Below are 53004 nucleotides of genomic sequence, written 5' to 3'. Positions count from 1 at the left end.
CGGCGGCCAAAGGTGCGGCCGTCCTTGACAATCTGGCCGGACGAGCCGCTCGTCAGGATGCCGAGCGCGCCGCTCAGGCGGAACTCGACATTCTCGTTCGCCGCATAGGAAAGGCCCGTGCCGACGGTCCAGGTGTCGGCATGCGTGCCGATGCCGGTGCTCGTGCCGCGGTCCCAGGTCAGGCTCACGGCGCCGCTGAGCTTGTCGTTGAACTTGTGGCCGATGCCGCCCGAAACGGTCCAGCCGTCGCGATAGAGCAGGTCGAGCGAGGTCACCTCCGTCGGGCCGCTCGTGCGGCAGTCGATGCCGCGCGTGGCGATCGGGCAGAAAGGCAGGCTCTGCAGCTGGCTCCAGTCTGTCCACTTGACCGAGCCGAAGGCCAGCCAGTCCGGAGCGATGCCCGTCTGGAACTTGAACTCCAGCGAATCGGGCATGTCGGCAGAGCCGAAGACCGGCGTGTTGACACCGGCAAAACCCGGCAGGACGGCGCCGGGAACCTGGCGCAGGTCCATGGTGCCGGTGATGTCGTCGAGCTTCACCGCGCTGTTGTAGACGAGGCTGGTGCGCAGCGCATATTCCTCGATCTCGTAGGCGATGCCGGCGCGCCAGCCCCAGCCATCGCCTTCCAGCTTCAGGCGGCCCATGCCGTTCAGCGGCGAGCCCTCGGGCATGGCGAAGACGAGGCGGTCCTTGAAGCCGGAAACCTCCTGGTAGAAACCGCCGCCGATCACGCGGAACTGGCCCGGCCCCATGTCGAAGGAATAGGAGCAGGTCGCCGCGTAGTTATGGCTCTCGATCTTGGTCTCGACATTGTCGTTGGCGCCCGCCCAGTTGCGGCCGGGATTGATGTGCGCGCCCCAGGGCTGGGAATAGTCGGCCATGCAGTCGATCGCATCGGTGATCGCCGCCTTGAAGCCGATGCGCGGCACCCAGTAGCTTTCCGTATCGCGAATGCCGTTGCTGGGCAGGCCGTTCAGGTCGCCGTCGAGGGGAATGTTGTCGCGGACATTGTTCATGTCGCGCTGCGGATTGACGAAGGTCACCGCCGATTCGAAGACGTAGTCCGAGGGATCGAACAAGAGGTCGATATTGTACCCGCCACGCTCCAGGCCGCCGGCCTGCGCGGATGTCGCGGCCAGCAGGGCAATCGCCGTCATCCCAAGGCTGATGTTCTTCCGTTTCATGCAATCCTCCCCTGCAAAACGCCAGCGCAAACGATAGCTGCCTCTGCGTCGCGCCTCTCCCCCCCGACTATCGAAGAGGACCGCGAAATTGGCAAACCCCAGTTCTTGTCCCTCATTTCCGATTGGGTGTTCAAAAAATTACGTAAGATTTTCATGAAGACCCTCAGCAGTTGAACGACCAGAAACGATTTTTCAAGGATTACGAATTTTGTGCTAATTAAGAGTTATCTTTTCCATAACAACGACCGCCTGTCACATTCCGGACACAGCCGCGGTATTGCGCGCAAGCCGGCGAATAAAAAACCGCGCCGGGGGTTCCGGCACGGTTTTCAAAGCTTCCCCACAAATTTTACGGGAATCAGCCTGCCTCGCTCACGCGCGCGAGTGCCACTGCAAGGCTGGCGAGCTGCTGCTCCAGCTCGGCGAAACGCTCGCGCTCGGCCTCGACCACCTCCGGCTTGGCATTGGCGACGAACTTCTCGTTCGACAGCTTGCCTTCGATGCGCGCGGCCTCCGCCTTCGCCTTGTCGATCGCCTTTTCGAGGCGGGCCTTTTCGGCCGCCAGATCGATCAGCGTGCCGAGCGGCAGGCAGGCGGTCGCCTCGCCGACGACGATCTGCGCCGCGCCCTTGGGCGCCGTGTCCTCCAGGCGGATCTGCTCGACGCGGGCAAGGCGGCGGATGGCCGATTCGTGCGTTTCGAGGCGCTTCCTCGTCATCGCATTGGCACCCACCATGACGAGCGGCGCCGTCGCGCTCGGCGGCACGTTCATTTCAGCGCGCACCGAGCGGATGCCAGAGACAAGGTCGATCAGCCAGTTGATCTCATCGGCGGCCGCCTCGTCACCATAGGCCGGCGACGGCCATTCGGCGTGGCAGACCAGGGTTTCGCGCGTCTTGCCTTCGCCGGCCGTGTGCGCCCAGAGCTCTTCCGTCATGAAGGGCATGAACGGATGCAGGAGCTTGTAGATCTCCTCCAGGACATAGGCCGCGCAGGCCTGCGATTCCGCCTTCGCCGCGGCATCCTCGCCGCTGAACACCGGCTTCAGCAGTTCCAGATACCAGTCGCAGAACTGGTTCCAGACGAAGCGGTAGAGCGTGCTCGCCGCGTCGTTGAAGCGGTAGGTCTCGATCGCCTCGGTGACGTCGCGCGCGGTGCGGGCGAGTTCCGTCAGGATCCAGCGGTTGATCGTCAGCGAGGCCGCTTCCGGCACGAATTTCGGATCGGTCGCAACGCCGTTCATCTCGGCAAAACGCGTGGCGTTCCACAGCTTGGTGCCGAAGTTGCGATAGCCGGCGATGCGGGCCGGGTCGAGCTTCACGTCGCGCCCCTGCGCGGCCATGATGGCCAGCGTGAAGCGCAGCGCGTCCGCGCCGTATTCGTCGATCAGTTCGAGCGGGTCGATGACGTTGCCCTTCGACTTCGACATCTTCTGCCCGTTCTTGTCGCGCACCAGGGCGTGAATATAGATCGTATGGAAAGGTTCGATCGGGTTGCCAAGCTCATCCTTCATGAAATGCAGACCCATCTGCATCATGCGCACGACCCAAAACGGGATGATATCGAAGCCCGTTACCAAAACGCTCGTCGGATAATAACGCGCCAGCGCAGGCGTCTTTTCCGGCCAGCCGAGCGTTGAGAAAGGCCACAATGCAGAGGAGAACCATGTGTCGAGTACATCCTCATCGCGCGTCAGGATCTCGCCCGGCGCAAAGTTCTCCAGCTTCTCCTCGACCCAGGCCTTCCAAGGGCCTTCATGAGCGATGTAATGCTGAATTGCGGCGTGCAGTGCCTCCTCCTCAGTCTTCTCGACGAAGACCTGACCGTCCGGGCCATACCAAGCCGGAATCTGGTGACCCCACCAGAGTTGGCGGGAGATACACCAAGGCTCAATGTTTTCAAGCCAATTGAAATAGGTCTTTTCCCAGTTCTTCGGGACGAAGTTTGTGCGACCTTCGCGAACGGACTCCAATGGAGGACCTGCAAGTGCCTTATTGTCAACGAACCACTGATCGGTCAGCATCGGCTCAATGACGACGCCGGAGCGGTCGCCGAAAGGCTGCATGACCTTCTTGTTCTCGACATAGGGGATATCGTTGCCTTCGCCGTCCTTAACGGTGACCGCCAGCCCTTCGGCATTGATCGCCTCGACGATGCGCTTGCGGGCCTCATAGCGATCGAGGCCGCGATATTCGTCGGGAACGAGGTTGATGTCGTCGACCTCCGCCTCGGTCGGCAGGTTGCCGGTCCTTGCGATGTCGAGCGCCTGCGCCGCGTAGAAGGCATAGGGCTCGCCGTCGGCGCGCATGGCGGCGCGCGTGTCCATCAGGCGGTAGAGCGGGATGTTGTTGCGGCGGGCGACCTGGTAGTCGTTGAAATCGTGCGCGCCCGTGATCTTCACCGCGCCGGAGCCGAAGTCGGGTTCCGGATACTCGTCGGTGATGATCGGGATGAGGCGGCGGTGTTCCTTGGGACCGACCGGGATCTCGCAGAGCTTTCCGACGATCGGCGCGTAGCGCTCGTCCGAGGGATGGACGGCGACCGCACCATCGCCCAGCATCGTCTCGGGGCGCGTGGTCGCGATGGAAATGTAGTCGCGCTCCTCCTGGAAGACGACGTTGCCGTCGGCATCCTTCTCGACATAGGTGTAGGTCTCCCCGCCGGCGAGCGGGTACTTGAAATGCCACATGTGGCCGTCGACTTCGTTGTTTTCGACTTCCATATCCGAAATCGCCGTTTCGAATTTCGGATCCCAGTTGACCAGCCGCTTGCCGCGATAGATCAGGCCTTCCTTGTAGAGCGAGACGAAGACTTCGAGGACGGCGTCGGACAGCCCCTCGTCCATGGTGAAGCGCTCGCGCGACCAGTCGCAGGAGGCGCCGAGGCGCTTCAACTGGTTGAAGATCAGGCCGCCCGATTCCGCCTTCCACTCCCAGACCTTCTCGACGAAGGCCTCGCGGCCCATCTCACGCCGGCCCGGCAGCTTCTCGGCCGCGAGCTTGCGCTCGACGACCATCTGCGTCGCGATGCCGGCATGGTCCATGCCCGGCTGCCACAGCACGTCCTTGCCGCGCATGCGCTCGAAGCGGACCATGATGTCCTGCAGCGTGTTGTTGAGCGCGTGGCCCATATGCAGCGATCCCGTCACGTTCGGCGGCGGGATCACGATGGTGAAGGTCTCGGCGCCGGGTTTTGCACCCTCGCCGGCGCGGAACGCGTCCGCCTCTTCCCATGCCTTGGCAATGCGCGGCTCGACCGCTGCGGAATCATAGTTCTTTTCAAGCATTTTCGTGCGTGGCCTGCTGTTTGTCGGTTGCGTTTTCTAAACCGGATGGCCGGGGCGAAGTCAACAATATCAGAAGAAAAGCCGCCCCGGGGGGTCCGGCGCGGCTTAAACCAATCTTTTGAAGAATTGGCGGCGTCGGTCAGCGGCGCGGGCCGCGCGCCACCCGTTCGATCTCTTCGCGCACCAGCCGTTCGACGAGCGTCGGCAGGTTGTCGTCCAGCCATTCCTGCAGCATCGGGCGCAGCATCTCCTCGGCGATCTCGTCGAAGGAGCGGCGCGGGCCGGCGTCGAGCGCCTGCGCCAGCGCGCCGAAGGACTGGGCCACGCGCGCGCCGACATCCGGGGAGACGATCGCGGCGACATCCCGGCTGGCGGCAGCCGGCTCGGCGGCGCGTTCCTCGGCGATCGGCTCGACTATCGGCGCCGCCACCGCTTCGGCGACAGGCTCGGCCTTCGCGACGGTTTCGAATGCCGGCACGACGCGGCCGGCATTGGCTGCCATGCGCGCGGTCACGATCGGATTTTCCTCCCGTGCCGGCGCCTGCACCGGCTCGGCGGAAACGGGCTCCGGCATCTCGCGGCTGGCGACATGGCGCTCGGAAGCGGCGCGAACACGGGCGGCGACATCGGCAAGCGACAGGGCCGGCTGACCGCCCTGCGCCGGTTCGGCACGCGGGACCGGCTGGGCAGCGGCAGAGCGGTGTTCTTCGGCATGGAACTGTTCGACCACGCCCGGATGATCGAGCAGGGTGCGGCCCTCGCTCTCCGTCGTGATGTCAAAGCCGCCGTCGTCTTCGGCATCGGCCGCAAGGTCCGGCATGGCTTCGTTGTTCTCGATGATCTTGCGAATGGACGCCAGGATTTCATCCATGGACGGTTCACGCGCGACATTTGGCTGAGCCATTTCTATCCCCGTTCTCTGCGGCGTCCCTGGCCAGCCTCTACGGGACCTGCCGGACATCACGAAAACCCTAGGCGAGTTCGACGACGAACTAAATCGCCGCGAATCATGTGTTCCCAGTGATGCACAGTTTTGTTTGCCCTGCCAAGGGCAAGGCGATCGCCATCGCCCCGCGATGCCGCAGGAACCCCCATCTCGCCTTGCGGGAAACTGCTTACTTGCCGTCGACGGTTCTCAGGCCGAACCACTTGTCCTTGACGGCCTCGTAGTGCACTTCGGCGCGGTATTCCGCGACCTCCAGCCCCTGGCTGCGCACCGTCAGGCTGCCCGTGGCGGCGAGCAGCGAATAGCTCGCCACGACCGCATTGCGCTGCACGGCGGCAAGGTCTTCCTGCGCATCGAGCACGTTCTGCTGGGCATTGAGCACGTCCAGCGTCGTGCGCTGGCCGACATTTCGCTCCTCGATGACACCGTTCAACGCCTGGTTGGCGGCCTCGATCTGCGCGCGGATGGCCGCGATCGAAGCATTTGCCGCCTCATATTGCGCATGCGCCGAGGCGATCGTGCGCTGGACTTCCATGCGCGCGGAATCGACGAGCAACTGGCTTTCGCCCAGCCGCTCCTTGGCCTGGCGAATCTGACCGTATTCCGCGCCGCCCTGATAGAGCGGAACGGTCAGGCGGGCAGATACCGCCCCACGCAGATTGTCGGCGGGGCCATCTTCCGAATTGACCGATTTATAGACACTTCCCTGCAGGGAGACGCCCGGCAGCATGGCGCCTTCAGCCTCCTTCACATTGTAGCCGGCAGCGTCAACACCGCGCATGGCAGCAAGAATATTCGGATTCTCGCGCATGCCCGTCGCCACGGCGTTATCAAGCGAACCCGGCATGGCCTTCTTGGCAGGCGACGGCTGCTTGATACCTTTCGGCATTTCGCCAACGATCTGCACATATGCCGCCTCACTCTGCTTCAGCGACGAGACGGCTGCTGTCAGCAACGCCTTTGCGGAGGCCAGTTCCGCCTCGGCGAGGCTGACGTCGGTCCGCGTCCCCTCCCCGACATTGAGGCGCGCATTGGCGGCGTTCACCTGTTCGCGCAGGAAGGCGATGTTCTGCTTGCGGATGGACACTATCGTCTGGTCGCGCGCGATATTGGCGTAGGCCTCCACAGCCGCCAGAAGAATGGAGATTTCCTGAGCCCGCAGGGATTCGCGGTTCGCCAGAACATTCGCCTCGGCCGCCCTGACACGGTTGAGCGTCTGGAAGCCATCGAAGACCTGTTGGCTGATCGTGATGCCATAACTGGAGGCGACATAGTCCGTCTGTCGACCGGCCTGTCCTCCAAAAATTCCGCGAGGAGGCCGCACATCAAGGTTCGTCCGGCTGGCTTCCGCCTCCGCCACGCCCGTCACATGCGGCCGCATGCCGGACTTGGCGATCGTCACGTTCTCGTCGATGGCGCGCAGGGCGGCGCGGGCGGCGTTGAGGTCCGGGTTGTTCTCGTAGGCCTTGGCCATGGCGCCGGCCAGCGTTTCGGCAAGCGCCGCCTGCGGCAGGACGTGGACGGCGGTGGCGAGCGCGAGCGCAAGGGCGGTTCGACGAAGAAGGGACACAGTACGAAACTCCGATCCTGGCCAGCCCGTCGCGAGAGCTGCCTACACACATTTCTCACCGGCGCGAAGGCCGGGCACATCTCACCCGGCATCGGTGGCCGGCCGCGGACGGGTCCGCTCCGCCCGCGATAATGCCTCTTCGCTCATTCAGGAACAGTCGTCAGGCCTGTCAGGAAGGATTTGGTAACGACAATAGGGCAGGCCCGTTGCGAAAGTGCAACAAACGGGCCTGCCGGAAGGGTGCGCATCGGCACTGGCTCAGAACACGAATTCCCTGGCCTTGCGGAAGCCCGGCAGCGGCTTGACGGCGGTGTTGAAGACGTTGCGCTCGGAAACGCGCCCGCCTTCCTTGATATAGAGCCGCGCCTGCGAGGCGTTGCCATACCCCTCGACGACGACGAGGCGGCCGCCGTCGCGCAACTGGGCGAAGAGCGCCTGCGGAACGAACTCCACCGCGCCATGCACGAAGATCACCTCATAGGGCGCTTCCGGCGCATAGCCGGCCTCCAGATCGCCGGTGACGACGGCGACATTGTCGTAACCGAGGCGGGCGAGCGTTTCCGTCGCGCTCGCGGCCAGCGCCGCATCGCTCTCCAGCGCCACGACGGAGCTGCCGAGGCGCGAGAGGATGGCCGAGGCATAGCCGGTGCCGCAGCCGACCTCCAGCACGACATCGGTGGCGGCGATCTCGGCGAGCTGGATCAGCTTGGCGAGCGGCGACGGCTCCATCAGGTAGCGGCCGGGGGCAATCTGGATATCGTCGTCGATATAGGCGAGCGGCTTGACGGCCGCGGGCACGAATTCCTCGCGCGCGACGGTCAGGAAGGCGTCGAGCACCTCATGCGCCGTGACGTCCGTCGTACGGATCTGGTTGTCCACCATCTTCGTGCGCGCTGCTTTGTAGTCAATCATCTCTAGCCCTGTGAGTAAGCGGCAGACCGCGGCACGAAGGCCCGGTTGCGATGCCGGATGCGTCGCAATTCTCTTAGAGCGGTTTCGGGCCGGGTGTCCATAGGCGGCGATCGTCTGCGCGCAAAAACCGCGCCCCCGCGGTTTCGCCCCGGCGGGCTGCAGGACTTTCCGGAGCTTATCATGAATAAATTACTCAACATATTATTGCCTGCCCCCGCCATAATGTCGTATTGAGCAGTCAGGTTTTCGCGGCGCCTGGCGTCCGCACCATGCCCGTTTTTCGAACGGGCACCGTTTGAATTGAGACATGCAAGAGGAATACACCGTGCTGAAACGGTCTCGACTTCTATTCGCGATCATCCTGATGGCGCTCGCCACTCCGCCGGCCGTCCTGGCCCAGGCCCAGGAAACCCAGGGCCAGGTGCAGGGAACCTCCGCCCAGACAGATGGCCAGCCGGAAGCCGGACAGTCCAGCGGCGCCTCCACGACGACGACCACGACATCGCGGCCCGTGGCCGGCGACACGGCGACCACGGCCGACGAGGACGTCGACGGCGAGGACGCGACCGAGCTCGATGCCGTCGATGATGCCGGCGCCGGCGAGCGGCAGGCCGGCCTGCCGCACGACCTTTCCCCCTGGGGCATGTTCATGGCGGCCGACATCGTCGTCAAGGGCGTGATGATCGGCCTTGCCTTCGCCTCCGTCGTCACCTGGGCCGTGCTTCTCGCCAAGCTCGTCGAACTGGCGGCAGCCCAGCGCTCCGCCAGCCGCGCCGTTCGGCAGCTCATCGTCGCCCGGGGCCTCGAAGACGGCGAGCAGGCGCTCGGCCGCAACCGCGGCACCGTCGCGCGCATGACGCGCGCTGCCCGCGAGGAAATGGAAGCCTCCGAACCCGTGCTCGACCACGTTTCGGACGGCGGCGTGAAGGAGCGCATCTCCTCGCGCCTCACCCGCATGGAAGTCCATGCCGGCCGTCGCATCGCCAAGGGCACGGGCCTGCTGGCCACCATCGGCTCCACGGCCCCCTTCGTCGGCCTGTTCGGCACCGTCTGGGGCATCATGAACTCGTTCATCGGCATCTCGAAGGCGCAGACCACGAACCTTGCCATCGTCGCGCCCGGCATCGCCGAGGCGCTGCTGGCGACGGCCATCGGCCTCGTCGCCGCCATTCCCGCCGTCGTGATCTACAATTTCCTCGCCCGCGCCATCACCGGCTACCGCCAGAACCTTGCCGATGCCTCGGCCGCCATCGAGCGGCTGGCCAGCCGCGACCTCGACATGCGCCGCTCGCTGCGCCACGGCACGCAGCGCAACGAACGGGCCGCCGGCTCCGTCGTGAAGATCGGGTGAGGCCATGGCGAGCAAGATCAAGGAAGGCGGCGGCGACGACCTGGAGGAGAACAGCGAGATCAACGTGACGCCATTCATCGACGTCATGCTGGTGCTGCTCATCATCTTCATGGTGGCCGCCCCGCTCGCCACCGTCGACATCAATGTCGACCTGCCCTCCTCCGTCGCCCAGCCGACGCCGCGCGAGGACAAGCCGGTCTTCATGACGCTGAAGAAGGACCTGACGGTCTCGATCGGCAATGGCGAGATCGCCCGCGACAATTTCGGCCCGGAGCTCGACGCGGTGACGGAAGGCAACAAGGAGGCCCGCATCCTGCTGCGCGCCGACAAGGCCGTCGACTACGGCAATGTCATGGATGTGATGAACCTGCTGCGTGCGGCCGGATACGGCAAGATCGCCCTCGTCGGCCTCGAAGGCGGCGCCCCGGCGCAGCAGCAATAAGAAGGCGAGGCGCGCCTGCGGGCGCGCCGCCCTGCCCCATGGCCTTCTCGTGCCGCATGCCGGATTGCCGGCGAGGGCAACGAATGCTTCGCGAACATCCGCACGGATGAAAAAAACCGCGTGTTCGGAATAAGCCCCTTGCGCCCTTTCTCAATTCGTTCTAAACGCCCGGCACCACTCGCTTTATAGCAAACGGACGGCCTCGTGGCGGAGTGGTTACGCAGAGGACTGCAAATCCTTGCACCCGAGTTCGATTCTCGGCGAGGCCTCCACTCTCTCCCCTTTATATAATCTACCGGCTTGATTTTACTGCCCAATATCCCACGTATGGTATTGAGCGCATCGTCATGCGCTTTGCCCGGAACCAGGCTGCTCGCATTCGGCCGGGTCGAGCGAGATGAACAGGAGAGAGTCCGATGCCCAGTCTCAAGACCGTCGCGGCCATCGCCATCGCCTTTGCCCTGACGGGCTGCACCGCCGCTTCCGCTCTGGAGCCGATTCCCGGGAGTATCATCTACAAGGGCCAGCCGCGGACGAAGCTGACGAAGGCCCCGATCGGCAGTACCTTCGAACACCGGTTCCGCGACCAGTTCGGCGATGAATATCTGGAGGTTTACCGGATCGCGCCGGATCGTTCCCTGGAACTGCTCTCCCGGCGCAGAATCGACATCGTCGAGTTCGGCCTGGGACGGTAAGCGGTTCAGGGCGCACGAAAACGCCGGGATGGGTGGACGAGGTCGCCACAACCTGTCAGAAGCAGCGCGGGACGCGACTGCCGATAACGTTAGATCGGGGTCGGGCGACCGATTGACGTCACGTCGCTGCCACGAGACCACGCTGGCCGTCCCATACGCCCCCTGAGACGCCGGAACGGCTGCCGTGCACCTCGATGCGGCGCCCTGCCCTCACCGCAGCAACAATGCCGTTCCGTAGAGCCCCAGGGCAAAAACCGTGTGCGAAACCAGATTGAGCACCCGCACCTGATTGGCATTGGGAAGCTTCGACGCCGCCACGCCGATGCCCAGGCCGGGCTGGAGCAGGAACCAGCCGGCGCCGACCGTGACGATGCCGAGGACAAAGGCCGGCAGGAAGGTCGGGACGGCGAACCAGGCCTGCCCGACGATCAGCGCCAGAATCACGCCATAGAGAATGCCGACGGCATAGTGGCCGATCCAGCCGAGCGCGAGCTCCGACGTATGGGGTTCCGCCTTTCCTATATCGTCATGGAAGAGGGTGCCGTTCTTCAGGTGCCAGAACCAGCGGCCGACCGGCGCCCAGTTCGGCCGCGCCTGGCGGAAGACCTTCCAGAGGAAAACCGCCCACAGGTCCATCAGCACGGTGGCGCCGATGCCGATCGCCACGCCCTTCAACAGCAGTTCCATATGCGCCCCTTGCCCAAAGCTTGTCTTGCCCGGTTAGAGCAGGTCCGTCCCGGCGATGCAACAAAGCCCGTCAGCGCGCACTGCGCCGCGCCTTGCGGGTCGCCCACCAGACGGCAAGCCGGCGTCGCTGGCGGCGGACGAAGGGGGAATCGTGCGAAAGCACCAGAAGGCCGAGCGGCACCATCCAGAATCCGAGCACCGGCAGGAAGCCGAGAAGGCCGCCGACGACGAGAAGGACGCCGATCGTGGTACGCAGCCAGCGCGATTCCGGCAGTTTCATCCGCAATGAGCCGATCACGATCTCCCGCGTGCGGGGATCTATCCCGAAATGCATATTTGTTTTTCGCGTCGTCATCCGCCGTCCATTTCACGCAAACGCCTGGTTTTCCAAGGCTCGTCCATCTCCCAGTTGGAGACTTCTCCACAATCAATCAAGTCTCGTGCATTTTTTTGTCAAAAAGCGCTTGGCAAATCGATCAGGCATTTGTATTACGCGCTCACTCCGCGGCGAGCGGATGATCCCTGGTAGCTCAGCGGTAGAGCATTCGACTGTTAATCGACAGGTCGCCGGTTCGAATCCGGCCCGGGGAGCCAGATTCTTGAAGGGCTGCGCTGGATAGCGCGGCCCTTCTGCTTTTCAGCCATCGGCAGATTTCCGCTCTGTAAAGCCGCATCGCCTAGCGTGGGCTGGCCGGCGGGCGCTTCGTGTTCATCTGGAGTTCGTGGCGGCTGGCGAAGCGGCCGAAGAGCAGGAGCAGCTTGCGCTCCTCAGCCTTGCCCAGCCCGTTCCTGCGGCAATGTTCGATGACGTCGAGGACATGGCGGGACTTAGGGGGAGTGAACCGGCGATTGTCGATGTGATGCGTCATCCGGGTGCCTCCTCCGTTCGGTATTCGAACAGGGAAGGAACGCGCCGGGGCAAGGCTTTGTTCCCGGCGCCTTCGTATCAGGCCACCATTCCGGCGCCGGACTGGCCGGCCTTGCGGGAGAGGCCGTAGTCCCGGTCCTTGAGGGTGCGGCGGAAGACCTGGCTGCGGTCGCGCGGCGGGGTCGAAAGGTCGGCGAGCGGCGTTCCGATCGCGCCATCCGCATAGGTGCCGGTTGCAATGTCGTCCTCTGGCGTGGCCGGGTTCGCCTGAAAAAATCCGAAAAACATCATGCTCTCTCCCGTTTTCCCTCCAAACGGCCGAACGGGATTTGCGTTCCCGCCGACGCCGGATAGACGCAAAATTAACCATGTTTGCTAACAGATCGTTAAAACCCGCCGCTTTTGCGATCCGCAACCATCCCCTTCATGATCCGGCCTGTCACGATTCACGTCTTGGCGTTCGCCGCCATTGACGATAGCCTTCACCCAACGTCGGGTTGGCAGAGGGGCAATCGATGACGACTGAAATGATTTCAGAAAAGGCATTTTCAGAGCACGAAACACTGACGGCCGCCAATTTTGCCGAACGCACGAAGCGCCTGCCGTTGCGCGCCAGGATGGTGTTGCGCGGCCTCCTGGGCCTGGAGACCGGCGCGCTGGCCATGACCGTGCCGGACGGACAGACCTTCGTGATCCGCGGCAAGACCCCCGGCCCCCACGCCCTCGTCCGGCTCAACAACTGGAACCTCGTCCACCGCGCCGTCAGCGCCGGCACGATCGGCGTCGCGGAGAGCTATATGGACGGCGACTGGGAAAGCCCAGATGCCGGCGCCTTCCTCGAACTCTTCCTCGTCAATACGAATGTCGGCCGCAACTATACCAACGGGCCGCGCGGCCTCCTCCGCCTCGTGGAGAAATTCCGCCACTGGCTGAACGCCAACACCCGCCGCGGCTCCAAGCGCAACATCTCGGCGCACTACGATCTCGGCAACGAGTTCTATTCGCAGTGGCTCGACCCGACGATGACCTATTCCTCCGCGCTCTATTCGGGCGGGGCGAACGACCTCACCTCGGCCCAGGTCGCCAAATACCGCGCGCTGGCCGAGGCGACCGGTATCGGCCCGAACGACCATGTGCTGGAAATCGGCTGCGGCTGGGGCGGCTTTGCCGAGTTCGCCGCAGGCGAGATCGGCTGCAAGGTGACGGGCCTGACGATCAGCCGCGAGCAGCTCGCCTTCGCGCGCGCGCGCATGGTGAAGGCCGGCCTTGCCGACCGGGTCGAGCTGAAGTTCCAGGACTACCGCGACGAGACCGGCACCTATGACCGCATCGTCTCCATCGAAATGTTCGAGGCGGTCGGCGAACGCTACTGGCCGGCCTATTTCTCAAAACTCAGCGAATGCCTGAAGCCGGGCGGCCGGGCGGGCCTGCAGATCATCACCATCCTGCAGGAGGCCTATGCGGAATACCGGGCCAATCCGGATTTCATCCAGAAATACGTCTTTCCCGGCGGCATGCTGCCGACCCGCGAGCATCTCGCCTCCCTCGGTCGGCAGGTCGGGCTCGCGACGGCCTCCGACATCGGCTTCGGCCACGACTATGCCCGCACGCTCGCCGAATGGCGCCACCGCTTCTGGGCCGCCTGGGAGTGCATCGTGCCGCTCGGCTTCGACGAGCGCTTCCGCAAGCTCTGGGAGTTCTACTTCTATTATTGCGAGGCGGGTTTCCGGGCGCGCAACATCGACGTTCGCCAGGTCGTCTATACCCGGCCCCCTGGCTGACGGGCAGACATGGAAAAAATCCCTCTGGAAGGTCGCTCCACGGGAACACGATTTCTTGCAATGCGCCGCTTGCCGGCCGAAAAGACGCTTTCCAATCTAGGCAGATAACGCGAGGCTCGGGTCCCATGGCAATTCTTCCGTCCGTTCTGGATGCAATCGGCAACACGCCGCTGATCCGGCTCAAGGGGGCCTCGGAGGCGACGGGCTGCGAGATCCTCGGCAAGGCGGAGTTTCTGAACCCCGGCCAGTCGGTCAAGGACCGGGCGGCGCTGTCGATCATCCGGGCGGCGGAGCGGTCCGGCGCCCTGCGGCCGGGCGGCGTCATCGTCGAGGGCACGGCGGGCAATACGGGCATCGGCCTTGCCCTCGTCGCGCAGGCGCTCGGCTACCGCACCGTCATCGTCATCCCGGAAACGCAGAGCCAGGAGAAGAAGGACGCGCTGCGGCTGCTCGGCGCCGAGCTCGTCGAGGTGCCGGCCGTTGCCTACAAGAACCCGAACAACTACGTGAAACTCTCCGGCCGCCTTGCCGAGCAGCTCGCCAAGACCGAGCCGAACGGCGCGATCTGGGCGAACCAGTTCGACAATGTCGCCAACCGCGACGCCCATATCGAGACGACGGCGCCGGAAATCTGGCGCGACACCGACGGCAAGGTCGACGGCTTCGTCTCGGCCGTCGGCTCGGGCGGCACGCTTGCCGGCGTCGCGGCGGGCCTCAGGGCGAAGAACCCCAACATCAAGATCGCCCTTGCCGACCCGGATGGCGCGGCCCTCTACAATTATTATGCGCATGGGGAGCTGAAATCCTCCGGCAGTTCCATCACCGAAGGCATCGGCCAGGGCCGCATCACGGCCAATCTGGAAGGCTTCACGCCCGACTATTCCTACCAGATCCCCGATTCGGAGGCCGTTCCGCTGGTCTTCGACCTGATCGAGAAGGAAGGCATCGCCGTCGGCGGCTCCACCGGCATCAACATTGCCGGCGCGATCCGGCTCGCCCGGGACCTCGGCCCCGGCCACACGATCGTGACGATCCTGTGCGACTATGCTAACCGCTACCAGTCGAAGCTCTTCAACGCGGACTTCCTCGATTCGAAGGGCCTGCCCGTTCCGGCATGGCTGAAGGCGAAATCGGGGATCAAGGTCCCCTACCAGCCGGTCGAATAGGTCCCATGTCCCTCACCACCACTGCCCTCTTCCGCGACGATTTCTATCTTTCGACGAACGAGGCGGTGGTGACGGCGGTGCACCAGGACGGTAGCATCGAACTCGACCAGACCTGTTTCTACGCGACGTCTGGCGGCCAGCCCGGCGACAGCGGCTTCCTGGAGCGCGCCGACGGCAGCCGCATCGCGCTCGGCCCGGCAGTGACCGGCGCGACCAAGGACATCATCCTCCATCGCCCGCTCGAAGGCGAGGCGCTGCCGATCGTCGGCGAGACGATCGTCGCCCATATCGACTGGGCGCGCCGCTACAAGCTGATGCGCATGCACACGGCCTGTCACCTGCTCTCCGTCGTCTGCCCCTACCCGATCACCGGCGCGGCCGTCGGCGAGGAGGACAGTCGCGTCGATTTCGACATGACGGAGACGATCGACAAGGACGAGGTCACGGCCAGATTGATGGCGCTCGTGCGCGAAAACCATCCGGTCTTCGTGCAGTGGATCACCGATGCGGAGCTTGCCGAAAATCCCGGCATCGTGAAATCGAAGAACGTGCGCCCGCCGATGGGCCTCGGTCGGGTCAGCCTCGTGTGCATCGGGGAAAATTTCGCCGTCGACAGCCAGCCCTGCGGCGGCACCCATGTGTCCGAAACCCAGGAAGTGGGCGCCATCCACATCGCCAAGATCGAGAAGAAGGGCAAGGAGAACCGCCGGTTCCGCATCCGCTTCGGAACACCGGAGGCCTGACGCGACAGGCTCCACGGTAAATCGACCAAGGGCAATTCCAGCAGGAATACGCAGCGGTTTTGCGCTGGGAATTGCATTGAAACAAAAGGATAGAGCGTTTTCGCGGTTCGAAACAGCGCAGAAATGCTCTAGGATATTTGCAGCATATTCAATTTCTTGCAGTGCACTTCCCGCGCCGCGGCGGATGCGGGACACTGCCGGCCTGAAAGGGAGAAGACCATGTCCAACGACAGGAGCCGGTTCGTCGTCTCGGCGGATTTCGTGGAAAAGCAGCTTGGCGCGCCGGAATTCCGCATCGTCGATGCCGCCTGGTATCTTCCCGCGCAGAACCGCAACGGCGCGGCCGAATATGCCGAAGGCCACATTCCCGGTGCCGTGTTCTTCGACCAGGATGTGATCGCCGATCATTCCGGCACGCTGCCGCACACCGTGCCCTCGCCGGAATTCTTTGCCGCAGAAGTCGGCAAGCTCGGCATTTCCGACACGGACACCATCGTCGTCTATGACGGCCCCGGCATCTTCACCGCCCCGCGCGTCTGGTGGCTGTTCCGCACGATGGGCGCGAAGAACGTCTTCGTGCTGGATGGCGGCCTCGACGGCTGGAAGAAGGAGGGACGGCCGCTTCAGACCGACCTGCCGGAGCCGGCACCGGCAGTCTTCCACACCAATTTCAACCCTTATGCGGTGACCTCCTTCGAGGAGATGCGCGGCATCGTCGCGACGGGCGCAAGGCAGATCGCCGATGCGCGCGGCGCCGGCCGCTTCACCGGCGAGGAGGCCGAGCCGCGCGCCGGCATGCGCTCCGGCCACATGCCGGGCGCAAAGAGCATGCCGTCGGGCACATTCTCCGAGGGCGGCCGGTTCAAGGACCTTGCCAGCCTGCGCCGGCATTTCGAGGAAGCCGGCATCGACCTCTCCAAGCCGGTCGTCACGACCTGCGGCTCGGGCATCACCGCCGCGATCATCACGCTGGCCCTGCATTCTCTCGGTCATGAGGACAACACGCTCTACGACGGCTCGTGGTCCGAATGGGGCGGCCGGGACGACACGCCCGTGGCGACGGGGAAAGACTGATGGCAAAGAAGGCCCAGTCCGCGCCGATCGCGGTGCATGTCACCACGCTGGAAATGACCGTGCCGCCGAAGCAGAGCCTGCCGGTGCCGGTCAACGTGCACACCGCCATCCTCAGCGCGCCTGATATCCCGCTCGCCTTCTATCGCTTCCTCTACCGGCAGGTCGGCGGGCGCTGGCACTGGGTCGACCGGCTGCGCATGGACGACGAGACGCTGGCGGCGACGCTGCACGACAAGCGCAACAGCGTGACGGTGCTCTATGTGAACGGCGCGCCCGCCGGCTTCTTCGAGCTGCTGCAGGTCGACGACGCGGTGGTGGAGCTCTCCCATTTCGGCCTGTTCGAGCGGGCGCTCGGCCTTGGCATCGGCAAGTGGTTCCTGCTCCAGACGCTCTATGCCGCCTGGGCGCTCGGCCCGACGCGCGTCACGGTCGACACCAACAATCTCGACCATCCGCGCGCGCTGCAGCTCTACCAGATGTTCGGCTTTTCGCCGGTCGGCACGCAGGATACCGAGATCGTCCCGCTATCCGATGCCGAGCTTCTGGCGCTCGCCAAGCGGGATTGCCTGCCGCCCGGCGAACCGCGTTAATCATTCTGAACGGAACCCAACAGACGGTTCAGGTCCGCTTCAGTTCGTGCATGGCACTTTCCGGCCAACAAAGATCAACCGAGCAAGGAAACACCGCCATGCAACGTCGCGCCTTTCTGACCGCCTTCGCCACCGCCCTCGCCGTTCCCGCCCTTCCGGGTCTGGTGCTTGCGCAGGAAACCCCATCCTCGGAGATCATCCTGCGCCGGCTCGATGCGGCCCCGACGCGCCGCCTGCGCGATGACGAACGGGTGACGGTGCGCGAATTCAAGCGCCGGCCGGACCTGCGCGGCGCGGCGCCGTCGATCAACATCCAGTCGATCAACTTCGCCTTCGGCTCCGCGGATATCCCGCGCTCGGAATACGGCAAGGTGCGCCAGATCGCCCGTGCCATGGAGCAGTTGCTCCGGCGCCGCCGCCGCGCCGTCTTCCTGATCGAGGGCCATACGGATGCCGTCGGGTCCGCCGCCTCCAACCAGATCCTGTCGGAACGCCGCGCCGAATCGCTGAAGCGGCTGCTCGTGCAGGAATTCGGCCTCCCCTCCCGCGCCCTCGAAACCGTCGGCTACGGCGAGGATTACCTGCTCGTCCAGACGCTCAGCGAGGAATGGCGCAACCGGCGTGTGACGCTGCGCCGCATCGACGAGTTCGTGCGCTGACGCATGCCGGAAATACGGCAATCACCGCGGTTCGGCCCCTGCCGACACCGCGGTGATTGCCTTTCGGGCGACTGGTAGAGACCAATTCGCCGCTGGAAACGATGTCAGAGCTGTGCCATATGACTGTCACACGCAATTCCGGAGGCGACGGATCCGCTGGACGGATCGATCGGCAGACAAACGGAATTTCTCGCTCGCATGGACAGCCGCACGCCCGACCTTCGCGATCTGCTCGGCAAGCGGGTGCGCATCCTGCACACCAAGCGGCGCCTCAGCATCCAGAAGCGCATCGTCGAGTTCGAACAGCAGACCTATGTGCTGCATTTCTTCCTGCGCAAGTCGACGAAGGAGCGGTTCGAGGCGGCGGTGCGCAAGCTCCAGGAAGCGGGCATTTCCGCCCAGCATGTCTGTGCCGGCACCCGCTCGCGGCGCGAGGCGCTGCGGGCCGGCGGCCACTGGCTGGCGCTCTCCTTCCTGCCCGGCACGCCGCTGACGCGCAAGGCCCATCCGAAGGCCCTCGCCGCGCTCGGCGGGACGCTGGCGAAGCTGAACGCGATCGAAGGCGCCGCAGCGGGCGCGCTCTTCGAGCGGCGACGGCCCGTGCTGCCGCACGAGGCCTATCTCTTGCTGAACGGCGCGGCACACACGCCGGAAGAGCAGCGCTGGATCGAGGAAAGCCTTGCCCGCATGCGCCGGCTCCCCGCCAACCAGCTCACCCATGGCGATCTCTACGGCAGCAACATCATCGAGCAGGACGACCATGCGATCGGCCTGATCGACTACGAGCTGATGACCTATGACGTGTCCGGCATCGAACTTGCCGCCACGCTGATGCGCCCCTTCTGCCGCCAGAGCGCGCAGCGGCAAAGCCTGCTTCAGGGGTATCTTGCCGCCTGCCCCGCCGCCCTCGCCGATATCTGGCAGCGCCATGCAGCCGATCTCGTCTTCACCGCCGCAACGCGTCTGCTGGCCGCGCGGCAGAAGCGAATACGCCACCTCGCCATCCGTGATCGCCTGCTGACGGCCGGCGAGCGCGTGCTGCCGGCCTCGATGCGCACGCGGGCGAGAGACCGGCGTGCGGCCATCACAAGGAACATCGCCTCCGCCCGGGAGAACGAAGCCTATTACCGGCATATCGCCAGGACCATGATCGGCCTCTGCCTTGCCGAACCGGCGATCGATCCCGTGCGCCTCCTGGAACAGTGCGACGCGCTCTTCCGCAAAACGCCCTGATCCGCAAGAAACGGGTGTCGCAGCCTCGGCAAAGACGGGAAGGTGCCGGCCCGTCAACCGGAGCTTCCGCCATGTCCATCCGCTTCCTTCCCATACCGACCGAAACCGTCACCGCCTACCGGACCGGCGGCAAGGATGCCTACGGCCTTTCCCCCGAACGCCACATCTCCGACGGCGTCGGCGTGCCCTGCCGTCATTGCCTGCAGATGGTCGGCGCCGGGGAACCCTATCTCATCCTGGCGCACCGCCCCTTCCCGGCCATGCAGCCCTTTGCGGAAACCGGGCCGATCTTCCTGCATGCCGAGCCCTGCGCGGCCCATGAGCCCTCGCAAATCCTGCCGCCGATGCTGACCAGCCGCGATTACATCGTGCGCGGCTATTCGGCGGAAAACCGCATCCTCTACGGCAGCGGCGCCGTGGTGCCGACACCCGACATCCCGGACCATGCCGCAACGCTGCTCGCCCGGGAGGACGTCGCCTATCTGCATATCCGCTCCGCCCGCTACAATTGCTACCAGTGCCGCGTCGAGCGGGCATGAAAAAGGCCCGGATCGCTCCGGGCCTCCTCCTGTCCGTTGCCGTGGCCGGTCAGGCGACGTTCAGCACCGCTTCCGGTGCATAGGCCTCGTAGCCGAGCGCGTCGGCGACCGGGCGGTTCGTCACGCGGCCCTTGTGCACGTTGAGGCCGGCGCGCAGGTGCCGGTCCTCGGCGATCGCCTTCAGGCCCTTGTCGGCAAGCTGCAGGCCGTAATGCAGCGTCGCGTTGTTCAGGGCATGGGCCGAGGTGACCGGCACGGCGCCCGGCATGTTGGCGACGCAGTAATGCACCACGCCGTCGACCTCGTAGGTCGGATCGGAATGGGTCGTGGCGTGCGAGGTCTCGAAGCAGCCACCCTGATCGATGGCGACGTCGACGATGACCGCGCCCTTCTTCATGCCCGAGAGCATTTCGCGCGTGACGAGCTTGGGCGCCGCCGCACCGGGGATCAGCACCGCGCCGATGACGAGATCGGCGGAGAAGACCTCCTCTTCCAGCGCGTCGATCGTCGAATAGCGCGTGTGGATGCGCCCGCCGAAGAGGTCGTCGAGCTGGCGCAGGCGCGGGATCGAGCGGTCGAGGATGGAGACATCTGCGCCGAGGCCAGCGGCCATCTTCGCCGCATGCAGGCCGACGACGCCGCCGCCGATGATCGCGACCTTGGCCGGCAGCACGCCCGGCACGCCGCCGAGCAGGATGCCGCGGCCGCCATTGGCCTTCTGCAGCGCCGTCGCGCCCGCCTGGATGGAAAGGCGGCCGGCGACCTCGGACATCGGGGCGAGCAACGGCAGGCCGCCGCGCTCGTCCGTCACCGTCTCATAGGCGATGGCGGTGACGCCGGAGGCAAGAAGGCCCTTGGTCTGGTCCGGATCGGGCGCAAGGTGGAGGTAGGTGTAGAGAATCTGTCCGTCGCGGAGTTGCGCCCATTCGGCGGGCTGCGGTTCCTTGACCTTCACCACCATGTCGCATTTCTGGAAGATATCGGCGGCGGTGGCTGCAATCTTCGCGCCGGCGGCGCGATAGGCGTCATCGTCTGCGCCGATGCCGGCGCCGGCCTTGGTCTCGACGAGAACCTCGTGGCCGTGGGCCACATATTCGCGCACGGCACCGGGCGTCAGACCCACCCGATATTCATGATTCTTGATTTCCTTCGGACAACCGACACGCATGCGCGTTCCTTTCCCAGTCTGTTCCCGTTTTTGCTTGCCGCCGCTCCCGGCGGGGATCACCATGGAAGCAGAGGACGGACGCAATGTCCTTGCAAAGCCGGTTTGCGAAACGGCGACCTGTCGAATATTCTCCTGATATTAGCAGAATTTTCGAAGGAAATTCGAATGGCGCACTTGGATGCAATCGATACTGCGATCCTCAGGGTGATTCAGCAGAACGGGCGGATCTCCAATGCGGAGCTGGCCGAGCGTGTCGGCCTGTCGCCCTCGGCCTGCTCGCGCCGCCTCGACATCCTGGAAAAATCCGGCACCGTCACCGGGTATCACGCCCGCATCTCGCCCAAGGCGCTCGACTACAAGATGATCGCCATCGTGCACATCTCGCTGTCCGGCCAGTTCGCCAAGACGCTCGCGGAATTCGAGGCGGCGGTGAAACTCTGCCCCAATGTGCTGGTCTGCTACCTGATGTCGGGCGAATACGACTACATCCTGCGCGTCGCCGCCAAGGACCTTGAGGATTACGAGCGCATCCACCGCGACTGGCTGTCGGCGCTTCCCCATGTGGTGAAGATCAATTCGAGCTTTGCGCTGCGCGAGATCATCGACCGGCCGAATGTCGGGGTCTAGCTGGAAATAACCCGGTTGCGGCCGGCATTCTTGGCGGCGTAGAGCCGTGCATCGGCGGCTGAAAGCAGGGCGTTCAGCGTCGTGCCGTCGCTGTAGCTGTTGGCGACGCCGATGCTGACGGTCATCGGCACGCCGTCCGGCCGGCGGATTTCGGCCTCGACGGTCCGGCGCAGCATTTCCGCCCGCTCGGTGCCGGCTGCAGGGGCAATGTCCTCGCAGATGACGACGAACTCCTCGCCGCCGAAGCGGAACAGCCGGTCGCTGGCGCGAAGGGCCCGCTGCAGGCTGGCGGCGGTCTCCTTCAGCACGCCGTCGCCGGCAAGATGCCCGAAGCGGTCGTTGACGTCCTTGAAGTGGTCGGCGTCGATGATCATCAGCGCCAGCGGCTTGCCCGCCGCCATCATCGCCGAGAGCATGCGCGGCGCCTCGTATTCGAGGCGGCTGCGGTCATAGACGCCGGTCAGCGCGTCCCGGCCGGAGCGGTCGAGCAGGTCCTCGTAGCGCTCGCGGAAAGTCAGGTCGGCGAAGATGTCCGAGATGGGGCGCGGTGAGACAGGAATGGCCGAGATGCGCGAATAATGCAGATAGACGGTGATCAGCACCGCATAGGCGCTCGCCGCCAGCATCTTGGCGATCCAGCCGCCCCAGAACACCTCGGTCGGCGCGCCGTTCAGGAAATGCAGCGCGGCGAAGAAGCCGATCTGGTCGAAGGTGAGCACGGCGACACCCGAGACGAAGAAGCGCAGGGCCGTGCTCTTCTTGAAGACCCGCCCGAGCCGCTCGTAGAGCAGGATGATCGCCAGCGAATCGAGATAGAGCAGCGTCGTGCCCCACAGCATCAGCCAGCCCATCTCGTCGATGAAGGCGAGATCGGCGATGCGGCCGGGCACCACGCCGATGGTCTGGTGGTGGCGCAGGAAGAAGCCGAGGCCGACCGTCAGGAAATTGCCGGCGAGCAGGCCGTAGATCGGCGCGCGCACCACGGAGGCGTCCTCCTTCACATAGAGAAGGAGGATCATCATCAGCTTGCCGGAAAACAGCACCGAGGAGCCGGGCGAAATGACGCCGAAGGGCAGTTCGATATAGAAGACCGCCGCCAGGTAGGTCTCCAGGAAGTGCATGACGCCGAGCGCGGCGATGAACATGCCGATGCCCAGTTGATGGCGCAGGTGCAGAAGGCCCACCATGAAGACGAAGTAGAACCCGGCCTCGATGAGAAGCAGGATCAGGTTTTCAGTGCCCATGGCCGGTCCGCAGCATTTTCGATTGCCCGGCAGCTAATCGTACCGGGAGAGTCGCAACAAGTGATTTTCCCGCGGATACAGGCAATTGCGCCGGTTCTCCAGCGCCTTCGTGCAATTGTGTATGAGTTTTCACAGGGGCGGACGGAAAAATCCACCCTGGAGCCGTCAGACCTGCCGGCTTTCCGCGCCGTCGGCGAAGAGCGCGCCACCGTTCTGGTCGGCGATCTGCCTTGCCTTGCGGAAGGTCGCGGCGACCGTATCGTCCCGCGAGGAGAAGAGATCGGCGCGGATGAAGCTGCGGGTCAGCACCCGGTCTCCATCCCGCTTCTCGATCCGGCCGGCAAGGCGGTACTGCCCGCCCTCCGGAATGGGAGCCGCGACGAGGGTGAGGTCGTTGTAGGCCTCGGTTTCCTCCGCGACTTTCGCCGGAGCTGCCGAGTCGCCGCCGCGACCGAAGAGTTTTGAAAAGAACGATGCCATGGCCGATTGCTAACACAGGCCGCGGCGGCCTCCAAGGGGAGAGCTGTGGATAGTCTGCCTGCTGCCGCCCCCTTCGCCGGCAAAGACGAGGAGGCGGCAGCGGGAAAAGGCAGGCTAGATGACGAGATTGGCCAGAATCTCGTTTTCCGTGATGTCCTGGTAGCGCAGGCCCGCCCCGTCGAACGCCTTCTTCAGCGCGGCGAAATTCTCCGGCGCCTTGGTCTCGATGCCGATGAGGATCGAGCCGAAGTTGCGGGCGGATTTCTTGAGATATTCGAAGCGGGCGATGTCGTCGTCCGGTCCGAGCAGGTTGAGGAAGTCGCGCAGCGCGCCGGGGCGCTGGGCAAGGCGCAGGATGAAGTATTTCTTCAGCCCCGCATGGCGCATGGCGCGTTCCTTGACGTCCGGCAGGCGCTCGAAGTCGAAATTGCCGCCGGAGACGACGGCCACGACCGTCTTGCCCTCCAGCGCCTCGCGGCCGAGCGCGTCGAGCGCCGTCAGCGACAGCGCGCCGGCCGGCTCCAGCACCACGCCCTCGACGTTCAGCATGTCGATCATCGTCACGCAGATCGCGTTTTCCGACAGCAGCATCACCTGGTCGGCGGAAAAACGGCTGAGCGCGGCGAAATTGAGCGCGCCGATCTGGCCGACCGCGGCGCCGTCGACAAAATTGTCGACCTGGTCGAGCGTCACCACCGCGCCGCTTTCGAGGCTGCGCCGCAGGCTCGGCGCGCCCGCCGGCTCGCAGAAAAGGAAGCTCGACGGGCCGATCCTGCCGTCGAGATAGCCCGTTATGCCGGAGGCGAGGCCGCCGCCGCCGACCGGCAGCACCACGAGGTCCGGCAGCTTGCCGTCGGGCAACTGCCGGACGAATTCCGCCGCCACCGTCGCCTGCCCCTCGATGATGTCGGCATGGTCGAAGGGCGGCACCATCAGCGCGCCGGTCGCCTCCGCATGGTCGCGGGCCGCCTTGTAGCACTGGTCGAAGAAGTCGCCGACGAGCTTGATCGTCACGAATTCGCCGCCGAACATGCGTGTCTTGTCGATCTTCTGCTGCGGCGTCGTCACCGGCATGAAGACCACGCCCGGCACGCCGAAATGGCGGCAGACGAAGGCGAAGCCCTGCGCGTGGTTGCCGGCCGAGGCGCAGACGAAGCTGCGCGCGCCGGCCTCGTCGGCGAGCACCTTGCGGAAGAAGTTGAAGGCCCCGCGGATCTTGTAGGAGCGCACCGGCGAGAGATCCTCGCGCTTGAGGTAGATCTCCGCACCGTAGCGGGCGGAGAGATGTTCGTTCAGTTGGAGCGGCGTTTCGGGAAAGAGGCCGCGCAGGGCCTCCATGGCCGTGTCGACGTCGGATGTCATGCTCTGGTCCGTGTTCGATGGATTGGGTTCAAAAAACTGCGTATCTCGCCTTCGGGAAAGGACAGAGGCAGGCAAAGCCGATCATTCTTCAAACCTTTCCGATGCTCCGCGCCGCGGGAGCCACGCGGCAGAACCGGTCCGCACCGGAATGGACCCGCGCCGGCGCGCCATCCTTGAGTTTGGACGATGCAAAGGCTATGGCATATCGACGCGACGGTTACCACCCGCCCTGGCCAGCATGGCCTCTTCGAGACCAGAACTTGAACGCCACCATCTTCCGATCCGCCATCAATATCGCAGCGATCAGCGGGATCTATCTTTCCGTGGCGATGCTGATCCCGGCCATCATCGATGTCTATTACGGCCATCCCGATTCGGAGGTGTTCTTCCTCTCCGCCTTCATGACCGGCGGCCTCTCGCTGGCCACGGCCGCGGCGACGCGCGCCGGCCCGCCGCCCTTCAACAAGCGCATGGGCTTTCTCGTCGTCAACATGCTCTGGCTTTCCGGCAGCATCATCGGCGCCATCCCGCTCTGGCTGTCCTCGCTGAACCTCACCTTCGCGCAGGCCTTCTTCGAATCGGTCTCGGCGATCAGCACGACCGGCTCCACCGTCATCACCGGCCTCGACGATGCGCCGCCGGGCGTGCTCATGTGGCGCTCGCTGCTGCACTGGCTCGGCGGCGTCGGCATCCTGGCGCTCGGCCTCTTCATCATGCCGTATCTGCGCGTCGGCGGCATGTCCTTCTTCAAGCTCGAATCATCGGACACGGCCGACAAGCCCTTCGCCCGCATCGCGAGCTACACCCGCGCCTTCCTCGCCCTCTATGTCGGCATCACCCTGCTTTGCGCCGTCGTCTACGCCGCGCTCGGCATGGGCCGCTTCGATGCGCTGAACCATGCCATGTCGACGGTGGCGACCGGCGGGCTTTCGACGCACGACGCCTCGTTCGGCTATTTCAACAGCCTGCCGCTGCTGTGGGCCGCCACCTTCTTCATGACGCTCTCCAGCCTGCCCTTCTCGGTGCTGATCCTCTTCGTCGTGCGCGGGCGGCTCGATGCGTGGCGCGACCCGCAGATCCGCGTCTTCCTCGGTTATCTCGCGTTCTTCGCCATTGCCGCGAGCGTCTTCCAGCGGCTGGAAAACGGCGTCAGCTTCCACGAGGCGCTCGCCCACGCCTTCTTCACCGTCGCCTCGATCCTGTCGACGACGGGCTTTGCCAGCGACGACTATACGCAATGGGGCCATTTCATCGTGGCACTCGCTTTCGTCGCCACCTTCATGGGCGGCTGTTCGGGCTCGACCTCCGGGGGCCTGAAGGCCTATCGCCTGATCATCCTCTTCAATTTCATCCGCACCGGCCTCTACCGCCTGATCTATCCGGACGGCATCCATGCCGTGCGCTACGGCACGATGACCGTCGATGCCGACTTCCAGCGCAGCGTCTTCCTGTTCTTCATCACCTATGTCGCGATCTCGGCCCTCGGGGCGATCCTGCTCGGCCTGATGGGCTACGACATCCTGACGGCGATCTCGGCCGCCGCCACCTCGCTGTCGAATGTCGGCCCCGGCGTCACGCAGGCGATCGGGCCGGCCGGCACGTTCGCCGGCTTCCACGACGCCGCGCTCTACGTGCTCTCCCTGCTGATGCTGCTCGGCCGCCTCGAAATCCTCACCGTTCTCGTCATCCTCACACCGCTCTTCTGGAAGAGCTGATCGCGGCGCGCGCCGCGCGGCGTTCTTGACTGTTGCCAAGCTTCTTCGCATCCTGCCGCCAACCGGCTGGAGGAAGACGGAATGTTCGTGTCGAAGTCCCTGTTGCGCATGACCCTTGTCGCCGCGCTCGCGCCCACGCTCGCCCTTGCCGGCCCCCTTGCGGATGCGGCCAGGAAGGCCGAGGAGCAGGCCGCGGCCGGCGACACGGTCGGCGCGCACAACACGATCCGCGACGCCTTCGGCGCCTTTGCCGCCACGCTGCCCTTCTCGATCGGCAAGGCCGTCTTCGTTTCGACGGCACCGGAAGGCTATGGCATGTATGCGGTGCGGCCGGAAGCGAGCTTCAAGGCGGGCGAGGCACTCATCTCCTATGTCGAGCCGGTCGGCCTCACCTGGCGGCCGGCCGACGGGGGCCTGCTCGAATCGCATTTCACCGTCGACCTGGAACTGCTCGACCCGAAGGGCACGGTGCTCGCCGAGCAGAAGGCCTTCGGCTCCTTCGATTTCAAGGGCAGCGTGCGCAACCAGGAGGTCTTCGCCAAGCTGACGCTCAATCTCAGCGGCCCGCCGGCCGGCGACTATGTGCTGCGCTATCGCTTCCGCGATGCCGCAAGCGGGGCGGTCGCGATCAGCGAGCAGCCGTTCAAGATCGTTCCCTGAGCGACTTTTCCACAGGCACGCAGAGAATTGTGACAAGCCGGAATCCGTGCTTTCCAGCGGGTTGACGGTCAATTATGACAGCCGCATGACAACCCCAGCCACGTAAGGGGCACCCATGCTTTCGCTGTTTCGCAAACTCATGCCGCGCGAGGACCGTTTCTTCGATCTCTTCGAGCAGCATTCCCGCACCGTCGTCGGCGCCGCCGAAGCCCTCCAGTCGCTCCTTGCCGGCGGGCCGGACATGGAAGAACACTGCAACCGCATCGTCGAACTGGAAGACAAGGCCGACGACATCACCCGCGAGGTGCTGCTCGCCGTGCGCCGCAGCTTCATCACGCCCTTCGACCGCGGCGACATCAAGGACCTGATCCAGTCGATGGACGATGCCATCGACATGATGCACAAGACGGTCAAGACCATCCGCCTCTACGAGCAGACGAGCTTCCAGCCCGGCATGCAGGAAATGGGTGCCGCCGTCGTCAAGGCCGCCCATCTCGTCGCCGAGGCCATTCCGCTGCTCGACAAGGTGGGCGTGCATGCCGGCCGCCTCACCTCGATCGCCGAGGAGGTCACCCGCGTCGAGGGCCGCTCGGACGAGCTGCACGACCAGGGGCTGAAAGACCTCTTCAGGCAATACGGCAAGACCGATCCGATGGCCTATATCATCGGCAGCGAGATCTATGGCGAGCTGGAGAAGGTCGTCGACCGCTTCGAGGACGTCGCCAATGAAATCAGCGGTATCGTGATCGAGAACGTCTGATGGACGCCACCCTCGCCTTTCCGTTGCTCGTCGGCCTCGTCGGCATCGCGCTGCTGTTCGATTTCCTGAACGGCCTGCACGATGCGGCGAACTCGATCGCCACGATCGTCTCGACGCGCGTGCTGCGCCCGCAATATGCCGTCATCTGGGCGGCGTTCTTCAACTTCATCGCCTTCCTGTTCTTCGGCCTGCATGTCGCCGAGACGCTCGGCAAGGGCATCATCGATCCCGGCATCGTCAACCCGCTCGTCATCTTCGCGGCACTGATGGGCGCGATCATCTGGAACGTCGTCACCTGGATCTTCGGCATCCCCTCCTCCTCCTCGCACGCCCTCATCGGCGGCCTCGTCGGCGCGGGTCTTGCCAGGACCGGCTTCGACGCCGTCGTCTGGAGCGGCCTCATCAAGACGGCGAGTGCCATCTTCCTGTCGCCCGCCATCGGCTTCCTGCTGGCGCTGATCCTGGTGCTCACGGTCTCCTGGCTCTTCGTGCGCCAGACGCCGTTCGCCGTCGATCGCACCTTCCGCGTCATGCAGTTCATCTCGGCCTCGCTCTATTCGCTCGGCCATGGCGGCAACGACGCGCAGAAGACCATGGGCATCATCGCCGTGCTGCTCTTCTCGCAGGGCTATCTCGGCGGCGAGTTCCATGTGCCCTTCTGGGTGGTCATCACCTGCCAGGCGGCGATGGCGCTCGGCACCCTGATGGGCGGCTGGCGCATCGTGCACACGATGGGTTCCAAGATCACCCGCCTCAACCCGATGCAGGGTTTCTGCGCGGAGACCGGCGGGGCGATCACCCTTTTCGCCGCCACCTGGCTCGGCATCCCGGTCTCGACGACGCATACGATCACCGGCGCGATCATCGGCGTCGGCGCCGCCCGGCGCGTTTCGGCCGTGCGCTGGGGCGTCGCCGGCAACATCGTCTGGGCCTGGATCATCACGCTGCCGTCCGCCGCCGCGATCTCCGCCCTCTTCTTCCTCGTCATCAACGCCGTCACCGGCTGAGGCCTTCTGAAACGAGAACGGCGGAAGCGTTGCCGCTTCCGCCGTTCCCGGCGTGCCGTTTCAAGCCGGATCAGAAAAGGTCCGGCACATGCTTGGCCACATGGACCGGCTGGCCGTGATCCTGCGAGGCGAGGAAGTCGAACGCGTCGGAGCCCGTCGCGCCCGAGGCATCGTCGATGGCGAAGGGCCGGGCGGCGAAGGCCGCATCGCCGTGGTCGCTGCCGGCTGCCGCCACCTTCTTGAACACGAAGGCGTCGGCACCGCCGTGATCGTCGTCCGCCGGCTCGCCCGCCTTCTTCTTCACGCTGGTGAACTTGAGCTGGAGCTTGCTGAAGAGCTCGGCGGTCTTGGCCGATTCGAAGAGATACTTGTCGCTCTTGTCGTAATAGTCGCCGAAGGCCTTGAGGTTGAGCTTGGCGGTGCCGATCACGTCGCCGTCGCCATCCACCGCCTTGAACGTCACCACGTCGCCGGCAATCTTCGTCGAGGTGATGGTCATCTTCTCGGTGCCGAGGGCATAGACCAGCTTGAACTTGCTGAAATCCCCATCCTTTTCGAGGTTGAGGCTGTAGTTCATCTTGGTCTTGAAGCTGTCGGTATAGGTCGCCTTGATGGTGATGCCGGCCTTCGTCTGCGCCGTGGAATAGGCCAGCGTGCTGCTATAGCCTTCCCCCTTGATCTTCAGCGACAGGCTCGTCGTTGTCTTGCCCACCTTCATCAGGATGTCGGTGGTGCTGTCGCCGAAGCTGCTGTCGATCTCCACGGTCGCCTTCAGCGTCGTGGAGGTCTGGCTGTACTTGGTCAGCTTGACCGTAAAATCACCGACACCGCTCAGCGAACCGTAAGTCTTCTGCAGATAGGCCTTCGTCAAATATTTCGGAAATTTCATCTATGCCCCCAATGTTGCCTCAAGTTGAAACATTGGGCGCTAATAAAACGAGAGTTCCTTCACCTTGCAAGAGACCGACTCTGGATTGCGTCCTGCCGCGTGGACGGAGACGGCGATGTGTTGCAAGGCCGGCACATTCCGGGTGGGGAGCGATGGAAACGCCTCAAGGGCAGCCGGTGGCGATCGCACTTCGCCGTATCCGCGATCCCCTCGGCCTGCGAATCACCCGTCTCCGGCGCCGAACGGCGTTCGCGGGGCAAACAGTGGTGCGGGCGGCGGGGATCGAACCCGCACAGCCAAGGCCGAGGGATTTTAAGTCCCTTGCGTCTACCAGTTTCGCCACGCCCGCTTGCAGGCGTTTTCAACGTGTTACCGGAAAAATGCAAGAGGATGTTTTGCATCAAATCCTTCGCGTTTTGCAAAACCTGTTCTGGAGGCGTTCTGTCGCCGAGATGGACGAATCATTTTCAACGTCGGATCTGCCTTGACTATCCCCTCATCCAGGATCATTTACGCCTCAGGCGGAACGTGAACACATAGAGAACGAAGGAATGCGGCCCTTCGGATGAGGGACCGCATGTCTGACGAAAAGGGATACACCTCTACCGCCACATGGGGTGGGATGCTTGCCCTCAATCACCGCCTGACGGTGTATTGCGATCCATGTGGCCGCTCTGTCGAAATAGACTTGGTGCGCTTCCCGCCAGACGAGAAGGCGACTGGACGGGTCTTCCGGTGTTCTCTCTGCGGGGCAAAGGGGCGCTGCATTGTCTCCGCCCCAACTCCCGGCGCGCCCAAGCTGGCCCCTGGCTTCTATGGCGCTGCCCCAGTCGGCCCGAGGCCAGAGCCAATACGCAAGCGGCGCAGGAGGCGGTGACACCATGTCGAGACTCGACTACACGGGCGGTATGGCCTTAGACGATCGCACCGATACCTTTCCCCACGTACCCGATGAGCATTACTGCGAGCATCCGAACTGCAACACCTGGGGCGGTTTCGGATTGGCCCGTAGCAAGGGAGAAGCTTTACGTTGGTGGTGCTGGGAGCACTACCCGTTCAAGGAGCCGGGATCGACGCGCGGGAACGGCACCTTGCCGGGTTGACGCCGCCGCCCTATCCTCCAGATCATTGGAGGAGACTATGGCAATCACAGGCCCGCAACGCCCCACGGACTACGCGGATCGTTTTTCCGACTGCGAGCAGGCCATCGAGGCCGAACTGCAGGCGCTGATCGCACGTGCGGTGGAAGCAGGTTGGGGCGAGACCGAGGCCTGCGTGGCAATAGGCTCGCTGGCGGATCATCACGTCCTTTCGATACTCGCAAACGAACAACTCGAAATGCGGATCTCTGCCGGCGATCGTCACGGCATCGTGTTGCAGGGCAAGCGCTGATGGTCAGAGGAGCGCTCTACTGGGTGGCGCTGACTATTCTGCTGGGCTGCGCCATCGTGGGTGTCGCCTCCCCGTTCATCCGCATTCTCGCCGGCCCGTGAAAGGGGTCCCAGATGTGCAATTTATACAACATCAGCTCCACGCAGGACATGATCCTCGCCGTTACACGGGCCCTGCGTGGCAACATCGGCAATCTCGAACCGTCGCTCGATGTCTATCCGGATCGGGCGGCACCTGTGGTGCGGAACATCAATGGGGAGAGAGAACTCGCATCCCTGACCTGGGGAATGCCGTCACCGCCGTTTGTCACCAAAGGCAATCCGGACACCGGCGTCACGAATATCCGCAACATCAGCTCCCCGCACTGGCGCCGGTGGCTCGGGCCGGACAATCGCTGTCTTGTTCCGTGGACGACGTTTTGCGAGTGGGAAGACACGAGGCCGAAGAAGACCAAGCGGTGGTTCGCGATCAGCGAGGAACGACCGCTGGCCTTTTTTGCCGGTGTCTGGACGTCCTGGACTGGCGTGCGCGGCTCGCAAAAAACGCCGCGGCCAGGCGACCACGAGCTTTTCGCGTTCCTGACGACAGATGCAAACGCCGTGGTCAAGCCGATCCATCCGAAGGCAATGCCGGTCATCCTGACGACAGAAGAAGAGCGCGATGTGTGGATGCGCGCGCCATGGGACGAGGCGAAGGCGCTGCAAAGGCCGCTTCCCGACGATGGCCTTATCCTGCTGCCGGTCGAAACGGAACAGCCCACTTTGTTTTGACGGGGAGATATGGACCGCGGCTACTGGGATAACCCTGTCACGATCGAGACGCTCACGCTGGGGCGCTATCGGACCGTATCAAGCACCGCGGAAGCCGCGCGTGTCCTGCTTGAGGAATGGCCAGTCGACGAAGGTGAGGCCTTTGTCGCAGCCAAAACCCTGTGCCTCGCCGTTATGGAGGGAAACGCAGACCCGGAGGAAGCCCGGAAGGCATTCCTTATCGCCGCCGACGAAACGGATGTGTTTGTCAGGCCCTGAAACGAAAAAAAGCCCCGCAACCCGATAGGGCGCGGGGCGTTGCAGAAGATTGAGACCTTACGGCGCAGAGCTTAAGCGCTGACGCTTAATTCGGTCAATGCCCTTGTCGCCATCAGCCTTTCCCGATCAGCACCATCCCGATCCGTTTCAGCGCCTCGCTGAAGGTCACGCCGAGGGCCATGGCCGCCACGCCGGTGACCGCGAGCGCCCCCATCCCCATGAGCTTCCACCTCCTCACCTCATCCGTCACCGGCTTCATTTCCGTCACGTCTTCCTGAACCGTGACGATTGAGGACTCCACCTTCCCTACCCGGTCCACCACCTCATCGAGCCGGCGGTGGACGACGGCCCGGCTCGCCTCGGATTTGTCTTCCGAACGCCGGCTCGCCTCTTCCATGCGGCGGATCGAGTCCTGCAGGCTGTGCATCCCGGCGACGAGCTCGCCGAGCTGACGGTGTACCGCGGCGTCAATCTCGGGTGGGCTCATTTCCAGCATCCTTTGCGCTCGCCAGCGCGGTCATTCCCGATAACGCGCTCGGCGCCGGATCGATCAGCCTGCAGAAGGGCAACCGTCCCCATCGGCGACAGGTTCGCCTTCACAAACCCCGCGCAGCTTGAGGGATTCGCACTCTGGCACCCGGCCAAGATAGGCAGTGCACAAAGAATAATCATCCATACGCTGGAGGTTCGCGTCATCGCCCTTCCTTTCCAGTTCTTCCTTTTGAGATTGGACAGCCTGCTCGGCTATGAGGCGGTCCCTGCCCTCCTGCCGGGCCGCTGGGAGCGTGAAGGCCTGCACGTAGCTGTAGACCACCACACCGCCGAGGATCGCGCCTGCGCCGAGCTTCAGAGCGTCGAGGAGGCCGGTCACTGTTCAACCTCCCCGCGGATCTCCTTCACGGCCGTGATGATCTGCCGGCGCATGATGAAGAGCAGGAGCAGTGCAACGATCGCCACGCCGCCAACGGCGACGATGGTCTGCCAGTTTGCGCCGAACGCGCCGGTCATCGCCGTGCCGGCCGCGCCAGCGGCGCCGATGAGCCAGCTTCCGCCATTCGTCTGCTTTTTGACGGCCTTTTCGACGGTTTCGGGCACGACGGGCTTTTCGACTGGCACAGGAACTTTGACCTCGACGGAAACCTCCTCGACGACGGGTGCGGTTGCGACCTGATCGGAAAGACGTTGGGGCGCGGTCAGCTTCAGGAGGGCAGCATGCAGCGCGGCGCGCGTCAGCGGTCCGGACGTGCCAGAAACATCCTTCAGGCCTGCGGCCTTCTGGAACTTCGGCATTTCATTGACGGCATAGCCGAGGAAGGCGAGCGCCAGCCGATCGTAGTACCGCAGCCGGTCCGCATACCCGTTCAGCCCGCCATTGATCTTGCGGGTGACGTTCTCGATATCGCCACGGTCGGCATATCGGTTCAGATCGCGGGTGGACCAATACCAGATCGGCGAAAGGCCCTCCCATGGATCGGAGTTGATCTTGTCGGGCGCAGCTTCGAAGTTCGGCGCTGTCGGGTCGAACGCCTTGGCCCATTTGCTGAACTCACGATAGTTCGCTCTGCCGGTGACTTGGATCGGGCCACGGCCGCGGTATTTCGAGCCGTCACCCTTCTGGGTGTTGCCGAGATCCTTGCGACCCTCATAGCGCTTCTGAGCCGCGGTCGGCCCCCAGATTTCCCGATCCCATACGAACCCGCCGCTCTCGTGCATGATCTGCGCGAGATACTGGACGAGACGATGAGGCTGGAGAAGCCCGAAGCGCTCGCCATAGATGGTCAGGGCGTCAATCACGCTCTGCGCATTGGTCTTCTGGGTAGCGTTGAAGGCACGTCCATAGGCGCGCTCCAGCAGCGCAAGCGAAAGCGTTGCGGTCATGGGATGTCCTTTCGGGATGGAAGAGAAAGCGCCGCCGAAGCGGCGAGTTGCCGGCGCCGCCTCTAAGAAGCGCCGGAGGGGAACGGGTCGAGATAGATCGCCCACGCGACGGCATGGACGAGAGCCGGGCCGATAAGGTCGAGCAGGTTCTTCCAGCGGATCCACATCAGCAGCCACGCCCGCGGCGATCCGGACGGAAGGTCTAGCCCGGTTTCTGTGTCGCGCTTCTCCCGGCCGATGTACCATGCAAGCGCCAGGCCTGAGCCGAGCAGGAAGCCCTGACGCGGGGAATAGACGCCGATCAGCACGCAAACCGCCGTGATGACGATGGCGATGATGAAAGCCTCCAGCGCGTGGCCGAAATTGCTCTTGTCGATTTTGAACGTGCCGAGCATCAGCGTGCCCTTTCGTGTTCGAGGATGGTTTGAAGGTCTCGCCACTGGCGATCCTCGCGGGATGCACAGCCGGCCAAAAGCAGGCAGCACAAGGCCGCCGCGAGGGTGCGGGTCATGGGATACCTTCACAGGTTCGTGATTGTCTGGCATGCTGCAGGTGCAGCCGTGAGTAATCGCGTCGGCCGCAATCGAGACCCGGTTGAGCGAGACGAGGTCGTTCCCGGGTCTCGGTGGCTACGGCCAGTAGGCGTCGTCGGTGTAGTCGGCCGGGATCGGGTCCGCATCCTTGATCGCGCGGGCCGCGAAGATGTGCGCCGTCTTGTGCGCCATGGCCGCGAGGCCGAAGGCATAAACGGTCTGCGCGTCCATCGGATGGGTGCTGTTGTCGGCCGCGATCCACATGAAATCGCTGTCACCGCCATGCCAACGGTAGTCGCCGGCCTGCGCTCCAAGCATCATCGCCCCGAGGGCCGCCGTTCCGGCACCCATGATGTTCTCGCGGTCTTCGGGACGGCTCTGATAGAACACGCCCCCGAAGGTGAAGCCGGCCACGATGCGTCGATCTCGCTCGGCGTCGACGTCTTCCGCGGTCGGAACTGGAGGGGGCGGGGGCGCCCAGGCCTCGCCGTCGCGCACCCATCCTATGCCGATGTCGAGGCCATCAGCGTCGACCACGTCGAACCCAGGGCAGACAAGCGCGGAAATGATCAGGTCGGGGGCCTCGATGACATTCTCGACGCGATCGTTGTCGATGATGGCGACACGCATACTCACCCCCTGCACGCAAAGATGGATATCTCACCGCGTTTGCCGGGTTGCTTTCGCCCGCCTCCGCCGCCAGGGATTTGTGCATTATCTCCACTCCCGTTACCGCCATCGCCGGCAAACATGGATTTCCCCGGCGTCCCGTTAGAGGCGCCACCGCCAGCGCCGTACCATACAACCGACAAGATGTTCTGACTGCCGCCGACACCACGGGTGCCGCGCGACCACTTGTCCGCAAGAGGTGGAGCCGTGCCATCATTGTCAGCGTCAGAGGCGCCAGATTTCCCTCCGACTACGGTGATCTCACCGAACGTCGTATTGCCGCCGGCGGAGCCCATGGCTCCACCAGAACCGATGAGGTATGCAACGCTGCTCGGTAAATCTCGGCCCTTGCAGCGAAAGACCGCACCGTCCCCGCCATTGCCGCCGCGACCAGCCGCGTTGTCATTGTTCTCGCCGCCCCCGCCGCCGGCGTTGAGGTATATATAGACGTCGTCGTTATCTTCGATATCCGCCGGCTTAGAAAACGTGCCCGACGTCGTGAGCGTGACGGAATAAACCAGCTTCGCGCCGCTGTTGGCGAAGAGATCGGAAAAGGTAGTGCTCAAGGCAAGGCCTCCGGGAAAGCGACCCACTCGGTGGAGACGAAGGTGAGGCGAACGCCTTGGCCGTCATCATCAAGAACGAGGGAACCGGACACGTTACGGATCGTGTTGACGTCCGGGTCGATCGTCACCGCATTGCTGCCGACGCGCCAGATCGTGACGACGTTGCCATTCGTCGGCGACGCGGGGAGGTGAACAGTTACCGCGCCACCGGAGGTATCTGCGATAAGTCCATCGCCCGGCACTGCGTTCGTTTCATCAGAAATGATGTCGGCATGCCCAGCTAACTTCAAGTCGATCTCAGCCTTGGAATAGACTGCGCTGGTGTCTGCTTTGCCAGAAAGAAGCGCGCCTACCTCCGTCTTGCTGTAGGTTGTTTCCTGCGGAGCCCCGCCGATGTTCTCCAGCGCTTGCGCCGCATCGTCAACGTCGGCAAGGTTCTGCGCAGGGTCAAGGCCGCCACTTGCATCTCCTTTCGGGATGCCGAAGTCGAAAATTGCCGCACCTCCCGTCCCGACGTTTGTTACTGTCGCTGGTTGGCCAGGCTCCAGCGTTGTAACCACCCCGACCTCAATCGTAGCGCCCGGCCCGCTTGGCCCGGCGCGTGCGATCCCAAGCCTTTGTGCCTCGATCAGAGGATCAACGGGAGTTGGTGATGGATTCGTAACGGGGGAGACATCAATTATCATCGCGCGTCACCCCCAGGTCAACGGTGACGGTTCCCGATGCGAGGTTCACCTTGCGGTCGTCGGCCATGGTCCACACGATGTCGTGGAAGTAGACGCCGGGGTTCAACCCCTCGACAGTCTCTTGCGCAACGTCGAAACTGATAAGGCCGGTCGAAGGGTCATCGATCACGATCCGGCCGTTGTCGGTGGATAGCAACAAGTCTATCCTCTGCGCCTCCGGTGATTGGCGCAGATGCATCAGGAGGGACGAGCCGCTCAGGTCGAAAGCGGCTTCCGAGGATTCGCCTAAATCGGTGACGAGCAGGATGTTGTCCCGCCAGTCCTCGTTCGTGGATACCTGGAAATTAATGGTCCAAAGACTCATCAGAAGAACTCGACTATTTGCCATTGGCCTTCGATGCGGAAGGCGGCGCCACCCGGTGGCGATGCGCTGATCCGCAAAGTCGTGGCATTGAGCATCGTAAGCGTGCAGAACATCGTGCTACTGGCGCTGTTGCCGCCGCGGAAAATTAACCCGCTGCCATTGGTCACACCGACGTCGCCGAACGCGCAACCACCTTGGAACGACAAGAAGACCTTATTGACATCTTCGACTGCGGGGACGGCTACGTCGACACTTGTACCAGCAGTAGCAACGGTTCCCCTGGAGACCTTCTTCACGGCCCCTGTGGTGATAAGATCAGAGACAGCAGTCATGCAAAGCTCCTTGCCAAGAGGGTAATCCGCCAATCGCCGTCAGCGGCAATGAACTGTAGCTCGACGGTGACATTGGAGACGTCGCAGATAAGATCGGTGGCGCTTCCCTTGATGGTCTTGCCATTTCGGCCAATCGTCAGGTTGTTCGCCTTGAAGTTCCCGCCCTTATCGTAAATCTGAACGGTGTCGCCATCCGATGGGGCGGCCGGCAGAGTGTGGGTGAGCGGGCCGCCCGCGGTGTTGTAGTAAAAGCGGCGGCCGACGGTGAGTCGTCGAATGACTTGGGCGCTCAAGCTTCCAACGGTCACCTTTTTGCCGTCGACGGCGGAAACATCCCAAAAGGCCAGCGTGTCGTTGTCGTCGAGCGTGACCTCTACCCCCGCCCCGGCGATCAAGCGCTGGAACAGGTGCATGGAATGCTGATTGGGCGTGAGCGCGAACCAGTTGCCCAGCGCCGGGTTGTAGCGCTTGGCCTGCTTCACATCGATGTGCCACCAGAGCACGGACTGATCCGTGGGCGGCGTATTGCTGCCGGTGATCTGCGAGAAGCCGAGATCGAGCAGGAGGCGCGCGAGGACGTCGCGACCATCAACCGGGAGGGCATCGCCCAGCTTCCCGGTTGCCGAGGTGATGAGCTTGTCAGCGGATGGGGAAAAAGCTGCCATGTCTCACCTCACGCAAAAGTCAGGGCGGAGCCCATGTCGGCAAACGATACGACAACGTTGTCACCGGCGATGACGACGTTCAGGCCGGAGCCGGCCTCAAGCGTGCGAAACTCAAGGTTCCCGCCGTCGACGCCGGAGAAGAATTCACCCGTCCCGGTCCCAATATTGTCGGCACCGATGATCAGGCCGCCGCCGGTGTCGCCGCCAAGGCCCTGCACGAAGTCCGAACGGGTCATGGAGCGGTGGGCGCCGGCCGAAGCGTCATAGATCGCGATCAGGTCGTCATTGGCGATCGACGTTTCGGCCTGCAGATCGTTGATCGCGAGGGAGAGCGTCAGGTCATTCTCAAGCGTTCCGCCCCCCTTGATGCCTTCCGTTGTCGCGATGCTGCGAAGCTGGGAGACGAAATTGCCGGCCGAGAGCGCGGCAACAGCAGCCTGAAGCGCCTGGATGATGTAGTTGAACCGCCCTGGAGTGACCAGGCCGCAGTCGAAGCCGCGCGCGATTTCAGCGGAGGACGGGACGTCAATAGCCGCGCCGTCGTCCGAGGCCCAAGTCGGCCCGTCCGTTGGAAATGCCATGTTTTCCTCGTGAGGTTGTTAATCGAGTCTGATCGGAACCGGCCAGTAGCCGTTGCAAAAGCCGCCCCACCCGGTCCCGAACCCGAAGGCCGGGCCATTGGAATGCGAGATGTCCAGTCGCACGCCGGGCGGGATCGGAAGTGCCTGCTCGTAGAGGTGAGCAATCGAGATTTCGATGTTGGTCAGAAGGCGGCCGGTCAGGATCTCGATCACCCCGTTGCCTTCCTTGCCTATCGTGGCCTGCGGGCCGAAAGCGTCCCGCGCGGCCATCGTGATACCCTGGTGGGTGTAATCGCCAGCTATGGCCCAACGGCGGGCTTTTACGAAGCCGCGGTAAAGCTCGTCGTCGGTGAAGCAGAACTCGATATAGTCCGGGCCATCCCCGCAATCCCATTCCGCTTCGCAGAAACCGCCGATCGGGACTACCGGCGGGCCGCACTCGTCCTCGCAGGCAAAGCCAAACACCGGGCGGCGCTGGCCTCTGCAATGGCACCGGGGCCAGCCAAGGGCCTTGCCGATGATGGTCAGTTGGTCGCCGACGGCCGTGTCGATGTCGAAGTAGTCGAGGAGCGAGCACGCCAGTTCGTTGACGGCGGCCGGCTCGGCAAGGCGGTCACGGATGAAGCCGAGAAGCCTGGGGCTTTCACGGTATTCATCAGCGATCTTGTCGAGCTTGCTCTCGACCAGCAGCGCGGGATCGGGGCAAACCATCAGACGTACCTTACGATGACGTTCGGGCTGATGATGACGGGGCGCTCATAGATCGTCGTCGCGATTGAGGCCGCCGGCTGCGAATTCGCCACCTTGGCAATCCGGCAGTCCACGATCTTCATATTCCCTATCTGGGCCGTCTCGGCCACGATCCGGTCTTCCGTCACGGTGTCGCCGTTCTTATAGCCGCACTCTCCCGCGAAGGCGTCGATGACGAACTGAGTGATGGTGCCTACTGACGGCGGCGCGCACTGGCACGCGTCTGCGATGTGGCGAACATCAAGCTCGACACGGATCGGAACCTCTATCGGGCGGATAAAAAGCACGGTCCGGCAAAAGCCATCGGCCTCGATCGACACCGGGTAGTCGCCGAAGAGCCCAATCCCGCCGATTGCGTTCTCATAGATGACCTTTGCCACATCTTCATCGTCGCCCCCGATGACGGCGTGAGCGACCGAATGGGGCGGCATGCCGTAGCTGTTCGCCTCGTGGGAGGAGTTCTCTATGATCCAGGCGAAGGAGACGCCGTCGATGGCGGAAATGTCGTTGATCCGCTTCGAGAGCTTGATATCCGTCTTGCCGTCGTTCGTGATGCGCGTGCGGAAAGCGACGTCGAGCTCGCCGGTCAGACGCTGCAGGCGCTGGAACTTGCCGATGATGTCGAGGTGCGGCCCTTCGGCGCCGTCCACATCAAACGACTGGTATAGATTGAGGAACGTTTCCCAGACATCGGCGAGGGTGTCGGCAAACAGTCCGTTGAACTGGCCAAGGGGAGACTGCTCGTCCTGAATGATATCGGAACCGAAGCGGTCGACGTTCTTCTGCTCAATCTCGGCCAGGAGGACGTCGAGCGTCTTGCTGGCAAACCCTGTCGGGACGACGCCATAATCAGACATTCACCAGCACCTCTTCATCAAACTCGGTTCTGATCCGGAGATCGTAGACGTCGGCCTGCCGCCGCTCAGGACGGAAATCCATGGCGAAGGAGGTGATCTCCACCACGCCGGGGACGCGCATGATCGCGTCCTTGATGACCGCCTCGGCCGTGGCCTGGTCGAAAGGCTTGGTGAAGACGAACTCGATCCACGGCACGCCCGCCTCGGTATTGAGGAACCATTCGCGGGCGAACAGGCGAAGGTGTTGCTTCACCCGCTGCGCCACCGCCCGTGCGTCTGTAACGATCACGAGCGAGTTGTTCGTGATCTCCAGATCATGCGTGGTAAGATCGAGTGACAACGCTTTGTAAGTCATCGAAATTTCATCTTTGCGAGTCGAGCCTTGACGGCCGCGATTGCTGCACGCACACCCGGCGTGAACCCCGGCCCCTCGATATCGTTGCTGGTCTCAAGGATCGTCATCAGGTCTTCCATGATCTGGAAGGCGCTCTCTCCGGCGCCTTCGATTGCCACGGTCCCCTGCGGCGTCACGCGAACCCCGTTCTTGTGATCGTCGGTCCCGAAATAGAAGTTGTCGGCGTCGTAGTCAGCCATTGCCTTGCTGTCTGGGCTTGCGCCCGGCACGAAGCGGCCATCGGAAAAGGAGTGGAACCGGCGGGTGTTGGCCGCCTTGGCCTCTCCCGAGGTCTGGAAATTATCCTGATCCCGCGACCCAAAGCGGACCATACCAGTGTCCCCCTCCTTGATCGGGAGGGACATGACGAAGCCCCCGCCACGATGGAGATCGACTGGCACCTCAAGGAGATCGGGGAAATCGACCTCCTGCCCATTGAAGACGGGCTTGTGCAGAACCTTTAGCGTGACCTGCTGTTTCTTCGCGTCGAAGGATTTCACCTGGGCCGGCAGTTCCGTCGCAACGTCGTTGCGCTCGGATTCGGCGACCATGCCATAAACATCCTCGCCGACCCGCCGGTTTGCGCGGCCAAATACACCGACCATCAGCCCGAGACCTTTCCACCGGAGAGCGTCTGCCCTTCGACATCGACGTTGAAGTCACCATCCATATTGTCGCCGTAGTACCGGAGCCCGTTGACCCGATATGTGCCGGGCTTCCCGTTCATGTCGAGGACATCGGAAATCACCTCGATCAGCCGGTTCGGCCGGATCGCGGGGTCTAGGAGGCATTGGACACTGATCCCGCTATCGGTCACCGTCGGCACACCAATCATGCCCGTCTGCGCGGAGATAACGACGCGCTGGTCGAGGTATCCGTCGGCTGGGATCGTCTCAAGTGCCTCATTCTGGTAGCTCCAGTAGAAGTTATGGCTCCGGCCAAGCTGGTCCATGGCGCGCCGCGTGCCGCTCACCAAGGTCAGCGGCCGCTTTGTGGTCGGCAGATCGTCCAGCCCCTTGAGTTCGCCGCGGCTGATCCCTGGCATCCCCTCGCGTCGGATATCCTCAACGATATCCTTCACCTTGGTACCCGTCGGCCATGTCTTTGCGACATATCCCTTGCGCTCGGCCTCGTCGCCGTCGCCGACCTTCACTTCCGTGATGACGTTCGTTTCATCGCGCTGATGAAAGACCTCGCGGATTTTGCCCTTGAGGATGATGCCCGTACCTGTGCCCTGATAGCCGGCCTCCAGCTGAACGCTGTCGAATTCCTTGCCGACGGCCTGCCGGTGAGCGGCACTCAGGTTATAGACCCGCACCGTCCCCGCGTTCGGAACGCCTGAGATCGTCTTTTCGATATCGAACTCGATCTTCAGATCGGTGACGACGAGGCTCCCGCCGCCGCCCGAGAAACTGGCCTTGACGATACGAAGGTATTTCTGCCCCATGGATCACACGTAGCTGTAAAGCTTGACCTGGCCGGCCGCGAACGCCTCCATGGTCGGGATGACGGTATGGTCTTTCGGTCCGACGACAAAGAGCTTGCCAATGCCGAGATCGAAAGGCTCAAGAAGGTCGACGTTCGCCACCATCTTCCGTCCGGTCAGCACAGTCGTCTCATCAATGGACAGGTCCATCGAGTAGCGTTGCGCCATTGACGAATACCGCATGCGGATCGTGACCTTTCGGCCGTTGATGATGGTCGAGAACACCTGACGGGGGGCGTCCAGCACCGGGATTTCGTAGAGTGACGCCATCAGTTTACGAGCCCATAGAGAATGGAACCGGTGTCGGTCGTGGTCGCTGTGGTCGTCGTGGTCGTGGTCGAGATGTCGCCCCGGATGACATCGGGAGAGCCTTTGATGGCGGTGTCCGTCGTGCCGAGCGTTTTCGAGGTCAGCTTCTTCGCCTGCCCATCGTCGGGAGCGCCTGACACACCAGCCGAATACGAGGAACTGACGATCTGGATTTCGCGCAGTTCTGCCGTGAACTTGAGGACCATCGAATAGTCCTTGTCACGCTCGGCTGTGATGCTCTCGATCAGGGTGTTGCGATGAACGTCCAGCCCGGAAACGAGAGTGAACGGCACGCGGCTTTCCTGAAGCGACTTGAGTGCCTGCCAGCCTGCTACCGCTACTGCCCTTCCCCCGCTGCTGGAGCGGCTCGTGGAGCCGCCAATCACGCCCTCTATCGTGATGCGCTTCGGCTCGACATAGGCATGGTCGGTGATGTCGGCGCCGAATTCGACCGGCAGCTCGGTAATGCGAAGGCGGCTTTCGATAACTTCCGAGATCACCGCATCGACCGGTATCGGCCCGATGGTTCGGGGAAACAGTATCATCGTCCAGAACCACCAGGGTTAGCCGTTACGGCGAGATTGCGGAGTGCGGTGTCACCGGCGCTGCGGACGCCAGAACCCGCTGCCTGGCCAATCTGGGACGGCGTGGCATTGGTCGTGGCGTTGACGGTCACCGGAGACGAGATGCTGATGTTGTTGTTGGTAACGCGGTTGTCGTTGGCGACAGTCTCGACGGCCTTATCGGTCGCCCCCGTGCCGGTCACACTCTCGATCTTCGATGCCACCGAAGCGATAGCCGTCAGGAGGCTGTCAACGTTCTGCATGGCTTGTTCGCCGGTGGTCTTCTTCGGCGGCACCATGCCACCAATCGCCGAACCCGCCTCAGACGAATTGACGCGGATCCGGTTCTGGTCCGACACATCCTTCCACCACTGTGGCTGTTCCGGGATAGCAGCGTTGAAGGCGTCGGCGATACGCTTCGCGAGCGCCTCGATCTTGCCGACGATGACCTCGATCTTCGCAATGAACTCCTCAAAGAACGTCACGACGCGGTTCCATGCGTCGATGAAGTTGAAGTCTGGGGCGAACGCCCGAACAACACCTTCGAAGGTGTCCTTGATGATCTGCCCTTGGCGCTGGACGCCTTCGGCCAGCGTTTGAACGAATCCGGAAAGATCGCCCTGCGCCAACTGGGAAAGGTTCGTCCCGAAGGTCGAGAAGACGTTTGCGAGGGATTCGAATGCCCCGCGCAGAACCTCCAGGCCGCCAGTTATCGTTCCGCTCGTGATGTGCGACAGATACCCGCCCAATGTGGCAAGTGCAGCCTCTCCCTTATCGGAAGAGCCGTTTGGCGAGATAGACGCAAAGAACTTGAGCAGCGCATCAGCGGCGTCACCCAGGCCCTTTGCAAGGGTGGCCATCGACGTGCCGAGCCGCTCGGATGTCCCGGACCACGACTGAAACGTCTCTGTCAGGGTTACTCGGCCGATCGCATCTTTGATGCTGGAGAGGACGGAGGCGATCTCATTGTAACCGCTCTTGAGGCTATCCACGACGCCAGTGATGGCCCGCCCGATGGCTTCCGGTGACAAATCGAGATCGATGCCCCACGAGGCAAACAGCTCCTCAATGGCGTCGAGCGCCTTACCTATGAGGCTTTTACGACCGTCGAGCCATGCGATGAAATCGTCAATGGCCAGCATGATTGCTGCGACTGCGGTTACAAACGGCGCGAAGATCAGCCCGGCGGCGCCGACAGCGATAAGGACGCCCTTCCATGCAGACTTTAGCCCAAGCAGGCTGGAGACAAACTTGCCAATGCCCGTCACAGCCTGGAGCACGCTTTTCACGACACGGCCAATCGCGGACATGAACCGCAGCGCGCCGGACACAAAATCAGCAATGTCGGCGACGGAGAACCCCTTGAACAGGGCCTTTACGGCCTCTCCGGTCTCGACCAACGTGTCGGATATCTTCTTCGCGAGCGCATCCAGCGAACCATCGGCGACCATCGCCTCGATTGTATCGAGCACAGCCTTGAACTGCGTCTTCACCCATTTCAGAAGGCCGGCATCCGAGATGCGGAGCAGGAAGTTCGTCCACATGTCGCCCAGGTTGGCGACGATGCCCGAGAACGTCGTGGAGCGCTTCTCCATCGCGCCGAGGAAGCGGCTATCGAAGATGCCTTGAAGCGCGGCCTGGATCTCGGCCGCATCCTTCTTGACGGTCTTCGTCATGGTCTTGCCGTTCTGGGACCACGAATAGGTGACCTTCTGGCCGGCAACGGTCGCATTGATGCCGAGTTCTTTCAGACGCTCGTTCTCGCCCCGTACCGCGTCGGCGATGGCCTCGACGCCATCCATGAGCGACTTGCCCATGGCGGAGCTCGCATCGCCGATGCTACGGAGAAGCCCCTCCTGCGGCTCCAGGCCGTTCGCCTTTAGACGGACGAAGGCCTCGGATACCTGCTGAAGGTCATATGGCGTCTTGGTCGCAAAGTCCTGAATCCATGCCAGCGACTGCTTCGCTTTGTCCGAACTGCCCTCGATCGTCTCCAGCGTGGCAGACAGGTCTTCGAAAGTGGAGCCCACCTTGACCGCATCAATACCGAGCTTGCCGACGCCGGCACCAATCGCCGTAGCCGCGGCGGCTGCGAAGACGGCGGCACGCGCGGCAAAGGCTGCCAGCACGCCCGTCGCCTTCTGAAGCCCACCCGTGAAGCGGCGAAGGTTCTCCTCGCCCTTCAGGTCGAAGCCCAGCAAGGCAATCAGTTCTTCAACGATCATCGTTTCCGTTCCTGTTCCTTGCGGGCGTGCTCGTGGATGGCTTCCTTGAGGTCCAGAGCCTCATGGAAGTTGGCGAGATCATCGATTGTGAGGCGGGTGTTGAGGTCGATGTATTCGCACATCCGGGGATCGGCGAGGATCGGGCGCCAGATGTACATCTCTTCGGACAAGGTCGGCGCGATGCGCTCGACCTGTTGGGGCGTCAGGCCGCCGGCTTCACCGCTGACATAAGGCCTGCCAGCTTTCCGGCGAAAAAATCGCGGTAGTTCACCTGCAGCACGAAGGCGACGAGCTGAAACGCTTCGACAAGATCGGCGGGGTGAATGTCATAGATGACGCCCATATAGGCGTTCCCGTCCTTGACCTCGGCCTTTTCGGCGATCTCCACGAGGAAATTCGTCAGGTCGTCGGCGTCGGAGCCCATGAGGATGTCGACGATGGCGGTAAGTGCCGCGGCATCGCGTACGTCCTCGCTCTTCGACATCACGGCCGAAAGCTTCGAAATGCCGGGGCCGACGAGCTTGGTCAGCCGGATGAGGTTGCGGGTTGCATCCGTTGCGGGCATCTTCTCTACCCGATAGGTCTGCGATCCGATTTTCTTTTCGGCCATTTGGAGGGCTCCATGCGGGTTGGATTATTGAGTGCGGCATTCGCCGCGATGCTATGTGCAAGCGCGTCAGCGCAGGTGACTGTCTGCAACGGCGATGTTTGCACGCGGGAAATTGAAGGTAAGGAAGAGCGACTTTCCGACGCGGAGGTTGGAAAGTTGAAGCGTAGCAATGCCAGGACCGCGATACAAAGCATTGAATGCAGGCATGCGGCTGATGCCGCGCGTTGTGACGAAGCGGTCAGTGATCTGTTTGGGCTTTTCCCCTACTAAAGGCTTCCCTTTCCTTGGACGCCAGCTACCGGGAAGACGCCATCGTATGCCTGTGCGTAGATCCTCTGCATATCGTCCAAGAGTTTTTTTGCTTCGTCGACCGTCATAGGCCTACAGACGTGGCTGACCGAGAAAGTCTTACGGTTGTACCGCTCATCCAACCGCAGCCAACGAATAATCGCTTCTCGAAGCATCTTGCTCTCCATCTGAAATGGTCGGATCACGCCGATTAAAACTTAACCTCGCCCGCGAAATGGCTTCTGGCAATTTCGTCGCCATATTTATCGACCAGCTTGCGAGCCTGGAGGAGAGTCATTCGCTTCCCCTCCAACTCGTTCTCTGTGACTGTATTCCGCTCATCTCGGCAAGACTTGAGTATGCAGTGTGTAATTCCCGCATCCTTCATTCGCCGAAGGTCGTGCAGTTTGCTTGCTCGAAACGCCTCCAGCCTTATGCCCTCTTCAAGGATCTTGAGTTCGGCCTTTGTAGCTGAAGGGAGTCTCTCGGCAATCTTGCTGATGCAGCCCTTGATGCTTCCGCCGTTGCGAATGTACATAGGCGCGACGTCCACGGCGGCAGAGACAAGATCGTGGGGTAACGAGTTACTTCCTTCGAAGCGCAGTCTTATTCTCTCGGGAGGCGGCCCGAGATCATTGAAATCAGGATCACCAGCGACTTTGATCCCAATTCGCTGCACGTCATCACGACCTCTTTGTCGAGTGAGCCACTTAAATATTCCGAACATGGCAGCCCCCCCATAACAAGAGGTGAAACTGCTCAATTTTGGCCGATCTGTCCAGAAGGATTGGAGGCTTGGCTAGCAGCTAGGCTTGCGCTTTGCTCGCTCGCCGCGCGCGACACATGGCTCTGTAAACTCCCCACGCCAGATGCCGAGGTTACCGGCCTTGGCGCGGTCCTGAGCATCTGCGTAAGCGCCCTTGCTGTACCGCGGCCAGTCCAGTGCATTGCCGGTCTCCACCAACCAGCGGTTCACCTCGTAGCCGTCGGCACGGAAGCAGGTTCCGACGAACCGCCCGTACCTGTCTCGCTCCACATACTCGCACCGCGTCGGCCGGGACTTGGCAAGCCACTCGTCTAGAGCAAACGCGGCCTCTTTGCCGCACCGATACTCACCACCGTCACCGTCCAGGCAGCGCTGCCAGCTTTCCGGGGCGTCGATGCCATTTAGGCGAATACGCTCGCCGTTGATTTCGATCGTGTCGCCGTCAATGACTGAGGCGCGACCAGTGAGTGCATCCTCCGCGGACGCGGGCAGAGACATCAATAAGGCAATCGCAACGGCCAAAATCAATGGCAATGGACTTCACCTGCTTTCTTATCCATGTGGCAGCACTTGCCAGGAGGAGAGCTTTTTCGGCACCCTCCTCCGTGTGCCATTGCAGTGGTCGCAACCGCGACGACGCCGACAATCAGCCAAATCCATCCCTTCATTGCCCCCTCCTATGCAAGCCGCATAACGCAGGATTGCATAGGAACGTCGTGGATGCAATTTTCAGACGGCGTCAGTTGTAATTCTGGGTATCCCAGACCCAACCTTGCGCGAACAACTCCCATTCACGGACCGAAGCATTGACGCCGAGCTGTTTGGTGGCCATCTGGCGGATAACGACCTGGGAGGACGAACCGCCCTCCCCATTGCCGGTATCGCGAACCGAGAACGTCATCGGGTCGAGCTTGCCGTTCTTCATCAGTCGGTACTTCTGGTCGAGATACCGATGGATGGGCGAGTTCGGCTGAAGCCTGATGCGGATATAGACGGACTGGTCGGCCGTGATGGAGACGATCGCCGCACCGTCGGCGCCGACGAGTTCATTCGCGACCTGGGAACGTTCTTCCACCTCGACCGCGTCGTCACCTTCCCAAAGGCCCGTCACGTCCCGGCCGGCCAGAACCGCCTTGACGTTCAGATAGCTGTACATCGTGAGTGCAGTGTTTGCCATTGGTCAGGCTCCTTAGAAGGTCATCGTGAACGCGACGGTCGCGTAATGGCACGCGCCGGCGTAACGGAAGAGGCCGGAAATCGGCGGCGCGATACGATTGCGCCGCTGCGCTGCCGAGATCGAGGTGACGCGGGTCGGCGTGATCTCATAGGACCGCACAAGGTTGCCCTCGTCATCGATGTCCTCGGCAATCAGGCCGGCATCAGTGGCGCGGTTCATGACGGCGCGAACGCCCGAGGCCAGGATCTCGACGCCTGGGTCCGTCATCGGGATGCGATCGTTCGTCGCCAGAATGCCGATCAGTTCTTCCTGGGTGCGCGCGATGAGCCAGTCCGCGGCGTGGATTTCGTCGATGAATGCACCGGAGAGAACGTTGCCCTCGACAAGCATGAGCGAGCCGCCGATGTTGACGAAGACGTTCGCGAGATGGCCGGTCGTCGTGTTCTGGCCGAGCGCCGGGACGAAGCCGGTGATCGCCTCCACGACGGAGGACGCCTCATTCAGGGCCGTGATCCCGCGCATGCGCTTGAACTTGGCGGTATAGGCCGTGTCGGGACGGTCGAAGTTCCGGGTCGCGGTATAGGCTGCAACGGCCGCCTCAAGGTACTCTGCGGCCACAGCGTTGTAGAACACCGCCGTGCGGTCGTATTCGCCCTTGCCCTTGGCGGCGACGTTGGTCGTGTCGGCCGGGTCCTTCATCAGCGGGTCGACAGAGCCGAGGAAGAGGATCTTGTTCTTGCTCTCGGTCCAAGCAATGGCGGCATCTTCGTCGGCGTCAACGCCGCGAATGGATTTGGTGAAAACGAGCTGATACCAGTCGTTATCGTAGGCCGCGATGGCGTCCAACTCGTCCGCGATGTCGTCGCCCGTATCGGTCTGGCGGAAGCCGATCTTGATCCTGGTCGGGCGCACCGGCTGCGAAAGCATGGTGTTGGCGGCCTTGTAGGCCTCATCGGACGCATCCCAGTCCGCGGAGACCTCATCCATGCTGGCATAGGTCTTGGTGCGGATGGACGCGCTGATGACGGAGCCGCTGGGCGTTTCGTCGGTGACAATCAGCGGCGTGCCGAAGCCGGTGATGGTCGGGTAGTTGTCCTGCCGGGTGACCGTGACATCCACGACTCGGCTCTTGGGCAATACAGCCATAGATTAATCTCCTTCTGGCTTTTGATAATCGCCCGACACAAGGCCGGGTCGGTCTGTGGGGCCGAGCGTGATCGTGCCTTCCAGAACCTCGTCGATCGGCACGCGGCCGATCTGGATTTCATTGCCGGCACCATCGGTGATGACGCCGCGCTTGACGTAGCCTCGAATGGCAAGCTCGAACTGGGCGCGGCCTTCCCACTTCCCGTCGATCAGAACCGGAAGGCGGCGAATGCGCTCGATCGGCTGCGCGATGAGCGGGTGAAGATGGAAGGCGCCAGCATCACACGACGCCCACGTGACCACCTGCCGTGCCTTGTCGACTGGATCGCTCGCATAGACATTGATGGAATAGAGCCATTCGAACGGGATAACCGGGACCTGGTACAGATCCTTAATCCCGTCAGACTCAGGAGTGTCGTCTTCCTCGTAGAGATAGGTCACGGCATGAGCGAGCTTGACGGCCTCAATGAGGTTGACCTCGACATACTCACCCTCAGGCCGCGGCGCCGAGGGGTGCGCTTCTATTACCTCAATGCCAGTCGCCGCCATCAACCACGGGCGGAGTGCTTGAAACAGATCGGTCTCTCTCAACGTCTCGCTCCAGATAGGCTTTGCAGTAGCCGCCTTCCGAGCGGTCGGCGATCTTGAACACCCGAAACCACGAGGAGCCGACCTGGATGAGATCGCCCCTGGTTTTCGTGTCCTCGGAAGAGGCGCGCAGTTGCGTGCGGGTCCAGATCGACCAGACGACGCGGGTACGGTCGCCGTCGGGCATGCGGAGCACGTCGTTCAACGCCGGCGCAAACACCGCAGCTCGGATGGTGCTGTCCACCGGTACTCCGCCTTCGACCCAGCGGCCGTCGACATAACTGCCCGTGGCTGGCCGCCTCAGCGTGTAAGACTTTGCGAAATGGTCGATCGCGAGGGCAGCGGTCATTCGTCAATCTTCCACGAAACGTTTTTCCCCATCTCGCCAGTGTCGACGAGCGGGTTGGAGGAACCCTTCAGCGCGATGGTGACGGGGCTATTCGGCGGGGAGGAAAGCTTTACGATGCTGTCCCTGATGTCCCTCTGGCCCATGATCCCAAGCTTTGACAGCGCTTGCCGCATCGTCGATCGCCCGGTCAGGATGCTCTTCGCCGCGGGCGCCACCTGGGATTTCATCGCCTCCTTGGTCTTTTTGACGCCGAGGCGCATGAACGGACGTTCGGGGACAGGCCCGCCCCATCCGCCGCCGGAGGCACCGCCCTTGGTCCCGAATTCGTTGTAGAAGGCCTTGTTGATATTCTCCTGATCGGATTCGCCGGAGACGAAGCCCACCTTCACCTGCTTCGGCCCGGTGATAGCGGTCATGATCTTGCGGCCGAGCTTCGAGAAATCGCCGCGGCGCTTGATGCGGACGGTGACGACCATCAGACGACGGCCACTGCCGGGAAGTTCTTACGAAGCAGTTCCAGATACATCCGCCCATACTGGGTTTGGAGGTAGCCGCTGGCTCCCGAGGATGCCCCGGAAGAGCTGCCAGCACCCGCGTACTCCGTTTCCACATCACCGACCTTGAAGCGCTTCACCGGCCCCGTTGAGCCCGTGCCCTGCCCCGTGGTGCTACGGCTGGGCTCGCCCTCCATGGAGAGGATGTGTGCGGCCAGGTACATCTGCGCCTTGGCTCGATCGCGCTCCAGCCAGGTTGAGCCGACCGCGTCGAAGGCTTCCGCGAGGATGAGATTGACCAGCGCGTTGGATACGGGTGCATACTCGGGGAAGCGGGCCTTGAAGGTCTCTGCGGTCGGCTGAACGTAGGGCATGGTTACTCCGCCAGCTTATTGTCGATCTCTTCCTGGATCTTCTCGGCCGACCAGCGGTAGTGGACGGAGATGCCGAGTTCCTTAGCTTCCGCCTTGAGCTTGGCGAGGGCATCGTCGTCGACGACCGCCGCGGTGTCGTCATCGGCCGGGGTAGAGATTGCCGCCTTCGGCTCGTCGGGACGCTCGTCGCTTTCGATCACGCCGGCATTGATCCACGAGCGAACAACGGCGTGGTTCTTGATGATGCCCCAGCGCTCGACGTTGGTCGGCACGCCGGGGCGAAGGGTGATGCCGCCCGGAAGACCGAGCGGACCCTTGTGGCTGGAGGTGACCTTTGCCATGGCTCAGATCCCGTCGCGATATTTGACTTCGGCCGGGCGGCGGATGTCGAGACCGCCGAGGCGGAAGACCCCAGGAACGACCCACCGCAGCGGACCGTCCTGGTAGACCGGCAGGAAGCGATGCGGCATGGGGATATGCAAACGCAAAACCTGCGGATCGCGACGGTAAGCGATCAGACGTTCGGTGTTTCCGGCGCCTGCCGTCTCCAGGCCACGGACACCGCGGATGGTCAGCGGCTGGCCGGTCATGGCGGTATAGGTGTTGTTCCGGCGCAGGAACTCCAGCACGGTCATGGTCGTGTCGCCGAGGCGGCGCGTGGCAAGCGTGTTGATCTTGCCGTTGGACATCAGGACCGTGTCCGCGACCGAGGTGTAGAGCGTGCCAGTCGCCTGGGACAGGATGGCCTCATTCACGTCGGCCAGCATGGAGTCCGGATCGGCGCCGGTGCCATCCCAGTCGCCATTGACGGCGGCGGCCGGGGTGATGGCGGCGTTGTCGAGCAGGCCGTCGAAGCCCTTTTCAGCATCACCGGCGAGAGCGACACGATCGACCATTTCCTCATAGGCACGACGGGCCGCCATAGCGTCGTCGTTCTGGAGGTTGCGGCCGAGCATCATGGCGACGTTGATTTCCTCCCACCCCCAGCCGTAGCCGATACCAGCGGCATAGACCGAGGTCTTGTGCTGGGTCAGTTCCGTGCCGGCGAGCGGGATGTCATCGGCATTGCCGTTGATCCACTTGGCTGCTCCGAATTTATCCGAGCTGTAATAGGTGACGGTCTGCGCGAAGGGATGCGCGGACGTGTCGACCGGGATGAGGGCCGGATACTGGATATCCGGGTAGACGGTCTCGTTGACGGCGGCCTCGACGTGAGTGGTCTGGGAGACCACAAAGCCCATCGCGGCCTGCGCGTCGAACTGGAAGTTGACGTTCATTGATCGGTTCCTTTCGATTAGCCGAGACGGAGTTTTGCGAGCCCGGCGCCAGAGGTGGACGAATCCCACCGGGCGTTCGGGATGGCGACGACGCCGGACGTGACTGCGGCCGTGCCGAGGACGCCGGAGGCGAGCGTTACGGTGACGTCCTCACCGGCCTTCACGGCGGCGGCGACTTCGACCCAGATCACGCCCTTGCGCATGATGCGGGCGCTTTCGTACTGAGCGAACTTGCTCGGGGTCTCCGGGCGCACGGAACGCTCGCGAACCGTGACGCCGAGGAATTTGAAAGCATCCATGTCAGCGGTATCGAGGTCGCCGGTGCACTGGCCATCCTTGGAACCGTCGGCGGCGGCTTCCTGGACGACCTTGCCGAAGCCGATGCCGGCGGCGTCAGCGACGGTGCGCGAGATCAGCACCGCGCCTTCCGTGTTTGCGATCTGGCCTGCGACGGCCGGGCGGATGGTTTCCTGATAACTTGTTTGAACTGCCATAGAAAATCCACCGCCCGCGAGGACGGTCCTTTCTTGCTGGTGAATTTGAAGGGTGGTACAAAATGCGAACGCGCCGAAGGCTGGCAGGCCGACGACGCGTTCTAACCAAGCCAACCTTTCGTGGAGGTCAGAATGGCTAATTCTCCTGTATGCTCGATTCCCGGTTGCAACAACCCCCGGAGAGGGCGCGGATACTGCACCGCCCATTATCTTCGTTGGTACAGGTATGGCGATCCTCTTGCGGGTAGAACGCCCATGGGCGCTCCACAAAAATGGATCGACGATCATGCCGACGTCGAAAGCGACGACTGCTTAATTTGGCCATTTTCAAGGAACCTGTATGGATACGGCCAAATCAATATAAGCGGCACCCCGGTAGGGGTTCACCGCATAATGTGTGAGCGCGCGAACGGCGCAGCCCCGAGTGATAAGAGCTGGCTCGGGAAATCTGCACAGCGGGGATAAGTGGAGTTTCTGCCTGACTTCGGCTTAGATGCCGGGAACAGGAGAGACTATGACGAGACG

General features: G+C 63.0%; 66 protein-coding genes and 3 tRNA genes (1 of these 69 only partly in view). 22 read left to right on the top strand and 47 right to left on the bottom strand.

All coding sequences use genetic code 11. The features are described from left to right. The 5 genes from EV665_RS19480 to EV665_RS19460 all read right to left on the bottom strand — a co-directional run. A protein-coding gene (locus EV665_RS19480) for an OmpP1/FadL family transporter (RefSeq protein WP_133035360.1) crosses the window boundary here: on the bottom strand, window positions 1–1184 show its 5' portion. It extends 67 nt beyond the left edge of the window; only the first 1184 of its 1251 coding nucleotides appear in the window; its start codon is at window positions 1182–1184; the stop codon falls past the left edge of the window. Window positions 1185–1542: 358 nt separating this feature from the next. After that, entirely contained in the window at window positions 1543–4470 is a 2928-nt protein-coding gene (locus EV665_RS19475) for a valine--tRNA ligase (protein WP_133035359.1), read from the bottom strand. Window positions 4471–4609: 139 nt separating this feature from the next. Continuing rightward, entirely contained in the window at window positions 4610–5374 is a 765-nt protein-coding gene (locus tag EV665_RS19470) for a PopZ family protein (RefSeq protein WP_064329910.1), read from the bottom strand. Window positions 5375–5585: 211 nt separating this feature from the next. Further along, window positions 5586–6986: a TolC family outer membrane protein gene (locus tag EV665_RS19465; protein WP_133035358.1), complete on the bottom strand. Its 1401-nt coding sequence runs from the start codon at window positions 6984–6986 to the stop codon at window positions 5586–5588. Between the two features lie 258 nt (window positions 6987–7244). Next, on the bottom strand, window positions 7245–7895 hold the full coding sequence (locus tag EV665_RS19460; RefSeq protein WP_133035428.1) for a protein-L-isoaspartate O-methyltransferase family protein: 651 nt from the start codon (window positions 7893–7895) through the stop codon (window positions 7245–7247). A 310-nt stretch (window positions 7896–8205) separates the two neighbouring features. Here EV665_RS19460 and exbB point away from each other — a divergent pair, with 310 nt between their 5' ends. From exbB to EV665_RS19440, 4 genes are all read left to right on the top strand, one after another. Continuing rightward, the gene (gene exbB / locus EV665_RS19455; RefSeq protein WP_245507771.1) at window positions 8206–9249 is read left to right on the top strand and encodes a tonB-system energizer ExbB; all 1044 of its coding nucleotides are present in this window, start codon (window positions 8206–8208) and stop codon (window positions 9247–9249) included. 4 nt (window positions 9250–9253) lie between these two features. After that, the gene (gene exbD / locus EV665_RS19450; RefSeq protein ID WP_133035357.1) at window positions 9254–9691 is read left to right on the top strand and encodes a TonB system transport protein ExbD; all 438 of its coding nucleotides are present in this window, start codon (window positions 9254–9256) and stop codon (window positions 9689–9691) included. Between the two features lie 198 nt (window positions 9692–9889). Continuing rightward, window positions 9890–9963 (top strand) — tRNA-Cys (locus tag EV665_RS19445). Between the two features lie 144 nt (window positions 9964–10107). Continuing rightward, on the top strand, window positions 10108–10386 hold the full coding sequence (locus EV665_RS19440; protein WP_064329905.1) for a hypothetical protein: 279 nt from the start codon (window positions 10108–10110) through the stop codon (window positions 10384–10386). Between the two features lie 210 nt (window positions 10387–10596). Here the strand turns inward: EV665_RS19440 and EV665_RS19435 are convergent, their stop codons facing one another. Both EV665_RS19435 and EV665_RS19430 read right to left on the bottom strand, forming a co-directional pair. Beyond that, the gene (locus EV665_RS19435) at window positions 10597–11073 is read right to left on the bottom strand and encodes a DUF2938 domain-containing protein (protein ID WP_133035356.1); all 477 of its coding nucleotides are present in this window, start codon (window positions 11071–11073) and stop codon (window positions 10597–10599) included. Window positions 11074–11143: 70 nt separating this feature from the next. After that, the gene (locus tag EV665_RS19430; protein WP_064329903.1) at window positions 11144–11428 is read right to left on the bottom strand and encodes a hypothetical protein; all 285 of its coding nucleotides are present in this window, start codon (window positions 11426–11428) and stop codon (window positions 11144–11146) included. Between the two features lie 164 nt (window positions 11429–11592). On the opposite strand from EV665_RS19430, the gene EV665_RS19425 reads away from it, so the two are divergent. Continuing rightward, window positions 11593–11667, top strand: a tRNA-Asn gene (locus tag EV665_RS19425). A gap of 83 nt (window positions 11668–11750) precedes the next feature. Here the strand turns inward: EV665_RS19425 and EV665_RS19420 are convergent. Both EV665_RS19420 and EV665_RS19415 read right to left on the bottom strand, forming a co-directional pair. Beyond that, window positions 11751–11942 (bottom strand): hypothetical protein, encoded by a 192-nt coding sequence (locus EV665_RS19420; protein WP_064329902.1) that lies wholly within the window; start codon window positions 11940–11942, stop codon window positions 11751–11753. Window positions 11943–12019: 77 nt separating this feature from the next. Next, complete coding sequence (locus EV665_RS19415; RefSeq protein WP_133035355.1) at window positions 12020–12232, bottom strand: hypothetical protein; 213 nt, start codon at window positions 12230–12232, stop codon at window positions 12020–12022. A gap of 224 nt (window positions 12233–12456) precedes the next feature. Between EV665_RS19415 and EV665_RS19410 the strand changes: the two genes are divergently transcribed. From EV665_RS19410 to EV665_RS19375, 8 genes are all read left to right on the top strand, one after another. Continuing rightward, entirely contained in the window at window positions 12457–13722 is a 1266-nt protein-coding gene (locus EV665_RS19410; protein ID WP_133035354.1) for an SAM-dependent methyltransferase, read from the top strand. A gap of 125 nt (window positions 13723–13847) precedes the next feature. Beyond that, a complete protein-coding gene (locus tag EV665_RS19405; RefSeq protein ID WP_064329899.1) occupies window positions 13848–14888 on the top strand; it encodes a cysteine synthase A in 1041 nt (346 codons plus the stop codon). A gap of 5 nt (window positions 14889–14893) precedes the next feature. Then, a complete protein-coding gene (locus EV665_RS19400) occupies window positions 14894–15631 on the top strand; it encodes an alanyl-tRNA editing protein (protein ID WP_133035353.1) in 738 nt (245 codons plus the stop codon). Between the two features lie 219 nt (window positions 15632–15850). After that, window positions 15851–16705, top strand: coding sequence for a 3-mercaptopyruvate sulfurtransferase (gene sseA, locus EV665_RS19395; RefSeq protein WP_133035352.1), 855 nt, complete (start codon window positions 15851–15853; stop codon window positions 16703–16705). Then, on the top strand, window positions 16705–17295 hold the full coding sequence (locus EV665_RS19390; protein WP_133035351.1) for a GNAT family N-acetyltransferase: 591 nt from the start codon (window positions 16705–16707) through the stop codon (window positions 17293–17295). The genes sseA and EV665_RS19390 overlap by 1 nt, the downstream gene beginning before the upstream one ends. A 98-nt stretch (window positions 17296–17393) precedes the next feature. Next, a complete protein-coding gene (locus tag EV665_RS19385; protein ID WP_064329895.1) occupies window positions 17394–17954 on the top strand; it encodes an OmpA family protein in 561 nt (186 codons plus the stop codon). Between the two features lie 198 nt (window positions 17955–18152). After that, window positions 18153–19187: a phosphotransferase enzyme family protein gene (locus EV665_RS19380; protein ID WP_133035350.1), complete on the top strand. Its 1035-nt coding sequence runs from the start codon at window positions 18153–18155 to the stop codon at window positions 19185–19187. A 71-nt stretch (window positions 19188–19258) separates the two neighbouring features. Continuing rightward, complete coding sequence (locus EV665_RS19375) at window positions 19259–19726, top strand: DUF1203 domain-containing protein (RefSeq protein ID WP_133035349.1); 468 nt, start codon at window positions 19259–19261, stop codon at window positions 19724–19726. 49 nt (window positions 19727–19775) lie between these two features. Here EV665_RS19375 and ald read toward each other — a convergent pair whose 3' ends face one another. Further along, complete coding sequence (gene ald / locus EV665_RS19370) at window positions 19776–20894, bottom strand: alanine dehydrogenase (protein ID WP_024270452.1); 1119 nt, start codon at window positions 20892–20894, stop codon at window positions 19776–19778. A 165-nt stretch (window positions 20895–21059) separates the two neighbouring features. Between ald and EV665_RS19365 the strand changes: the two genes are divergently transcribed. After that, on the top strand, window positions 21060–21521 hold the full coding sequence (locus tag EV665_RS19365; protein ID WP_064329892.1) for an Lrp/AsnC family transcriptional regulator: 462 nt from the start codon (window positions 21060–21062) through the stop codon (window positions 21519–21521). Here the strand turns inward: EV665_RS19365 and EV665_RS19360 are convergent. The 3 genes from EV665_RS19360 to ilvA all read right to left on the bottom strand — a co-directional run bounded on the left by EV665_RS19360 (window position 21518) and on the right by ilvA (window position 24607). Further along, a complete protein-coding gene (locus EV665_RS19360) occupies window positions 21518–22765 on the bottom strand; it encodes a GGDEF domain-containing protein (RefSeq protein WP_064329891.1) in 1248 nt (415 codons plus the stop codon). The two genes, EV665_RS19365 and EV665_RS19360, sit on opposite strands and share 4 nt — an antisense overlap. Before the next feature lie 165 nt (window positions 22766–22930). Further along, complete coding sequence (locus EV665_RS19355) at window positions 22931–23245, bottom strand: HlyU family transcriptional regulator (RefSeq protein WP_133035348.1); 315 nt, start codon at window positions 23243–23245, stop codon at window positions 22931–22933. 114 nt (window positions 23246–23359) lie between these two features. Beyond that, window positions 23360–24607: a threonine ammonia-lyase gene (gene ilvA, locus EV665_RS19350; protein ID WP_064329889.1), complete on the bottom strand. Its 1248-nt coding sequence runs from the start codon at window positions 24605–24607 to the stop codon at window positions 23360–23362. A 260-nt stretch (window positions 24608–24867) separates the two neighbouring features. Here ilvA and EV665_RS19345 point away from each other — a divergent pair, with 260 nt between their 5' ends. From EV665_RS19345 to EV665_RS19330, 4 genes are all read left to right on the top strand, one after another. Next, on the top strand, window positions 24868–26322 hold the full coding sequence (locus tag EV665_RS19345; protein WP_064329888.1) for a TrkH family potassium uptake protein: 1455 nt from the start codon (window positions 24868–24870) through the stop codon (window positions 26320–26322). An 81-nt stretch (window positions 26323–26403) separates the two neighbouring features. Next, complete coding sequence (locus EV665_RS19340; protein ID WP_133035347.1) at window positions 26404–26982, top strand: hypothetical protein; 579 nt, start codon at window positions 26404–26406, stop codon at window positions 26980–26982. A gap of 115 nt (window positions 26983–27097) precedes the next feature. Beyond that, entirely contained in the window at window positions 27098–27742 is a 645-nt protein-coding gene (locus EV665_RS19335; RefSeq protein ID WP_064329886.1) for a DUF47 domain-containing protein, read from the top strand. Then, window positions 27742–28749 (top strand): inorganic phosphate transporter, encoded by a 1008-nt coding sequence (locus tag EV665_RS19330; protein ID WP_133035346.1) that lies wholly within the window; start codon window positions 27742–27744, stop codon window positions 28747–28749. Before EV665_RS19335 ends, EV665_RS19330 begins: the two co-directional genes overlap by 1 nt. A 70-nt stretch (window positions 28750–28819) precedes the next feature. Here EV665_RS19330 and EV665_RS19325 read toward each other — a convergent pair whose 3' ends face one another. Then, window positions 28820–29638, bottom strand: coding sequence for a hypothetical protein (locus EV665_RS19325; RefSeq protein ID WP_133035345.1), 819 nt, complete (start codon window positions 29636–29638; stop codon window positions 28820–28822). A 264-nt stretch (window positions 29639–29902) separates the two neighbouring features. Next, a tRNA-Leu gene (locus EV665_RS19320) sits at window positions 29903–29987 on the bottom strand. Between the two features lie 532 nt (window positions 29988–30519). Here EV665_RS19320 and EV665_RS19315 point away from each other — a divergent pair. The 4 genes from EV665_RS19315 to EV665_RS19300 all read left to right on the top strand — a co-directional run bounded on the left by EV665_RS19315 (window position 30520) and on the right by EV665_RS19300 (window position 32058). Further along, the gene (locus EV665_RS19315; protein ID WP_245507770.1) at window positions 30520–30741 is read left to right on the top strand and encodes a hypothetical protein; all 222 of its coding nucleotides are present in this window, start codon (window positions 30520–30522) and stop codon (window positions 30739–30741) included. A 37-nt stretch (window positions 30742–30778) separates the two neighbouring features. Then, window positions 30779–31030, top strand: a complete 252-nt coding sequence (locus tag EV665_RS19310) for a hypothetical protein (protein ID WP_133035344.1) — start codon at window positions 30779–30781, stop codon at window positions 31028–31030. A gap of 113 nt (window positions 31031–31143) precedes the next feature. Further along, window positions 31144–31800, top strand: coding sequence for an SOS response-associated peptidase (locus EV665_RS19305; protein ID WP_133035343.1), 657 nt, complete (start codon window positions 31144–31146; stop codon window positions 31798–31800). Between the two features lie 9 nt (window positions 31801–31809). Next, window positions 31810–32058 carry a DUF982 domain-containing protein gene (locus EV665_RS19300; RefSeq protein WP_133035342.1) on the top strand — a complete coding sequence of 83 codons (249 nt, stop codon included), beginning with the start codon at window positions 31810–31812 and terminating at the stop codon, window positions 32056–32058. 112 nt (window positions 32059–32170) lie between these two features. Here EV665_RS19300 and EV665_RS19295 read toward each other — a convergent pair whose 3' ends face one another. From EV665_RS19295 to EV665_RS19145, 32 genes are all read right to left on the bottom strand, one after another. Next, complete coding sequence (locus tag EV665_RS19295; RefSeq protein ID WP_245507769.1) at window positions 32171–32545, bottom strand: DUF1515 family protein; 375 nt, start codon at window positions 32543–32545, stop codon at window positions 32171–32173. Between the two features lie 63 nt (window positions 32546–32608). Beyond that, window positions 32609–32929 (bottom strand): hypothetical protein, encoded by a 321-nt coding sequence (locus EV665_RS19290; protein WP_133035340.1) that lies wholly within the window; start codon window positions 32927–32929, stop codon window positions 32609–32611. Beyond that, on the bottom strand, window positions 32926–34041 hold the full coding sequence (locus EV665_RS19285) for a glycoside hydrolase family 19 protein (protein ID WP_245507768.1): 1116 nt from the start codon (window positions 34039–34041) through the stop codon (window positions 32926–32928). Before EV665_RS19285 ends, EV665_RS19290 begins: the two co-directional genes overlap by 4 nt. Continuing rightward, window positions 33999–34331, bottom strand: coding sequence for a hypothetical protein (locus tag EV665_RS19280; protein ID WP_133035339.1), 333 nt, complete (start codon window positions 34329–34331; stop codon window positions 33999–34001). Before EV665_RS19280 ends, EV665_RS19285 begins: the two co-directional genes overlap by 43 nt. Window positions 34332–34565: 234 nt before the next feature. After that, entirely contained in the window at window positions 34566–35099 is a 534-nt protein-coding gene (locus EV665_RS19275) for a DUF4376 domain-containing protein (RefSeq protein WP_133035338.1), read from the bottom strand. A gap of 2 nt (window positions 35100–35101) precedes the next feature. Next, window positions 35102–35704 (bottom strand): glycine-rich domain-containing protein, encoded by a 603-nt coding sequence (locus EV665_RS19270; RefSeq protein ID WP_133035337.1) that lies wholly within the window; start codon window positions 35702–35704, stop codon window positions 35102–35104. Then, window positions 35701–36390 (bottom strand): hypothetical protein, encoded by a 690-nt coding sequence (locus EV665_RS19265; RefSeq protein WP_133035336.1) that lies wholly within the window; start codon window positions 36388–36390, stop codon window positions 35701–35703. The genes EV665_RS19270 and EV665_RS19265 overlap by 4 nt, the downstream gene beginning before the upstream one ends. Beyond that, window positions 36380–36754 carry a hypothetical protein gene (locus EV665_RS19260; RefSeq protein ID WP_133035335.1) on the bottom strand — a complete coding sequence of 125 codons (375 nt, stop codon included), beginning with the start codon at window positions 36752–36754 and terminating at the stop codon, window positions 36380–36382. The genes EV665_RS19265 and EV665_RS19260 overlap by 11 nt, the downstream gene beginning before the upstream one ends. Continuing rightward, complete coding sequence (locus tag EV665_RS19255) at window positions 36754–37086, bottom strand: hypothetical protein (protein WP_133035334.1); 333 nt, start codon at window positions 37084–37086, stop codon at window positions 36754–36756. The genes EV665_RS19260 and EV665_RS19255 overlap by 1 nt, the downstream gene beginning before the upstream one ends. Continuing rightward, window positions 37083–37751 (bottom strand): hypothetical protein, encoded by a 669-nt coding sequence (locus EV665_RS19250; RefSeq protein WP_133035333.1) that lies wholly within the window; start codon window positions 37749–37751, stop codon window positions 37083–37085. Before EV665_RS19250 ends, EV665_RS19255 begins: the two co-directional genes overlap by 4 nt. Window positions 37752–37759: 8 nt before the next feature. Beyond that, window positions 37760–38332, bottom strand: a complete 573-nt coding sequence (locus tag EV665_RS19245) for a hypothetical protein (RefSeq protein ID WP_133035332.1) — start codon at window positions 38330–38332, stop codon at window positions 37760–37762. Between the two features lie 18 nt (window positions 38333–38350). Further along, complete coding sequence (locus EV665_RS19240) at window positions 38351–39043, bottom strand: baseplate wedge 1 family protein (RefSeq protein ID WP_133035331.1); 693 nt, start codon at window positions 39041–39043, stop codon at window positions 38351–38353. After that, window positions 39043–39939, bottom strand: coding sequence for a hypothetical protein (locus EV665_RS19235; protein WP_133035330.1), 897 nt, complete (start codon window positions 39937–39939; stop codon window positions 39043–39045). The genes EV665_RS19240 and EV665_RS19235 overlap by 1 nt, the downstream gene beginning before the upstream one ends. Next, on the bottom strand, window positions 39932–40294 hold the full coding sequence (locus EV665_RS19230; protein ID WP_133035329.1) for a contractile injection system sheath initiator: 363 nt from the start codon (window positions 40292–40294) through the stop codon (window positions 39932–39934). Before EV665_RS19230 ends, EV665_RS19235 begins: the two co-directional genes overlap by 8 nt. Further along, the gene (locus tag EV665_RS19225) at window positions 40291–40938 is read right to left on the bottom strand and encodes a Gp138 family membrane-puncturing spike protein (protein ID WP_133035328.1); all 648 of its coding nucleotides are present in this window, start codon (window positions 40936–40938) and stop codon (window positions 40291–40293) included. Before EV665_RS19225 ends, EV665_RS19230 begins: the two co-directional genes overlap by 4 nt. After that, on the bottom strand, window positions 40938–41780 hold the full coding sequence (locus EV665_RS19220) for a phage protein (protein WP_133035327.1): 843 nt from the start codon (window positions 41778–41780) through the stop codon (window positions 40938–40940). Before EV665_RS19220 ends, EV665_RS19225 begins: the two co-directional genes overlap by 1 nt. A 3-nt stretch (window positions 41781–41783) precedes the next feature. Further along, on the bottom strand, window positions 41784–42089 hold the full coding sequence (locus EV665_RS19215) for a phage baseplate plug family protein (RefSeq protein ID WP_133035326.1): 306 nt from the start codon (window positions 42087–42089) through the stop codon (window positions 41784–41786). Continuing rightward, the gene (locus tag EV665_RS19210) at window positions 42089–42673 is read right to left on the bottom strand and encodes a phage baseplate protein (protein ID WP_133035325.1); all 585 of its coding nucleotides are present in this window, start codon (window positions 42671–42673) and stop codon (window positions 42089–42091) included. The genes EV665_RS19215 and EV665_RS19210 overlap by 1 nt, the downstream gene beginning before the upstream one ends. Beyond that, complete coding sequence (locus EV665_RS19205; protein WP_133035324.1) at window positions 42670–44916, bottom strand: tape measure protein; 2247 nt, start codon at window positions 44914–44916, stop codon at window positions 42670–42672. Before EV665_RS19205 ends, EV665_RS19210 begins: the two co-directional genes overlap by 4 nt. Next, a complete protein-coding gene (locus EV665_RS32370) occupies window positions 44913–45074 on the bottom strand; it encodes a hypothetical protein (RefSeq protein WP_162853106.1) in 162 nt (53 codons plus the stop codon). Before EV665_RS32370 ends, EV665_RS19205 begins: the two co-directional genes overlap by 4 nt. A 44-nt stretch (window positions 45075–45118) precedes the next feature. Further along, on the bottom strand, window positions 45119–45526 hold the full coding sequence (locus tag EV665_RS19200; protein ID WP_133035323.1) for a phage tail assembly chaperone: 408 nt from the start codon (window positions 45524–45526) through the stop codon (window positions 45119–45121). 499 nt (window positions 45527–46025) lie between these two features. After that, entirely contained in the window at window positions 46026–46541 is a 516-nt protein-coding gene (locus EV665_RS19195; protein WP_133035322.1) for a hypothetical protein, read from the bottom strand. A gap of 72 nt (window positions 46542–46613) precedes the next feature. Further along, complete coding sequence (locus EV665_RS19190) at window positions 46614–47078, bottom strand: thermonuclease family protein (RefSeq protein ID WP_133035424.1); 465 nt, start codon at window positions 47076–47078, stop codon at window positions 46614–46616. A 241-nt stretch (window positions 47079–47319) separates the two neighbouring features. After that, entirely contained in the window at window positions 47320–47757 is a 438-nt protein-coding gene (locus EV665_RS19185; protein WP_133035321.1) for a phage structural protein, read from the bottom strand. Window positions 47758–47769: 12 nt separating this feature from the next. Continuing rightward, window positions 47770–48903 carry a DUF3383 family protein gene (locus EV665_RS19180; RefSeq protein WP_133035320.1) on the bottom strand — a complete coding sequence of 378 codons (1134 nt, stop codon included), beginning with the start codon at window positions 48901–48903 and terminating at the stop codon, window positions 47770–47772. Between the two features lie 3 nt (window positions 48904–48906). Then, window positions 48907–49494, bottom strand: coding sequence for a phage neck terminator protein (locus EV665_RS19175; protein WP_133035319.1), 588 nt, complete (start codon window positions 49492–49494; stop codon window positions 48907–48909). Then, window positions 49433–49840 (bottom strand): hypothetical protein, encoded by a 408-nt coding sequence (locus tag EV665_RS19170; RefSeq protein WP_133035318.1) that lies wholly within the window; start codon window positions 49838–49840, stop codon window positions 49433–49435. Before EV665_RS19170 ends, EV665_RS19175 begins: the two co-directional genes overlap by 62 nt. Further along, a complete protein-coding gene (locus tag EV665_RS19165) occupies window positions 49837–50316 on the bottom strand; it encodes a hypothetical protein (RefSeq protein WP_133035317.1) in 480 nt (159 codons plus the stop codon). The genes EV665_RS19170 and EV665_RS19165 overlap by 4 nt, the downstream gene beginning before the upstream one ends. Then, window positions 50316–50708 carry a DUF4054 domain-containing protein gene (locus EV665_RS19160; RefSeq protein ID WP_133035316.1) on the bottom strand — a complete coding sequence of 131 codons (393 nt, stop codon included), beginning with the start codon at window positions 50706–50708 and terminating at the stop codon, window positions 50316–50318. The genes EV665_RS19165 and EV665_RS19160 overlap by 1 nt, the downstream gene beginning before the upstream one ends. A gap of 2 nt (window positions 50709–50710) precedes the next feature. Then, window positions 50711–51049, bottom strand: coding sequence for a hypothetical protein (locus EV665_RS19155; RefSeq protein ID WP_133035315.1), 339 nt, complete (start codon window positions 51047–51049; stop codon window positions 50711–50713). A 3-nt stretch (window positions 51050–51052) separates the two neighbouring features. Then, window positions 51053–51985, bottom strand: coding sequence for a DUF2184 domain-containing protein (locus EV665_RS19150; protein WP_210234655.1), 933 nt, complete (start codon window positions 51983–51985; stop codon window positions 51053–51055). A gap of 17 nt (window positions 51986–52002) precedes the next feature. Further along, a complete protein-coding gene (locus EV665_RS19145; RefSeq protein WP_133035314.1) occupies window positions 52003–52479 on the bottom strand; it encodes a structural cement protein Gp24 in 477 nt (158 codons plus the stop codon). Window positions 52480–53004 lie beyond the last annotated feature (525 nt).

This window comes from Shinella granuli (genome assembly GCF_004341885.1).
Classification (GTDB): Bacteria; Pseudomonadota; Alphaproteobacteria; order Rhizobiales; family Rhizobiaceae; genus Shinella; species Shinella granuli.
Note: the sequence above shows the minus strand (reverse complement) of the source record. Positions and strands in the feature narration are given on the sequence as shown.

Bases quoted from the DNA above. Each gene is read 5' to 3' on its own strand.
- EV665_RS19475 (WP_133035359.1), bottom strand. From the start codon at position 4,470: ATGCTTGAAAAGAACTATGATTCCGCAGCGGTCGAGCCGCGCATTGCC.
- EV665_RS19470 (WP_064329910.1), bottom strand. From the start codon at position 5,374: ATGGCTCAGCCAAATGTCGCGCGTGAACCGTCCATGGATGAAATCCTG.
- exbB (WP_245507771.1), top strand. From the start codon at position 8,206: ATGCAAGAGGAATACACCGTGCTGAAACGGTCTCGACTTCTATTCGCG.
- exbD (WP_133035357.1), top strand. From the start codon at position 9,254: ATGGCGAGCAAGATCAAGGAAGGCGGCGGCGACGACCTGGAGGAGAAC.
- EV665_RS19440 (WP_064329905.1), top strand. From the start codon at position 10,108: ATGCCCAGTCTCAAGACCGTCGCGGCCATCGCCATCGCCTTTGCCCTG.
- EV665_RS19435 (WP_133035356.1), bottom strand. From the start codon at position 11,073: ATGGAACTGCTGTTGAAGGGCGTGGCGATCGGCATCGGCGCCACCGTG.
- EV665_RS19430 (WP_064329903.1), bottom strand. From the start codon at position 11,428: ATGACGACGCGAAAAACAAATATGCATTTCGGGATAGATCCCCGCACG.
- EV665_RS19420 (WP_064329902.1), bottom strand. From the start codon at position 11,942: ATGACGCATCACATCGACAATCGCCGGTTCACTCCCCCTAAGTCCCGC.
- EV665_RS19415 (WP_133035355.1), bottom strand. From the start codon at position 12,232: ATGATGTTTTTCGGATTTTTTCAGGCGAACCCGGCCACGCCAGAGGAC.
- EV665_RS19410 (WP_133035354.1), top strand. From the start codon at position 12,457: ATGACGACTGAAATGATTTCAGAAAAGGCATTTTCAGAGCACGAAACA.
- EV665_RS19405 (WP_064329899.1), top strand. From the start codon at position 13,848: ATGGCAATTCTTCCGTCCGTTCTGGATGCAATCGGCAACACGCCGCTG.
- EV665_RS19400 (WP_133035353.1), top strand. From the start codon at position 14,894: ATGTCCCTCACCACCACTGCCCTCTTCCGCGACGATTTCTATCTTTCG.
- sseA (WP_133035352.1), top strand. From the start codon at position 15,851: ATGTCCAACGACAGGAGCCGGTTCGTCGTCTCGGCGGATTTCGTGGAA.
- EV665_RS19390 (WP_133035351.1), top strand. From the start codon at position 16,705: ATGGCAAAGAAGGCCCAGTCCGCGCCGATCGCGGTGCATGTCACCACG.
- EV665_RS19385 (WP_064329895.1), top strand. From the start codon at position 17,394: ATGCAACGTCGCGCCTTTCTGACCGCCTTCGCCACCGCCCTCGCCGTT.
- EV665_RS19380 (WP_133035350.1), top strand. From the start codon at position 18,153: ATGGACAGCCGCACGCCCGACCTTCGCGATCTGCTCGGCAAGCGGGTG.
- EV665_RS19375 (WP_133035349.1), top strand. From the start codon at position 19,259: ATGTCCATCCGCTTCCTTCCCATACCGACCGAAACCGTCACCGCCTAC.
- ald (WP_024270452.1), bottom strand. From the start codon at position 20,894: ATGCGTGTCGGTTGTCCGAAGGAAATCAAGAATCATGAATATCGGGTG.
- EV665_RS19365 (WP_064329892.1), top strand. From the start codon at position 21,060: ATGGCGCACTTGGATGCAATCGATACTGCGATCCTCAGGGTGATTCAG.
- EV665_RS19360 (WP_064329891.1), bottom strand. From the start codon at position 22,765: ATGGGCACTGAAAACCTGATCCTGCTTCTCATCGAGGCCGGGTTCTAC.
- EV665_RS19355 (WP_133035348.1), bottom strand. From the start codon at position 23,245: ATGGCATCGTTCTTTTCAAAACTCTTCGGTCGCGGCGGCGACTCGGCA.
- ilvA (WP_064329889.1), bottom strand. From the start codon at position 24,607: ATGACATCCGACGTCGACACGGCCATGGAGGCCCTGCGCGGCCTCTTT.
- EV665_RS19340 (WP_133035347.1), top strand. From the start codon at position 26,404: ATGTTCGTGTCGAAGTCCCTGTTGCGCATGACCCTTGTCGCCGCGCTC.
- EV665_RS19335 (WP_064329886.1), top strand. From the start codon at position 27,098: ATGCTTTCGCTGTTTCGCAAACTCATGCCGCGCGAGGACCGTTTCTTC.
- EV665_RS19330 (WP_133035346.1), top strand. From the start codon at position 27,742: ATGGACGCCACCCTCGCCTTTCCGTTGCTCGTCGGCCTCGTCGGCATC.
- EV665_RS19325 (WP_133035345.1), bottom strand. From the start codon at position 29,638: ATGAAATTTCCGAAATATTTGACGAAGGCCTATCTGCAGAAGACTTAC.
- EV665_RS19315 (WP_245507770.1), top strand. From the start codon at position 30,520: ATGTCGAGACTCGACTACACGGGCGGTATGGCCTTAGACGATCGCACC.
- EV665_RS19310 (WP_133035344.1), top strand. From the start codon at position 30,779: ATGGCAATCACAGGCCCGCAACGCCCCACGGACTACGCGGATCGTTTT.
- EV665_RS19305 (WP_133035343.1), top strand. From the start codon at position 31,144: ATGTGCAATTTATACAACATCAGCTCCACGCAGGACATGATCCTCGCC.
- EV665_RS19300 (WP_133035342.1), top strand. From the start codon at position 31,810: ATGGACCGCGGCTACTGGGATAACCCTGTCACGATCGAGACGCTCACG.
- EV665_RS19295 (WP_245507769.1), bottom strand. From the start codon at position 32,545: ATGAGCCCACCCGAGATTGACGCCGCGGTACACCGTCAGCTCGGCGAG.
- EV665_RS19280 (WP_133035339.1), bottom strand. From the start codon at position 34,331: ATGCTCGGCACGTTCAAAATCGACAAGAGCAATTTCGGCCACGCGCTG.
- EV665_RS19275 (WP_133035338.1), bottom strand. From the start codon at position 35,099: ATGCGTGTCGCCATCATCGACAACGATCGCGTCGAGAATGTCATCGAG.
- EV665_RS19265 (WP_133035336.1), bottom strand. From the start codon at position 36,390: ATGATAATTGATGTCTCCCCCGTTACGAATCCATCACCAACTCCCGTT.
- EV665_RS19260 (WP_133035335.1), bottom strand. From the start codon at position 36,754: ATGAGTCTTTGGACCATTAATTTCCAGGTATCCACGAACGAGGACTGG.
- EV665_RS19255 (WP_133035334.1), bottom strand. From the start codon at position 37,086: ATGACTGCTGTCTCTGATCTTATCACCACAGGGGCCGTGAAGAAGGTC.
- EV665_RS19250 (WP_133035333.1), bottom strand. From the start codon at position 37,751: ATGGCAGCTTTTTCCCCATCCGCTGACAAGCTCATCACCTCGGCAACC.
- EV665_RS19245 (WP_133035332.1), bottom strand. From the start codon at position 38,332: ATGGCATTTCCAACGGACGGGCCGACTTGGGCCTCGGACGACGGCGCG.
- EV665_RS19240 (WP_133035331.1), bottom strand. From the start codon at position 39,043: ATGGTTTGCCCCGATCCCGCGCTGCTGGTCGAGAGCAAGCTCGACAAG.
- EV665_RS19235 (WP_133035330.1), bottom strand. From the start codon at position 39,939: ATGTCTGATTATGGCGTCGTCCCGACAGGGTTTGCCAGCAAGACGCTC.
- EV665_RS19230 (WP_133035329.1), bottom strand. From the start codon at position 40,294: ATGACTTACAAAGCGTTGTCACTCGATCTTACCACGCATGATCTGGAG.
- EV665_RS19225 (WP_133035328.1), bottom strand. From the start codon at position 40,938: ATGGTCGGTGTATTTGGCCGCGCAAACCGGCGGGTCGGCGAGGATGTT.
- EV665_RS19220 (WP_133035327.1), bottom strand. From the start codon at position 41,780: ATGGGGCAGAAATACCTTCGTATCGTCAAGGCCAGTTTCTCGGGCGGC.
- EV665_RS19215 (WP_133035326.1), bottom strand. From the start codon at position 42,089: ATGGCGTCACTCTACGAAATCCCGGTGCTGGACGCCCCCCGTCAGGTG.
- EV665_RS19210 (WP_133035325.1), bottom strand. From the start codon at position 42,673: ATGATACTGTTTCCCCGAACCATCGGGCCGATACCGGTCGATGCGGTG.
- EV665_RS19205 (WP_133035324.1), bottom strand. From the start codon at position 44,916: ATGATCGTTGAAGAACTGATTGCCTTGCTGGGCTTCGACCTGAAGGGC.
- EV665_RS32370 (WP_162853106.1), bottom strand. From the start codon at position 45,074: ATGTACATCTGGCGCCCGATCCTCGCCGATCCCCGGATGTGCGAATAC.
- EV665_RS19200 (WP_133035323.1), bottom strand. From the start codon at position 45,526: ATGGCCGAAAAGAAAATCGGATCGCAGACCTATCGGGTAGAGAAGATG.
- EV665_RS19195 (WP_133035322.1), bottom strand. From the start codon at position 46,541: ATGTTCGGAATATTTAAGTGGCTCACTCGACAAAGAGGTCGTGATGAC.
- EV665_RS19190 (WP_133035424.1), bottom strand. From the start codon at position 47,078: ATGTCTCTGCCCGCGTCCGCGGAGGATGCACTCACTGGTCGCGCCTCA.
- EV665_RS19185 (WP_133035321.1), bottom strand. From the start codon at position 47,757: ATGGCAAACACTGCACTCACGATGTACAGCTATCTGAACGTCAAGGCG.
- EV665_RS19180 (WP_133035320.1), bottom strand. From the start codon at position 48,903: ATGGCTGTATTGCCCAAGAGCCGAGTCGTGGATGTCACGGTCACCCGG.
- EV665_RS19170 (WP_133035318.1), bottom strand. From the start codon at position 49,840: ATGACCGCTGCCCTCGCGATCGACCATTTCGCAAAGTCTTACACGCTG.
- EV665_RS19165 (WP_133035317.1), bottom strand. From the start codon at position 50,316: ATGGTCGTCACCGTCCGCATCAAGCGCCGCGGCGATTTCTCGAAGCTC.
- EV665_RS19160 (WP_133035316.1), bottom strand. From the start codon at position 50,708: ATGCCCTACGTTCAGCCGACCGCAGAGACCTTCAAGGCCCGCTTCCCC.
- EV665_RS19155 (WP_133035315.1), bottom strand. From the start codon at position 51,049: ATGGCAAAGGTCACCTCCAGCCACAAGGGTCCGCTCGGTCTTCCGGGC.
- EV665_RS19150 (WP_210234655.1), bottom strand. From the start codon at position 51,985: ATGAACGTCAACTTCCAGTTCGACGCGCAGGCCGCGATGGGCTTTGTG.
- EV665_RS19145 (WP_133035314.1), bottom strand. From the start codon at position 52,479: ATGGCAGTTCAAACAAGTTATCAGGAAACCATCCGCCCGGCCGTCGCA.